This is a genomic window from Cupriavidus sp. GW822-FHT03E04, from assembly GCF_058801495.1.
Genome location: NZ_JBXANI010000042.1, coordinates 1 through 56,398, shown reverse-complemented (window position 1 = coordinate 56,398; position 56,398 = coordinate 1). Strand labels below are relative to the sequence as shown.

The window sequence follows — 56,398 nt, the reverse complement described above, 5'->3', positions numbered from 1 at the left end:
GCCAAGTCCGTCGCGGACAAGGTTAGAGGTCAGATCGGTCGAGTCGATCATGTCGAGGCCGGGCCGGAGCGCGAAGCACCGCCCCGGCTATTCAGCCTCGCCAGTCTGCAGCGAGAGGCCTCTGCCCGCTATGGCATAAAAGCACAGACTGTCCTGGACGCCTGCCAGGCGCTGTACGAGAAACACAAAGCGACCACTTACCCACGCACGGACTGCGAGTACCTTCCAAGTTCCATGCTCGCAGAAACGGCTACGGTTCTGCAGGGCATCCGGGCCGCACGGCCTGACCTGGCCAGCCTGCTGGCTTGCGCCGATCCGAGCAGCACCTCACGAGCCTTCAATGACCGCAAGGTCACCGCCCACCACGCAATCATCCCATCTCTCAATCCTCGGGTTTCGGTCGGCAACATGTCGAAAGCCGAGCAGACGATCTACGACATGATCGTGCGGCGCTACCTGGCGCAGTTCCTTGGGGACTTTCATTTCCACAAGACGGTGATCGAGGTAGTCTGCGCCGGCGAGCGGTTTCGTGTTTCCGGCAAGACGCCACAAGTGCCAGGCTGGAAGCGTGCCTATCCCGAGGACCAGGACAAGCCGAATACCAAGGACACTCCGCTGGCGGAGGATGTCGCAGCCCTCCCGCCAGCGCAAACGGGCGATGCCACCCGCAACCTAAACTGCGACGCCGTCGCCAGGAAGACCAAGCCGCCCCGGCGTTACACCGAAGGCACCTTGATCGCCGCCATGGAGTCGATCGACAAGGAAATCGAGGATGAACGGTTGCGCAAGATCATGCGCAACAAGGAGAAGGCAGGGATCGGTACCGACGCCACTCGTGCGGCCATCATCGAAAACCTGTTCAAGCGCGACTACCTGGCCACGGAGAAGAAACAGGTCTTGCCCACGCCACGAGGCGAGGCCCTGATCACGCTCATCGAGGCCAACGCACCGCAGTTGGCCGACCCGGTGCTCACTGCCGAGTGGGAAGACCGCTTGATGCAGGTGGAAGCAGGCACCCTGGCGCTTGATGTCATTGAGGGGGAGCTTTGCACCTGGTTGTCCGAGCTCATCGCTCGCTTGAAGTCGGGCGCACGCACAGCGCCACAACGCCTGGACTCGCCTCGCGCCACGCCGCATAGCGCCGCGCCCTGTCCTGCATGCGGTAAGCCCATGCGATCACTCAAGAGCGCCAAGGGGCCGTTCTGGGGGTGCTCAGGCTACCCGGACTGCAGCGCCACGCTGCCGGACGTCGACGGCCAGCCTGGACAACGTCGCGCCACCTCGGCATCAACGGTTGGGCCTGTTTATCCCTGCCCCCATTGCCGCAAGCCCATGCGACAGCGCACCAGCTCCCGAGGGCCCTTCTGGGGCTGCAGCGGCTTTCCAGCTTGCAACTACACCCAACCGGATGAAGGCGGCAAGCCGGCCGTGCGGCCAGCAGACGTGCAGGGAAAGACCGCTCATCAGGACCTGCCTGGGCCAGCCCGCCAGGCTGCGAAGCCCCCGCCGGCAACCGCGGCGGCGCCGGTGCCTGCCGTCGCCGGCTCACCTTGCCCCAGCTGTGCCGTCGGCCGACTGATTGGCCGGGTCATGAAGGACTCCGGCCGCCGCTTCCTCGGATGTACCGGATTCCCGGCTTGCCGGCTTGCCGGCATTTCCAATGGCTGCCGCAGCCGCAATCAACCCCACCATGACGAATCTGGATCACCAGCTACGCGGCGCGCAACGCCGTGGCGCACCGCACCGCTACCCGGATTTCGTCGCACGGCGCCTGCGCGAGTACTACGTGGACCGCTTGCAGAACGCATGGGGTGGATCGCATCCACTCCGCGACATGACACCCCCGCCGGATGCCCTGCATTTTTCGAGCAACGACTATCTCAGCTTGCTGGACGAGTCCGCCCTGCGGCAACACCAAGCCCAAGTCTTGCTCAACAACAAGCGCGAGCTGCTCATGTCATCGGCGCTCCTGCATCGCGACTCGCCCCAACACGCCTTCGAGCGCCGCCTTGCCCACTTCATCGGCGCCGAAGACGGTGTGACCTGCCAATCCGGCTGGGCGGCCAACGTTGGTTTGCTCCAGTCCCTGGCAGCCCCCGACATCCCCGTGTATCTGGACATGCACGCGCACGCCTCGCTGCGCGAAGGCGCACTAGCAGCTGGTGCCCGATTCGTACCGTTCCTGCACAACAACGTTCAGCACGCGCGATCGCGGCTTGCCAAACACGGTGCCGGAGTCATCGCCGTCGACTCCGTCTACAGCACCAGCGGAAGTGTTGCACCGCTTCCAGCGCTAGTCGAGTTGGCCGAAGCAACGGGCTCGATCCTCGTGGTGGACGAATCCCACGCCCTCGGTACGCACGGCCCCGGCGGCCGCGGACTGGTTTGCGAGCTGGGCCTGGCCGAACGAGTGCACTTCCGCACCGCATCGCTTGCGAAAGCCTTTGCAGGCAGGGCCGGCTTCATCTCGTGCTCGAGCGAGTTCAAAGAGTATTTCGCATGCGAGTCTCGTCCCGCCATCTTCAGCTCGGGCCTGCTTGCGCACGAGATCGCCTGGTTTGACGCCGCATTGCCCTTCATTTCCACGGCGCATGGGCGGCGTGCGCGGCTTCACCAGATGGCCCGTTATGTTCGCCGTGAACTAACTCGCCTCGGATACGCGCTCTCCGAAGGCACCGAGCAGATTATCGCGCTGGAGAGTGGCACCGAGCGCAATACGCTGCGGCTACGCGACGCGCTGCAGCGCCGCGGGGTGTTCGGCGCGGTCTTTTGTGCCCCGGCCACGCCAAAGCGCCACTCCCTGGTCCGGTTGACGCTAAACGCCGGGCACACCGATAACGATATCGAGCAGCTCTTGCGGGCTTGCGCAGACATGCGCAGAGAGGTGAACCCATAATGGAGCGGGACACAACGCAGGCCGTCTCGATGACCGGGCGATGATGCATAGCGTGGCGCCGACGATGCTCACTCGCGTCCACTACGCGGCTTTGCGGTCCTGGCTGCAGGGCTTGCCGCTTGACGTCATCGCGGGCCGCTGGCTGGCAACGGACCCCGACGACGTGCCCGGCCCTCGCGCAACATTGGAGATGTTGCACACCATCCGTGACGCCCTGGTACAGCGCGCACGCTTACACGGTCGCGAGGACCTGGCCAATGCATCGGCCACGCCCGGACGCTCAGGCAAGGGCAAGGACCGCGCGATCGAGGCGGTGCGCTGCCTCGAAAGCATGGGCACGCCGAAGCCGCTGCCCGAGCATGACGTTGGATTGTGGCTGGCCGCGCCGCTAGCGCGCCGGCTTCGGGCGGCCGGCATCGTGACCTTGGCCGATCTGGCCGCGCTGTGCAACCAGCGGGGCAGCAGCTGGTGGCGACACGTACCGCGCATCGGCCCACTGGCCGCCGGGCGCGTTGTGCAAATCCTGGTCCAGCACAGCGCGTCGATCGGGCAACTCGGCGCGCACGTCACTGGCACCGCCCTTGCAACGCCAGCGGTGCCCGCGCCGCTGCAGGCCGGCTCCGGCGCGGCTGTACCACTAGAGACGATGCGGTTGCCGCCCACGCTCGACGGCGCCGACGGCATCAATCGCGCGCCGCGAGACCTCTGCATGATCGGTGCCCGGGATGACTACCAAGCGATCCAGGCTTGGGACTTTCAGACCTATCGCACCGATCGCAAGGAAGCCGAGCGCTTTCTGCGCCGGGATCATCCTCGAGCGCGGCAAGGTTCTCTCCAGAGCCCTTGCCGACGAATGCACCGCCTATCGCGCGTTCCTGGCGCCATCAGAACCGCCGGCAGGAATGCGGTGAGCTAGCGGCTGTACCTGCCCCTACTCTGACACATTCGTTTATCGGAGTACAAATACACTCTGACTTCCCCACCAAATCATTGGAAACATTATTGAAACTCCAAGTGTCGTACTAAAAAGGCTGAGACCAATGTTTTCAGCCAATGACAAGCCATGATCAGGATAATTATCTCTAAATGCTTTGTGAGCAAAAAAAACGGAGGACGCCACGCCAAAAACAAAGAACCCGATCATAATCCACCCAAAAAAATACCGGATCGGTGAGCTCCAATACGCGAACGCAGATAACACCAGACATATATTTCCAACAACCTCAATAACCACAAAATTATTTAATCTTCCTTTCCTGAAATCTCCAACGTGCGACCAAATTACAAAAGTGATATATAACGCAAAATAAATTTCAACCCACTGGGGCATTATATCCTCCTCGACACCAAGGCATGAATTTTGCCCCAACCTAGGCTTATAATCCAGATCCGGCGAGTCTGGTCCCGTGATATGGGTGGATTGGCGTGTTGCGGAATGCCAGTAAAGCGTAGAAGCCCGCCCCGGAGATGCCGATCTGTTTGAGAGCTTCGCAGCTTGGGTGCAGGATCGCGTCCTAGAGCTTCTCGAAGAGTGAGCGGCAGTGTCTCCATGCCATGAGCGAACATCCAGGGTCGGCGGTGGTTTGCGCCAGTTCTGTATAGAGCCGAAATTCGCTTCAAAAATTTTCTCTTTTAGCAAGCAAATGGACAAAGAACCTCTGTTAGATCTGTTTCTCCTTACCCTTCACATTGGTCGGGGCAGCAATGCCGATATGCCGGCTAAACTCGTCGGGGCCTATGTTCCAGTTTTTGTCGGAGCAATGGACCACGAGAGTGCAGCGAGTCTAGCGGTTTCTGGTCTGCGCAAGCAGGGCTTTGAGTTCTTGGATATTGCTGACGGCAAAATCCACGAGCTTGACCCGATGCGATGGGATACCTTTATCAAAGAAGCGTGGTCAGATTTCACGGATCATTTTCCAAGCCAACAGACCGTGATCGACCGCCTAGCGTCGGAGTTCTTCTTTACTGGGCCTTTTGCCAGCTACGAAGCGAGATGAGTGGCTGCTCTGGGTTGGGAACCACCAGCCAGAGCCGCTGAACCTTTACGAAGGTGAGAGACCTATGTGGCTCCGGTGACGAGTTCGCGCGCTCCAAGCACTTCGACCTGGCCTTGTCGAAATATTGGGAGGCATGGGATCTGCTACCCGATGAAAAGATGAAATGGAAAGCGGCTACCTGGATTTTAGCCGCAATCGGTGATGTCAATTTTCACAGTGGGGACTATCAGGCCGGAAGAGACAACTTGATTCATGCGATGCACTGCCCAGAGGGCGTTGGAAATCCATTTTTACACCTCCGCTTGGGGCAATGCCATTATGAGCTCGGTTCGTTGGACCGTGCAACTGACGAACTCGCGCGTGCCTACATGGGTGGGGGCATGGAGCTCTTCATGGAAGACGACTACAAATATCTCGATTTCTTAGAAAAAAAGATGTCTTTGTAGCGCTTGTACGTGCAGCGCCAAGACATCATTGGCACCTTGCGGCCAGAAGCGGTCAGCAACTTACCCGCCTCGCGCCCCGATAGCAGTCTGTCCAGCGGACTGCACACCGCCAACACGCCTATCCGCATTAGGTGGGTGTGATCGTCGGCGTGGTTGCGTCCGCATGGCCTAGCAGTTCTTGCAGCGTGCGGAGCACATCGCCCCATAATACGATAGGCCTCGCGAACAGCACCGACCTCAACCGAAGGACCGAACAATGACGAAATACCTTATCTCCTTTCCTGGAAAGGCGATGGCAGTCCCCGCCGAGGACCTTGCCGCTGTGGGCGAAGCTGCGCGCGAGGTCATACGCGATGCGAAGGTTGCCGGCGTGTACGTGTTCGGTGGCGGCATCAACAAGGATGTCGCACCACTCATGGTCGCCTCAGACGGAACGGTCGCAAACGAAACCTATCCCCAGAGGAAGGAGCTCGACGGCGGCCTCTGTGTACTGGAGCTCCCATCGCGCGAAGCCGCAATCCAGTGGGCTGCGAAGATCGCCAAAGCTTGCCGCTGCTCGCAGGAACTCCGCGAGTTTGGGTATGACTCCGAGAGCTGAAAGGCAGGGTCCGTATCCACGTCAATCGACAAGGCGATCGGTGAACTTCCGCGTTCGGCCATTCTCGGCCGTCCACCCTTGCGTCGCCGGACGGCCGGAGTGGGACGTCATACGGACTCTGGTAGGAGCAGCCTTTTCGCGGACAGCGGACTCCTTCGACATTGCCCCAAATCGTCATCACCTGGCGCTGATAGTGGTGCGCCGGGCCTATCCGTGGCCGACGCCGCGAAATATCCACTTTGCTTCTGCCTTACTCAATCGGCAGTTGCCGCACCGGTTTGCCGGTGAGCTGGGCGACAGCATGTGCCACGGCCGGTGCGACCGGGGGCACTGCAATTTCACCAACGCCGCTGGGCTCGGCCGTGCTGGGCACGAGGTGGGTTTCGATCACCGGTCCCTCCGCCATCTTCAGCAGCGGATAGTCGGGGAAGTTGGCCTGCACGACCTGCCCGTCCTTGATCTGGACCTGGCCGTACAGCGCCGCAGTCAGCCCGAAGATGATCCCGCTTTCCATCTGCTGCGCAACGATGTCCGGATTGATCACCGTGCCGCAGTCCACGGCGCAGACAACGCGATGCACACGCGGCTTGCCGTCCCTGAGCGACACTTCCGCCACCTGCGCCACCACCGAGCCAAACGCATTGTGCAGCGCGAGCCCACGCGCACGCGGCGCACCGTCTGCGGCCGGTGCCAGCGGCTGGCCCCAGCCTGCCGCCTGCGCCAGGGTGTCGAGCACCTTCAGCTCACGCGGGTGCGCCTTGAGCAAGTTGCGCCGCATCGCCAGCGGGTCAAGCTTGGCAGCGGCCGCCACGTCGTTCAGGAAGCCCTCGAGGAAGAACCCGGTGTAGGAATGGCCGACGCTGCGCCAGAACCCGATCGGGACCGGCAAATCGACCACCAGGTGCGCGATGTGCTCGTGCTCGATCTCGTACGGCAGGTCGAACAGGCCCTCGGCTGTATAGCGGTCAATACCGGGCGACGGCACACCGAACAGACGCTCCAGCTCGCCGGCCATGATCGACTGCGCGGCACTGCGCGAGGCGATGGCCGTCACCTTGCCATTCTCGACGCGTGCCTTCAGCCGTGCGATGGCCTGCGGGCGATAGAAGTCGTGGCGGATGTCGTCTTCGCGCGCCCAGATCACCTGTACCGGGCGGCCCTCGGTCTTGGTGGCGATCGACACGGCCTGGCCGATGAAATCCGACTCCAGCCGCCGTCCGAATCCGCCGCCAATGAGCGGGATGTCGATCTGCACCTGGTTCCGGCTCACACCTGCGGCGCGCGCGGCGACCAGTTGCGCCAGCGTGGCCACCTGGGTGGGCGCCCATAGCTGCACGCCATCCGTGGTCACCAGCGCCGTGCAGTTGATCGGCTCCATGGCGGCATGCGCCAGGTACGGCACACTGTATTCGGCCTCGACGATGGTTGCGCCACCCGTCTTGTCAAAGGCCTTCAGGCCATCGCCCATCGAACGGTACGTGAAGCCGCCCTTGTCGCTGTCGAGCGCGCTAACGAGCTGGCGCCGGATGCCCGCGGAATCGAGCGAGGCATGCGGCCCGTTGTCCCAGACCGGCTCGAGCTTTTCCAGGGCCTGTCGTGCCTGCCAGTAGTGGTCGGCCACCACGGCCACGCCCGGTGCGCCACCCGCCGATCCCTCGAACGGCACGACATACCGCACACCGGGCATGGCAAGCGCCGCCTTTGACTGGAAGGTCATGAGCTTGCCGCCAAACACCGGACACATGACGACCGCCGCATACAACATGCCGGGCGGCCGCGCATCGATGGCAAAGCGTGCGCTGCCATCCGTCTTGGCGGCGATGTCATTGCGCGGTGCAGGCTTGCCAATCAGTTGATATTGCGCAGCCGGTTTGAGCGTGACGCCCGATGGCGGCGCAATGTCGCGCGCCTTCCGCGCGACCGCGGAGAAAGGCATCTGCTTGCCGCCCGGGCCAGTTAGCTGGCCTTCCCGCACCGTTACTTGCGCCGCCTGCACGCCCCATTCGCGCGCAGCCGCTTCCACCAGCGTGGCGCGCGCAGTTGCGGCGGCCTCGCGCACGGGCTGCCAGCCGTCGGCCAGGCTGCTGCTGCCGCCCGTGATGATGAGGCCGATCTCGCGCGCGCTCTTTGCCATGATCCAGTGCAGCGCCCGCGCCCAGGTCTTGTCGGCGTCGTCCGGATGCAGCGGCAGCGAGCTGTCGCCCATGGCGACGACATTGCCATAGATTCGCTCGATGGGCGACGACTCGATGCTCACCCGCGCCAGCGGAATATCGAGTTCCTCGGCGGCCAGCATCGACAGCGCGGTGTGGATGCCCTGGCCCATCTCTACCCGCGGCATGGCGAGGATGACGTTGCCTTCCGGCGTGATCTTGATCCAGCCGTTCAGGGCAATCTGGCCGGACTTTTCAGGGAATACCGCGGGACCGCCAAGCCGGCTGCGCGGGGGCATCACGCCCCAGCCCACCACCAGCGCGCCGCCAAGGCCGAGCGCCCCCAGCAGGAATCGGCGCCGTCCACGGCGCGGCGTCGTTGCGTTGGGGCTCATGCGCGGCCCTCGCGCAGCGCCTTCGCGGCACGTTTGATGGCGGTACGCACGCGCGGATATGTGCCGCAGCGGCACAGGTTGGTGATGGCCACGTCGATGTCGGCATCACTAGGATCTGGCTGCCGGGCCAGCAGGTCCGCCGCTGCCATCAGCATGCCCGACTGGCAGTAGCCGCATTGCGGCACCTGTTCGTCAATCCAGGCCTGCTGCAGCGCGTGGCGCTTGCCTGGTGCGCTGGCCAGCCCTTCGATCGTGGTGATGCGCTTGCCAACCACCGCCTCCACGGGCAGGACGCAGGACCGCACCGCCACGCCATCCAGATGCACGGTACACGCGCCGCAAGCCGCGACGCCGCAGCCAAATTTTGTGCCCGTCAGGTTCAGGTGGTCCCGCAACACCCACAGCAAGGGGGTGGCCGGGTCGCATTCGACGCTGACCGGCTGGTGGTTGACGTCCAGATTCATGTATTGCCTCCTTGCCTTTACCGAAATCTATGCCGGTTTGTCTCAGCATAAGGTTGCCGAGCGCTTTGGCCACACTGTTGCGCAGGCCATCGACGGTCAGTCAGCCGGTCCTGACTGGCCGGCGCCGGCTTGCCTTACGAAGTGTTGTGACGTCGCCGGTCGCCAGGGCCGGGCTTTCCATTTCCCCTGACCGCATCCGCGACAGCACCCTCCTCGCGTTGGTGGCGCAGTCAATATCCTCAGGCTTCGCCTCAATCTCCGCCAGCAGTGCGACGAGGTGCGCCTTGCTCTGCGCAAGCCGCGCCTCCAGCGCCTCGATGTCCTGCACCTTGCTGCGGAGCGTTTCAATCAAGGAGCCATGCTTCCAGTGCGCCAGGTCGGGCGGTAGCAGCGTACGAATCTCGTCGAGACTAAAGCCGGCCTGCTGCGCAGTCGCGATCAGGTCAAGCACCAGCACCGCCTGATGTGGATAGGTCCGGTAGCCGTTCGGCTGACGCTCGACCTTCAACAGGCCGATGCCTTCGTAAAAGCGGATGCGCGACGGGGCAAGGCCAGTGCGCTCCGCCAGTTCGCCGATCTTCATGCTCGCCACACTCCTCAAACAGCTTGAAGTCGCCCTCAAGAATCTCTGGCTCTATACCTATACGTCAGTTAAAACGCGCTACCCAACCTAACGGCATGGCTTGCATCAGCACGCCCACGAATGCCCACGGCCAGCCAGGAACACAAGCCTCATCTGGCTCGCGCTCGATGGCTCTAACCATGTATTGGCAGCCGAGGTCCTCCGGAATTTCAAACGGCAACTTTCTCGCTGCTGCGTTGAGTTCCGTACGGATATAACCGGGGAACAGGGTGCTGACCTTTATCGGCGTGTCCAGTAGTTCGGCGCGAATGCCTTCAGCCAGATGGGCCACTGCTGCCTTGCTTGCTGCATAGGCGGTCAGGTGTCTGGGCAGGCCGCGCTTCGCGCTCATGGACGAGATAACCACCAGATGACCGCCGTTCTGGCTTCGGAAGATCTCCACAGCCGCTTCGCATTGGGCAAGGGCTGCTATGAAGTTGGTCTCGGCGGTGCGCAGATTGGTGGCGAAATGGCCAGTACCAATGCGTCGTCCTTCGCCAATGCCGGCATTGACAATGATCCGATCCAGCCGGCCAAACATCTGCACAAACTCGCCAAATGTGGCGAAGACCTTCTCGTGATCATTGACATCAAGTGCGCTGACCTCAACTCGCACATCGAATGCTCTGCATAGCTCGCCCTTTAGCTCGTGCAGACGTTCGGCACGCCGCGCACACAGCGCAAGGTTGTAGCCGCGTGCAGCAAATTGCCGCGCCATTCCAGCGCCTAGTCCTGAGCTGGCCCCGGTAATCAGGACAGTCTTGCATTGATTTGTCATTTCGGTCTCGTCTTGCCCGATCATTCAGCGCCAGGACAGCAGATGGCTGCGATCGCCGTGAAAGTGTGAGTACTCGTTCAAGGTCATGAGCCTGCGCTTACGCTGGCTGCTCACCTGCAATGACGTCATGCTGGCATTGGCCAGTGTCCAGTTGACTTGCATCGCGGCCGCATCGCCAAGGCCAAGCAAGGCCTGGGCAATCACGGCGATCACCCCCACCCGATGTGACCACCAGATGCGTCCCATCCGGCCTGGCCAGCTTCAGCACCTGCTCCAGTGCAGCCTGGCAGCGCGCCTGGAACTGGCGCCAGGGCTCGTCATAGTCCCCGTCCGCAGCTTCTCCGTTTCAGCGTTTGGCCAGCGCCATCCTGGCTTGCTGGCTGAATGAGCGGGCATCTGTCAGGTGTGTCGTCATATCACCTCGAAGCGCAAACCAGCATGGCGCGTCAGGCGTTCGATAAAGCGCTCGTCAAACATCGTCGCCGGCGTCCAGAAGCCGCCACCGCGCCCGATCTTGATCCCGTTCTTAACTTGGTCCAGTGCCAGACTGGCCGCCGCCTGGCCAAGTATCTTGCCGGTGGAGCCGTAACCCGGATCGCGATCACCGGCGACTTTCACACGTAAGGTCTGCCCCCCTTCGGTTCGACCCAGGAACCGCAGATCGTAGCGACCGGCCAACTGTGCCGCAGGGCTGGGCCCTTCACCGGGCTTGGGCAGCAAGAAGCGCTCCATCACGCCGCGGATGGGGCTGATGACGGCTCCCACCATGAACGCACCGAGACCCGCCACGATCGTCAGTGCAGTCAAGCGGCCTTTGAAACCCACCCCCGTCAGCATCGCTTCGTCATACGTGAACGGGTTGCCATAGGCCTTGCCTGACAAGGCGTTGGAACGGTGAACCACGCGCTCATTGATCGCCGCCATGACGAAGGGGGCTATCCAGGCACCGAAGTCAGTATCGAATTCGGCGGCTCTAACGTAGTGCTGGCGTGCCGTGAAACCGTGGCCTTTGGGGCAAAGTGCATAGGGGTTGACCAACTCCTTGCGCAAGGAAGGATCGGCAGCGGCTTCCTTGACCACGTTGATCATGCTGGCCACCGTGCCGCCTGAAGCGCCACCTTTGAGTGTCTTGACGCGCATCTTGACATGGGCGGCCGGGGCACCAAAATGCTGCATCGCCTGTTGCTGCAAGAAATAGACACCCATGTCGGAGGGCACCGAATCGAAGCCGCAGCAATGCACAATGCGCGCCCCCGATTGCTGGGCCGTGGCCTCATATTTCTCGATCATCCGCTTGATCCACTGGGTCTCGCCGGTGAGGTCGCAGTAGTCTGTGCCACTTTCCGCGCACACCTTGATCAGCGGTTCGCCATACAGCGCGTAGGGGCCGACGGTGGACACCACCACCCGGGTCTGCGCGCACAGGGCTCGCAACTGGGCTTCGTTAGCAGCGTCCGCCACGATGATGGGCAGGGATTGCCCCGCCGCGCCCAGCGAGCGCCTGACGTCCTCGAGCTTCGCTTCGGATCGGCCTGCAATGGCCCAGCGCAAGGTTTCGGCCTGACCCGAGAGGTATTCGGCCAGGTACCGCGTCAGGATCTGACCAACAAAGCTGGTGGCGCCAAATACGACGACGTCATAGTCCGGGGCGGTCATGGGCGTTTCCTTGCGGCGATGATAGCCGAGGCGCTGGAATTCAAGCCTTCCGGCTCACCTTCCAGCGGCCCGAATTCGATTTGTGCAAACCGCCTATCCATACTCATTGAGCTTTCTCGATGATTGACCCTGTATGCGGTGCCTGAGGCAGTGCCCGAGGCAAGCCGATTAACAGCCGGCAGCCAGCACTTTAACGTTAAACTCAACTTGAAGGTCAAGCATCCAGACGCGGATAGTTCAGGTTGGACTCATTCCGATCACCTTGTGGATCCCAACACGGATATTGAAGGGATCGGAACCAAAGTAGACGTTCCGACACATTGAGAGACATGTGCGCCAGCAGTTCCTGGCGCTTTCCAGCACGTTCCGGGATCAGCTCGCTGCGGGGCGACGGGTCTTACCCCGGGCTGGTACGACGGCCCCTTCTTCGCGGAGGCGGTCCAGCACCCACTTCGTCCTGTCAGAGCAGGGCATATCCGCAGGCCGGTTTTCGATGTTCCTGATGGCGGCGAGCAGATGGGTCTTGTTTTGTTTGAGGCGTTTTTGCATGTCCTCGATTTCGGCGACTTTCCGCTTGAGGGCATCCAGTAACTCATCGTGCTGCCAGTTCCCCGAACCGAGCGGTAGCAGATGCCGGATCTGATCGAGCGAGAACCCCGCACTCTGCGCGCTGGCGATGATTTCCAGAATCCATACCGCCTCCGGCGGGTAGTCGCGATAGCCATTCGCCTGGCGCTCGACCGCCAGGATCAATCCGGCTGCCTCGTAAAAGCGAATGCGGGAGGCCGTCAGACCGCTGAGCTTTGCCAGTTCTCCAATTCTCATACGGCACCTAAGAAAGCATTGACATTAAGGTTCACTTTAATCCTACAGTGAATCTTGGCCCGGCAAGGCAGGCCGACCTGGCTAGCGCGGTGTCCCCGGCCACATTCCCTCCCCTCATCTACCTATCTGGAAAGGAGCAGCACTCGACCTCCGCGCAGCAAATATCAGCGTGCACATCGCCGATTGAAGGCTTATGCACTACACAGGAGAAGCGAAAATGGGATACGTGACAACAAAGGATGGCGTTGAGATCTTCTACAAAGACTGGGGGCCACGTGACGCACAGGTGATTTTTTTTCATCACGGTTGGCCGCTCTGCGCTGACGACTGGGATGCTCAGATGCTCTTCTTTCTAGCGCAAGGCTATCGGGTCGTCGCGCATGATCGCCGCGGTCATGGGCGATCCAGTCAGGTCTGGGACGGCCATGACATGGACCATTATGCGGATGATGTGGCAGCGGTCGTGAACCACCTCGGCGTGCAGAAGGCTGTCCATGTCGGCCATTCCACGGGCGGCGGCGAGGTCATCCACTACGTCGCCCGCCATGGGGAGGACCGCGTCTCCAAGGCAGTACTTATCAGCGCCGTTCCGCCGATCATGGTGAAGACCGAGAAGAACCCAGGCGGCCTGCCCAAGGAAGTGTTCGACAACCTCCAGGCCCGGCTCGCGGCAAACCGTGCGCAATTCTATTACGACATTCCCGCGGGCCCCTTCTACGGCTATAACCGCCCCAACTCAAAGCCGTCGGAAGGCGTCATCTGGAATTGGTGGCGGCAGGGAATGATGGGTAGCGCCAAGGCCCACTATGACGGCATCGTTGCCTTCTCGCAGACCGACTTCACCGAAGACCTGAAGAGCGCCACGATTCCCGTTCTGGTGATGCATGGCGACGACGATCAGATCGTCCCTTTTGCAGACTCGGGCCCGCTGTCGGCGAAGCTGCTCAGGAACGGCACCCTGAAGACCTATCCGGGTTTCCCGCACGGAATGCCCACTTCCAACGCCGAAGCCATAAACGCCGATCTGCTCGCGTTCGTGCGCGGCTGACAGCCACGGGTGCCAGAAGCATAGCCTTCCGGCACCTGACTGCTCCCCCTTCGCGAAGCATTTCAGGACGCTCGACCGTGCTGCAGTGGAGAAGACGCCGTTCTGCTCGCCACGAGTTTTGTGGCGGGCCATTTTCATTTGGTGGGTACCCGCCATTGCGAAGCGGGAGCCTCAGCCTGAAGTAGCCGCACGGCCGCGGCTTGGCGTCCAGTCCTCGCAGCCATGCCCCGCGATGCTCATACATCACCTCAAAAAAAGGGCATTGACATTAAAGTTGACTTTAACCTTAAAGTCGAATCACGATCAAAACGAGGTGACCCCATGAACGTGTTCGACAAGTTGATCCTTCGTAACGGTTCAACCGTTCCGAACCGCATCGCCAAAGCCGCCATGGAAGAGAACATGGCGGACGCTGACCACGCGCCCTCCGAGGCGCTGACGCGGCTGTACAAGGCCTGGGCAGAGGGGGGTGCCGGCTTGCTGATGACCGGCAATGTGATGGTGGACGGCCGTGCCATGACGGGGCCCGGCGGCGTCGTGCTGGAAGACGCCAGGCACCTGGACCGGTTCAGGCGCTGGGCACGGGTCGGCCGATCCAAGGGGGCGCAGTTCTGGCTGCAGATCAACCATCCCGGCCGCCAGATGCCTGCCAATTTGGGTCAGCCCACCTGGGCTCCCTCCGCTGTGTCAATGAACCTGGGCAACATGTCCAGGCATTTCAACACGCCGCAGGCGATGACGCAGGAGGTCATCGAGGACGTGATCCAGCGCTTTGCCCGTACGGCACAACTGGGGGAACAGGCAGGTTTCACGGGCGTCGAAATTCACGCGGCGCACGGCTACCTGCTGAGCCAATTCCTCTCGCCGTTGAGCAACCAAAGAACAGATGCGTGGGGTGGCCCGCTGGAAAACCGCGCTCGCTTGCTCTTTGAGATCGTCAAGGCCGTACGCGCCGTGGTTTCGCCCGGATTCGCAGTTGCCGTCAAGCTGAACTCTGCCGACTTCCAGCGTGGCGGCTTCAGCGCGGATGACGCCCGCCAGGTTGTGAAGATGCTCAACGAGCTGGCCGTCGACCTGGTCGAGTTGTCGGGAGGGAGCTATGAGGCCCCGGCCATGCAGGGTGAAGCCCGCGACGGCAGCACGCTCGCCCGCGAGGCCTACTTTGTCGAGTTCGCCCGCGACATCCGCGCGGTGGCGAAGATGCCAGTGATGGTCACAGGCGGCATCCGCCGTCGGCCGGTGGCCGAGCAAGTGGTCAGGAGCGGCGTGGACATGGTTGGCATCGGTACTGCCCTGGCCATCGACCCCAATCTGCCGCGCGACTGGCGCGCTGGCAAAGACAGTGCGCCCGCGTTGCTGCCGATCAGTTGGAAGAACAAGCCGCTGGCCTCATTGGCAAACATGGCGGCAGTCAAGTTTCAACTGCGCAAGCTCAGCCGAGGCAAGGCCACGGATCCCAGGGTGTCACCACTGCGCGCGCTGATCCTGCAACAGGTGTCCAACGCATGCCGCGTCCGCCAATACCGGCGCTGGGTGGCTCAGCGCGTCCATGCCTCGGACCCCATGTATCCATGAACGCACTGCTGAAGAACTTGCTCGCCCTCGTGATGACATCCGTGCTTATGCTTCCCCTGCTGGGGCAAGCACAGGCCCCTGGTTCACACGAAGTTGCCGCGCAAGGTGCGCGCGTGCTAGTAGTCGTCACTAATCACGCGGACGACCCGAGTCGCCAGGACAAGACCGGGCTGTGGCGGACGGAATTGACGCATTTCTGGGACGTACTCCAGGTAGCCGGGGTCGCCATGGACATCGTCAGCCCGAAGGGTGGCAATAGTCCGCTTGATGAGCGAAGCCTGGGGAGCCTCTATCTCGATGATGCCGCCCGCTCCCACTTGCGCGACCCGGCATTCATGGACCGACTCAATCACACGAAGCCGGCCACTGACGTTGACCCGAGGGCCTACAGCGCCATTTACTTCACCGGCGGCCATGGAACGATGTGGGATTTCCGTGACGCCCCGGACCTCAAGCGCGTAGCCGAGGCGATCTACCAGCAGGGAGGCATCGTGTCAGCGGTCTGCCACGGCAACGCAGCACTGATTCAACTTCAGCGAGCGGATGGCAAGCCGCTCGTCAGCGGTCGACGCGTCACGGGCTTCTCCAATTTCGACGAGCGCTTGTCGGGCACCCGGGATCAAGTCCCGTTCTATCTGCAGGACGCCATGGTGGACGCTGGTGCGAAGTACGAAAAGGCGCTCCTGCCCTTCACCTCCTATGTCGTCACCGATGGACGTCTCGTCACGGGGCAGAACCCTCAGTCGAGCGAAGCTGTAGCAAGGCAGGTGCTGTCGCTACTGCAGCCGAAGGCCGAGTCTGCAGCCAGGTAGGTCCTACCTTCGGCACGTATCCATCCCGGCGCGCCGCTGCCATGTGAGGCCAGAAATGCAGGCCAGACGCTTGACCTTCCAGTTACGTTGGAGCTTAGGATGCTTCACGGCATCAATCACTCCCGAACCAGACCTTTCTCAACTTAAGCACCCAAGGTATCGTCAAAATGAAAATCAGCAATCTTGCTGCAGCAGCAGGGGTAATCATGAGTGTCCTCTTGAATCCTGCATGGGCCGATGGCACATCGGAAACCAGGCAAACCGAAAGCACAACAATCAGCATCGCCGGCCATGAGGTCCCTGTGGTCAAAGGCGGGCTGTATGACCGCTATCGCTCCAATCCTCCGCTTTCCGTCATTGCCTCCGAAGCGCCAGACGTTGACTTGAGTTGGTTCAAGGAACTCAAGAAGGAGAAAGTGAATATTGGTTTTGAATCCTATTCGCCAAACTTCTACTACAAGAACAGCAGGGTGACAGTCATCTTCACCGCCGACTTGAACAAGCTTCGGGAATTGATGCCTGCCCAAGTCCTGGAGAGGGTTCAGCCGCTCCAGGTCTGGCCGGGCAGAGGCCTTGTTGCGCTCACCGCCTACGCCTATGACTATTGCGACAACGACAGCTATAACGAGATTGGTCTCTCCGTCATCACGAATCGGCCGGGCAGCCCCAGTTTTGGACCGCTCACCTTGATGAGTCAGGCCATGTCGAACGACTTCTGGGGCTACGTACTGAAGCTTCCGGTCAATACCGAGCTCGCCAGGGTGCGCGGTGTGGTTGGTTACAACCTGCCGAAATGGTTGACTGGCATTAACTACCGTGAGAGCGACAAGTCGATTGTCGTCGAGATCTTTGACAGCCAGACGGGCAAAATCGATGTCACCCTGGAAACCAGGAAGCTAGCCAATCTTTCGAGCAAGATATCCATGGTGACCAATAGCTTTACCAATGTCGATCAGCAAGGGCAATTGACCACGGGCTATGCAACTTCCCGGCAGCTCAGTCATGCCTCCAGCACAAGTGCGGAGGCGGTAAGCCTCAGTCTGACTGAAGGAAGTCTATCAACGTTCATCAAGTCCCTGGACCTTGGCAAGATGGTCAAGTACGAGTACGTGCCCGAATTCCAGAGCGCGCTCTACTCCCCCAAGCCGCTGTGATGTGTTTTCCCGCATCACGCCGAGCAACCACTCTCCGAACTTTCTGCTGGCCCGTTGCAAGGCGATCAGGCAGTACCGGCAATGACCACGTAACCCCGCCGGCGGCGCTACGCTACGGCTGGCCAACCGAACCTAGCCTAAACACAAGCCGTTGATTTCGCTGGAATTCGGTCCGACCCAATCTTGAACCGACCAATTTTGCATTCCGAATCCTCATGCTGATAAGAATAGTTATCGGCATGGACATGGGTGGCAAGAAAAGGCGCCCGGGTGCGGCGGGTGCCGGTGTCTGGGCTCCGTGCTGTCCGTCCCTACCCCTTGCGCCGCGCCTCGACGATGACGGCGCGGGTCTGCATATCCATGTCGACGGCCATGTCGCCCGGCAGGTCTGCGAGGTCTTAGCGCATCTGCCGTTCACATTCTTCCGCGCGTGCAAGACGCGTTGCCGCTTACTGCCGGGCGGCCAGTTCGGCCGCGCGCTGTGCCTCTGCGAGCCATAACGCGTCAACGCGGATCATCACAGCCGGTCCCTGGGCGGTCCGGCGTATTGCTGCGCCGCGCAGTGGCCGAGGCATCCGTGTGCTCCGCATGCCGCTTATACCCCCAAGGAGCGGTAACGATGTAACAAAAGCATCACATTTTACCGCGATGATCGCATTTCCCGAATGGCGTGAGTGCGCTGTCAAGTCGACCCGTTCTTCTGCATGTGTCCTGCGGCGCCGCTGTGGGCGCGACGAATTTCTTGGAAATGCGGAGCGCGGGGATCGATCCGGGCGGCGCCTTTATTTTTGCTCAGACGTTCGCCGGGCACGCCGCTTAAGAACTCGAGGGATCGATCGGACAGGACTGTATGAATCTTCCGTGACAATCGTCAATCCCCTTTGACTAGTTACGTCTTTAAACCAACATCTTGCCTTCTTCAGACCCACCTTGCGCGGATCGGAGCAGGAGTCCAGTGGTCATGAGTCAGGAATTCGCGACATGCCGATGCGGGAGAAACATTGAATACAGATCGACAGTCTTCGCTGGTTTCGGCCAAGGATCCCTTTGCGGCCGGGCGCGGAGATACCACACCTGCGATTCATCCGGCGCTAGTCGCACTGTGCACCCTCTCTCGCATCCATCAGGTTGCAGCCGATGCCTCCTTGCTGGCTCATCAACTAGGCCTTGCTCCGTCAGACGCTGTCGATACAGCGACCGTACTGCGCGCGGCCAAGCACCTTGGCCTCAAAGCCAAATCCTCGCGCTCCACACTCGACAGGCTGAGCCTGACGCCCTTGCCGGCACTGGCTGTGCTCCGTGGCGAAGACGGCGCAGAGCGCTTCGTGATCCTTGCGCAGTGCGATGCCCAGCGTGTTCTTCTGCAAGACCCCACCGCCGAAACGTCGCGTCCAGTCATCGAACCCAAGGAAGCCTTCGCTGCGCGCTGGACCGGCGAGCTCATCCTCATCACCAGCCGCGCCAGCCTCGCGGGCGAACTTGCCAAGTTCGACTTCTCCTGGTTCATCCCCAGCCTCGTCAAGCACAGGAAGCTGCTGGGCGAAGTGCTCTTCATCTCCTTCATCCTCCAACTCTTCGCGCTGGTCAGTCCCCTCTTCTTCCAGGTCGTTATGGATAAGGTGCTGGTGCATCGCGGCGTCACCACGCTGGACGTGCTCGTCATCGGCTTGCTGGTCGTCGTCGTCTTCGAATCCCTGCTTAACGGCCTACGCAGCTACATTTTCAGCCACACCACCAACCGCATCGACGTTGAGCTTGGCGCACGGCTGTTCCGTCATCTGGTCCAATTGCCACTCGCCTACTTCCAGGCGAGGCGCGTTGGCGATTCGGTCGCCCGCGTACGTGAACTCGAGAACATCCGCAGCTTCCTCACCGGGAACGCGCTGACGGTGCTGCTCGACGTCGCATTCTCGATCGTCTTCGTCACTGTCATGCTGTTCTACAGCGCGCCCTTGACGCTGATCGTACTCGCGAGCATGCCGCTGTATTTCGGACTCAGCCTGGCAGTGGTGCCCATCCTGCGCAGGCGCCTGGACGAGAAATTCGCACGCGGCGCTGAGAACCAGGCCATGCTGGTGGAGACCGTTAGCGCCATCCAGACGGTCAAGGCCACTGCGCTGGAGCCTGTCTTCGGATGCCGCTGGGACAACCAACTGGCCGCCTACGTCTCCGCTAGCTTCAGAACCCAGAACCTTGCGAGTTGGGCGCACGAAGGCGTCAACCTCATCGGAAAGCTCGTGAATGCCGTCACCCTCTGGTACGGCGCGCACCTGGTGATGAACAACGAGCTCACGGTCGGCCAGTTCGTCGCCTTCAATATGTTCGCGCAGCGCGTGTCACAGCCCATCATGCGCATGGCCCAACTGTGGACCGACTTCCAGCAGACCGGCATTTCCATGGCTCGGCTCGGTGATATCCTCAACACCCGCACGGAAGTCCCACCGAGCGCAGCCGCCCAACTGCCGGCACTCAAGGGGCGCGTAACGCTGGACAACCTGACCTTCCGATACCGACCTGAGGCAACGCCAGTGCTTAACGGTGTCAGCCTGGATGTGCGTCCCGGCGAAGTCATTGGTATCGTTGGACGCTCGGGCTCCGGCAAAAGCACGCTGACCAAGCTGATCCAGCGCCTCTATTCCCCCGAGCAGGGACGCCTGCTGGTCGACGGCATCGATATCAGCCTGATCGACGCAGCCCAGCTCAGAAGACAGGTCGGGGTCGTGCTTCAGGAGAACCTGCTATTCAACCGCAGCGTACGCGAGAACATCGCGATCGTCGACCCGGCCGCGCCGTTCCAAGGCGTCATCCATGCAGCCCAGTTGGCGGGTGCGCATGAATTCATCAGCGAGCTGCCCGAGGGCTACGACACCATCGTCGGCGAACAAGGAGCGAGTCTCTCGGGCGGACAGCGCCAACGCATCGCCATTGCCCGTGCACTCTTCTCTCATCCGCGCATCCTGATCTTCGACGAGGCCACCAGTGCGCTCGACTACGAGAGTGAGGCCATCGTGCAGCGCAACATGACGCATATATGCAAGGGACGCACGGTTTTCATCATTGCCCACCGACTTAGCGCAGTGCGGCATGCCAACCGCATCATTGTGATGGACAAGGGACGGATCGTCGAAGGTGGCACCCATGAGGCCCTGATCAACCGGCCCAATGGCATATATGCGCACCTGTGGGCGATACAGGACGGCGGCCATCCGACCGAAGGCAGGGACGTTGGGGTGGCAGACAGAGGGGCTACGGCATGAACACGAACTCCTCGGACGTCTCAACTAGCACACCCACAGCCAACTCGCCGAGCGTGCGTCACCCTGTTCTCGAACTCTTCGCCCGTTATCGCGCCATTTTCAACGTAGCCTGGCAGCACCGCCATGAGTTGGCAGGGCCAAGACGCCTGGCCGATGAAGCGGCCTTCCTGCCTGCGGCCCTGAGTCTTCAGGACACACCCGTGCATCCGGCGCCCCGGCGCCTGGCCTATGCGCTGATCGTTCTGTTTCTCATCGCGCTGACATGGTCCATTTTCGGACAGATCGACATTGTCGCGGCGGCGCCCGGCAAGATCATCGTGAGTGAGCGCACCAAGACCATCCAGCCGTTGGAGGTGAGCGTGGTCAAGCGCGTATTGGTGAGGGACGGAGATCACGTCGAGGCCGGGCAGGCATTGGTCGAGCTTGACCCCACCAGCGCCCAGGCCGACAGGACCAGCATCGATGAGCAGCTGAAGTCGATGCAATCGGAAGTGCTCCGCACCCGCGCTCTGCTGCAGGCGCTCAATGTGTTGGGCACTTCCCGCGCGCCTGAACTCGGTAAAGCGATTCCGCCCGACTGGACGGATGTCGACGCGAGTGCCTCACAAGCCCAGCTGAGCGATGAATGGAGCGATATCACGGCCAAGCTCGCCAAGGCGGCCGCCGAGATCAATCGCCGCCAGGCCGAGATCGCCACGGTGCGCGAGATGGTTGCCAAACTTGAGACGACGGTTCCCATTGCGAAACAAAGAGAAGCCGATTTCCATCAACTGGCGAACCAGGGATTCATCTCGCATCACGCGAACCAAGATCGCACGAGGGAACGTATTGAGCTGGAACGCGATTTGGCGACACAACGCGCAAGGCTAGCTGAAGCCAACGCCACCTTGAGAGAGAGCGAAAACACCCGAGCAGCCTTCATCGCCGAGACCAAGCACAGCCTCAGAACGCGGGAAGCCGCGGCGGAACTCAAGCGGCAGCAAGGCACACAGGATTTGGCCAAGGCTGGTCAGCGCGAGCGGCTGACGACGTTGACCGCACCCGTGGCCGGCACGGTGCAGCAATTGTCCATGCATACGGAAGGCGGCGTGGTCACGGAGGCGCAACCCATCATGGTGATCGTGCCCAATGGGGCCCAAGTGACGGCCGAGGTAATGCTGGAGAACAAGGATATTGGCTTCGTCAATACCAACCAGGAAGCCACGATCAAGCTGGAGACCTTCCCGTACACGCGCTACGGCACGGTCAGCGCCATGGTCAAGACGGTGACCGCGGATGCGGTCACCGACGAGAAGCGCGGGGCGATTTTCCCGGTAACGCTCAGCATGGGCACCACGACCATTGATGTGGATGGCCGGCAGATCAGACTGTCCCCGGGGATGAATCTCACGGCGGAGATCAAAACTGGTAAGCGGCGAATCATCGAATTCCTGCTCAGCTCGGTACAGAGGGCGACCAGCGAGAGTTTGAGAGAGCGATGAAGCGCTCGAGCATGAGATGGTCATCGAAAACAGAGTGATCTATGTACGGTACGGATATCGAGGCGCCGCTGTACTTGCCGCGCAATCGGTGTTCCAAGCCCACATTCATCGTCGAAGAATCGCCGCAGAAGGCTTGAACTGAAAGATAAATTGAGATGAAAAAAATCTGTCTTGCTGGCAAGCGCATCGCCCTGGCGGCGGTGATGCTGACGCTAACTTCATGTACTGCCTCACGGACGGCGATGGTTGCTCGCGACGAGGTCGCGACAACACCACCGCCAAGTGCGGGCATGCCCGCCCCAGCCGTTGCCGCCGCGCAGGCGCCTCCTTTGCCGATGCCGCCCACGCGACTGGTCGCGCAGCCCGAAGGCACGCCGCTGCCGCCGCGCGATCTGAGCATTGCCGATGGATGGCCGTCCGATCTGAAGCAACTGATCGACAGCATGATCGCGCTCTACCCTAAGGACCCGTACGACAAAGCTCCAAATGTCGAGGAGGTTGAGCAGAAGATGGGAATCACGCTGACGGAGCGACCGCTGGAGCCTGGAGAACGCTCCTTTTTGAGCAGACGTTACGTGGTCAGCGGGACACGCTACGTGGACCCCACCACACCAGAGTTGTTCCGAGCCTTCTACTGGATCAGCAAAGGAGACAACTCGCTCGCGCAGAAGACTCAGACCCTTCAACTTGAGGTCGCTCCCAAACAGAGCGGGTTCTGCCTGAACCCCTATGAACTGGCTGTCTACACCGGTTGGAGTTTCGAAAACTTCGACACTTCGCCGCATGCGAACGTGCGTTACTGGCCGCCCGCCTATGTCTGGGGGATGTTCTCGTGGAGCAATATCGGTCGGTATGGCGGCCCAGGTTATAGCGTCGTCGTCGGAATCGAAAAGGATGTCGAAACTCTCAGAATTGTTCGCATTGGTTGTGTTCAATCTATTACCGTCACTGGTCGCTACCCCAAGGAGTATTGAGTCATGACTGTTATCGATAAGAGCGTGTTTTCCGCACTGACGACGGAGGTGGATCCATCTCTCATCGACCAGGGTGTTTAACTCAAATAGACATTGAAATGAAGCAGATTCCTATTGTCAGCAAGCGCATTGCCCTGGCAGGGGTGATTGCGATGCTGACTACGTGTACTGCGTCGCTGGCGGCGCCTGTTGCACGCGACGATGCGGAGGCAACACCTTCGCCAAGTGCGGCAATGCCTGCCTCGGCCGCTGCTGCACCGGCGCCCCCTTTGCCGATGCCGCCCACGCGACTGGTCGCGCAGCCCGAAGGCACGCCGCTGCCGCCGCGCGATCTGAGCATTGCCGATGGATGGCCGTCCGATCTGAAGCAACTGATCGACAGCATGATCACGCTCTTTCCCAAGAACCTGGAAGATCGGGCTCCGAATGTCGAAGAGGTCAAGCAGAGGATGGGAATTACGCTCACCGAACGGGAGCTGGATGCGATGGACCGGCGGACCTGGAGAAAATGGTATGAGGTTAGCGGCACGCGCTACGCCGATCCATCGACGTGGGAGGTTTTTCGGGCCTTCTATTCGATCAGCAGCTATCAGAACTCTCGCGGGGAGAGGTCTCAAACGCTACAACTAGAGATTGCCCCCAAGCAAAGCGGATTCTGCCTGAACCCCTACGAACTGGCTGTCTACACCGGTTGGAGTTTCGAAAACTTCGACAGTTCGCCGCATGCGAACGTGCGTTACTGGCCGCCCGCCTATGTTTGGGGGATGTTCTCGTGGAGCAACACGGGTCGATATGGCGGCCCAGGTTATAGCATCGTCGTCAGCATTCTTGAGGACGTGAGTACCCAAAAGATTGTTGGAGTCGGCTGTGTCCATTCCATCACCGTCACCGGTCGCTATCCCAAGGAGTAATGAGTCATGACTGTTATCGATAAGAGCGTGTTTTCCGGACTGACGGGGGCTGATCCAGCTGTCATCAACCAGGCCCTTCAGATCCTGAACGATCCCCGGTTGACGCTCGCAGAGCCGCTACGACAAGCGCTTGCACAGCGAGAAATCGTCGTCCGGTGGCCTAAAGATGAGGATGCGATCAAGCCGAGTGACCACGCAATTTTCATTGATCCTAAAACAATCTCGGGAGTTACGACTCCCGGTCAGATCGTGCTCAAGCCGACATACCTTCAATCGGACGGTCCACTTAGTGTTCTGTATCTTATCGATAACCTCATCCATGAAGGACAAGGTCATGGAGATAGCCGTCGAATTCTGGATCGAACTGCAGCATTCCGCGAATTGAGGAATAGCGGCCTGTCACCCACGGACCGCGGCGACAGGTTCATCACGACTTGGCTGGATGACGAAACCAGCGCGCGATACCAGTCCTATCTGGTTCTCAAGCAAACCGCGGAGCTCAATCTTTGGGAGCCGGGGCGGATTCGATTCGTCCTCGCGGCATATCCGGTGTTTGCGGAGTTCAAGCGCCTCGAACCCCTTGCGGCAGCCAAGAACCTCACAGGAATAGAGAAAGAGACGTTCATGATTGCGGGCGCCCGTTCCGTCATGGCCGCTAATGAAAAGCGCTCATACGTCAACAGCTTTACCGCGCAAGTGCTCAAGGAGTTAAATCTTACCGACGGGACGCCAGAAGCCGCCGCGTTCCGGGCGCATGTGCAAAATACATACAACTCACCCGGTTTCGAGATGACGGGGTTCACCATGCACGACGATGGTTCCTCCAGCGGCAGCGTGGTCTTCGAGAATGGCAATAGGACCGACCTGGTTTTTGACATATCAGGCAATCTGTTTCGGCGCACCGATACCATATCCGGCAGCGCGGACAGCGGACGAGCCACCATTATCAGCACCTATCTGCCCGGTTCCGACCAGCCCGAACGCGTCGAGTTTACGCAAAGTGATGCGAGCGGCCAGGTTTCCACAACGTATACGCAGGATGCCAATGGCAACTGGACGCCCACCTCCTGGACCCAGGAAGGCCAGAGCTCCACTAGCGGCGATCTCCGATCATTCATCACGAATGTACAGAACCAATCGAATGCGAGCGATACATCCGCCAGCCAGAGCACCAAAGCGGGGCAACTGAATCAACTGATCGCCAGTGTGAGCGGCGAGAACGTCGCGGGCGTGGCCGTGGCTAACGGCAATGCCGCATCGCTTGCCACGCTGGGTGTCCGGCTGGGCATGCCAGATGTCTCCGATCGATGGGCGCCGGCGGTACTGAGCGGACAGATCCCCACGGCGCTGTTGCTCTCGAGCGGGATGTATGCGGCGGTCTCCCAGGCGTTAGCGTTTAACGCGCAAAGCCGCATCAATGCGCTGCAGGACCGGCCGTCTACCTTCACGGTCAACGTGTTGGGATTTGGCAGTGAGCAGCCATCGCTCCCCCGTCCGCTACAGTCACCGACGGTGTCACATGCGCTTCCATTGGTTCTCGATCTGGATGACGACGGCCTGAAGCTTGTGTCCATGGACAGGAGCACTGCCATCTTCGATGCCAATGGGACGGGCACGGCCCAGGTCGTTGGCTGGGTGGGACACACGGAGGGCATTCTAGTACTGGACAAGAATGGCAACGGGGTCGTGGACAACGCCGGCGAATGGTTCGGCCAGAAGTTCGCGGTGTCGGGTACACCGCCAGCGGGCCAGGACGGGTTCAAGGCACTTGCCACTTTGGCCAATTCCGGTGCCTCCACCTTCTCGGTGGCCACGTCGCGCATCAATGCTGCGACTGGCAAGCGCTACTTCGACGAACTGCAAGTCTGGGTTGATGCCGACCAAGACGGCAAAACCGACACGGGTGAGCTGCGTTCGCTCGCGAGCCTTGGCATCACGTCGATCGATCTGACCTCCCAGACGGTTAACCGAGCGGTCAACGGCAACGTGATCGTCAGCAAGGCTGGCTATACGACAGCCGACGGTAAGCGGCACGAGATCAGCGACGTGGGCTTATCTACTGAGGTGCCGGTTCCAAGGGATGGGACAATACCAGTCTCGGCAGCCGCATTGGCCTTCGCCGACTATGCCGGCAAGGGCTACGCCGCCATGGCCGCCGGCCAGGCCAGAGCCATTGCCACGGCCATCCAAGGCATTCCCTCCGGTGAGCAGGCGGCCATCTCTGCGCTGCAGCAGAGATTCGTGCTTCCCACAGGCACGGGGTTCGACCAAGCGTCCTTTGAAGCCCGAGCCAAGATGAGCTGGGCCGTCCAGGCGGGCCTGGTCCGGACAGCCCTTAACGACAAGATCACCTACTTCGTCGGACCTGACGGCGGCCGCGCCACGATTCCGGCCGCCTCGCGACGCATCAATACGGCACCCTCGGACGTTGTCAATGTACTGAATGGCATTGCCGCCCTGAGAACGGGAGAATTGACGGTGGCCAACGCCATTGACGCAGCAGCGAGCACGCTGGGCAATGCGCAGACCAAGGCGCAGGTGGCCAATGCCACGCAAACCGGCCAGTCTCGCGAGGATGCCTGGCTGGCCACCTTGGACGCCACAAAGTCGTGGAACGGCGCGATCTCCGGATATCTGGATGTCAAAGCACAGATGGACGCGATGATAGCAACCCTGCCAGCCGTCCAGAACAAGCTCAACGAAGTGGTGCCAGTGAACCTTTCCCTTACGGGACACCTCTCCAACGGGGGGACGTTCCTGACTCGCTCGGACGCCATGCTGGCGGCCGAGGCGTTCCGAGCGTATGCGAGCGCTTTGCAGCCACTGGCCGCGCTAAAGGTCACAGGAGACCAGTTGCTGAGCGCGATCGCCCAATCGCAGGGCTACACGAGAGTCTATGCGGGTGAGAACGGCAAGACAACCTCTGTGGAGAATGGCTACAACCTGCTGCTGGGCAATCGCGGCTCCCAGACCTTTGTGCTGGGCTCTGGGGTGGACAACATCGCGGTGACGAGTGCGACCGGCAATATTACGGTGAGCGGGTTCCAGGTGGGCAGTCGGGGGGACCAAATCCAGTTCTTGAGCGGAGGTCTCGGTTCGATCGATATTTCGAGCGATGGTAGTGGTAATGCGATTCTCAAGCTGGACGGCAGTACCGTGACATTGCTGGGGGTCGACCCCAACAAGCTGGATTTGTTTTCAAATCTGGCCGGCGTGGCTGGCGTGTCGTTCGCGACATTGGCTAGCGGTGTTCGCAGCCTGAAAGGGGTAGACGTGTACGACGGGCAAACGCATGTCACATACCTGCGGGCCTCGTACAGGGGCGACACCCTGATCGGCGGCGAGCGCGGCAGCTATCTTGTCGGCAATACCGGCAATGACACATTCATCGTGACCGGGCGGGACTACAGGATCGAAAGTTGGGGTGGACAGGATACGGTATCTTATGCCGAACTGGGGGTCGGCGTCAGGCTAGAGCAGATCACACTCACCGAGCGTGACGACGATCAGTGGATCCAAGTGGTGGTCGGACGAGACAATCTTGGGAACACCCTCAGGGATGTCACCAACATGGTGGGCAGCAACTTCAACGACGTCTTGACAACAGATGACGCGGCCAGCAACGTGATCAACGGCGGCAAGGGGAATGATGTTTTGGCGGGAGGATTGGGCAGTGATACCTATGTGTTTGCCCTGGGGGATGGGGTCGACTCCATAGAGGAAGCAGTCAATTCAGCTGGCGATATCGATACCGTCTCCTTCGCGAGCGGGGTTGCGCCCGCGAACGTGAAGGTCACACGTGTTGGGGAAGATTTGGTGATGGCGTATAGCGCAAGCGACAGTATCACCATGCGACACTGGTTTGCGGCGAGTCCTCAGGGCATCGAGCGGGTCAGCTTCGCAGATGGAACGAGGTGGGATCGCGCAAAGATCAGTTCGCTCGTGAACGCGCCCACGGTGCTGCACCCATTGGCGGCGCAGAATGTCACGGAAGATGCCGCGTGGACTTTCGTGCTGCCCGCCGACACATTTTCTGCAAGGGATGGCGGCGCCCTGATTTTCAATGCGACACTCGCCAATGGTGCCGCATTGCCATCGTGGTTGACGTTCAATGCGGCGACGCGGACGTTCACTGGCATGCCGCTCAACGCAGATGTCGGCAGCCTTGTTCTCAATGTGATCGCCACTGACGCGACAGGCGCGAGTGCGGCTACGACACTGGGCATCACCATTGCCAACACCAACGACACGCCCACGGTCGGGGCGCAGATGGCTGCTCAGACCGTTGCGGGAGGGGTTCTGTGGAAGTACGCGCTGCCTGATGGTTTGTTCGTCGACGTGGATGCGGGCGACAAGTTGACGTATAGCGCAACGCGCAGCGATGGCAGCAGTCTGCCGGTCTGGCTGAGCTTCGATGCGGCTACCCGCACGTTCAGCGGCAAGGCGAGCAGCAGCGATACCGGGACTCTGGACTTAAAAGTCACCGTCACTGACCGTGCGGGGGCGAGCGCGGCTCAATCATTGCGTATCGTCGTGGCGGCTTCGATTGCAGGACAGAGGATCATCGGAACCGCAGGCGACGACATCCTGACCGGCACGGAAGGCGACGATACGCTGGATGGCGCGCAAGGGAACGACAACATGAGCGGCGGCGCGGGCAACGACACTTACTATGTAGATGCCACAGGTGATACCGTTACCGAACTCGATAACGAAGGCGTGGACACAGTGATCTCTTCGCTGCCTGGTACGCAGTACTACCTGGCGGCGAACATCGAGAACTTTGTTGGCAAAGCGGCTGGCAGCGGAAAAGAGGCCTTTTTCATCAACGGCAACGAGCTGAACAACGTGATGGAGGTGGATGCAGGCTCCCCCTATAGCACCACATATCTCAACGGAGGGGACGGCAACGACACGTTGAAAGTGCGCAACGGCAATTGGAACCGCCTGGACGGAGGCACAGGAGATGATGTCCTTGAAGGAGCCTCCGGCGAGGATTACCTAACAGGAGGGGCCGGGAGCGATACCTTCCTGTTCGGGCGAGGTTCTGGGCGAGACACCATTGTGCGGGATGGCTATGAGGAACGGGGAGACATCGACACGGTGCTCTTTGGCGCCGGCATCTCATCAGATCAGCTTTGGTTCCGCATGGACGGGCAAGTGTTGGAGATCAGTGTCATTGGAACAACCGATAAGATCGCGACGAGTCTGCACAACATAGAGGTGTTTAAGACGAGCGACGGTAAAACGCTGCTCGACAGTCAGGTGCAGAACCTGGTGCAGGCGATGGCAGGCTTTGCGCCACCTGCGGCTGGCCAGACGACCTTGCCGCCAAACTACCAAAGCAGCCTGGCGCCAGTGTTGGCAGCAAACTGGCAATGATCGTTGCGATGGTATCGGACGACCGGTACCATCGCTTCCATTGTACGAAGGCGGTCACCTGCGCCGCCCAGCGCTATCGACGGCATTCTCGAATAATTTTGCGCGTAGTAGGAACACCGATGGGTTGATGATTCGATCGCACTTCGGTGCGTTGTCATGTCCGCGGCTATCGCAGAAGCCAAGCTGTTTCGGAAGATGGCATGTGACGTGAGCAGTGGATCGAATCGTCGATAAACGTAGACACCGGTCAGCTGTTCCTAGGGCCCTGTCCGTGGGATGCTCAGCGAACGCAACGGATTCGCAAGAGGCCCAGAGCAGCCCTCGCGCGTAAGGCAGCACATTGACCATGATCAGTAGATCGTCATGGTGATGGCTTGCGTTGCATCTCTGCTCCGACTGACAAGAGAATCAAGATCCCCCCAACCATTAGGTTCGGATCGCCAAGGATCCTGTTTCCAGGAAACTCGGCGAATCCGACCAGGTGCAAAGAGGTTACCCTCTCCAAATTGCGTGATATGCGACGTTCAGACTGCGTTGCTAGCTCTCAACGCATACTTTGCCACCATCGCCTTCACTTCACTGAACAGCTTCGGCTCGAACGAACGATCCAACTCGATTCGTGGCGTACCTATACCCGGCTTCGTGGTTTGCACGCGCCAGACATTGCGCCGCGGATCTGTGGCGAAGGTCATCCACATCTCGAACAGCTCATCGATCGAGACCGTTCCCCACTCGTCGTAGGCCAGGCCGGTCACATAGCAAAAGCCGATCCTGTCCTCGGGGTCATACTCGGTCACCCACCAGGTTGCAGCCCCTGCGACATCAAAGAGCTTAACCAGCACCATCGGATCGTTCGCCTCCGACTGGGAGCCGAGCGGATAGCTCGCCATCGTTTGAAGCAACTGCGTATGCAGCTTGTTTTCCATCGGTGACATCTCCAACACCATGCATATCGAAGGCGAGGGAAATCGTCACCCTTGACAGGGAAGCGATTTCCCCGCTGGGATCAACAGAAAGACGACGCTCAGCAGTCGTCGAGCGTACTCACCAACTTCGCCAGCTTTCGAATATCATCGGCGGCCAGTTCCACTGGTGAACGTGTCGGAAACCGGGTCATCGAGGTCCTGGTGGCGCTCACACTCCTCCAGCACCTGCCGAGCGAAGGTCAAGAGCGTCAACGATGCGTCATAGCACCGCATCATCGAAACCGATGAATCCGCCTCCGGCAAGTCGTCCACCTCGTGCACGGACATGCCCTGGATGAGTCGTTCCGCCTTGGCAGGCTCGAACCCGTGCTGCAGGATCGGCATGCTTTCGGTGTCTTTCCAGAGCGTGCCGGCGTCTAGCGCGCGACGCACGATGGATGTCGCCCCGTCTTCGTGTGGCGCGGAGACACCTACCGTGAGACGCTGCACATAGCCAAGTTCCAGCGTCACCAGGAACTTCGGATAGTTCCGGCTCATGCCTTGCCAGAACGGAACGTGACCGTTTTGGGCAGGCTGGCGATGGAAGCCGGCGGATAGATTGCGCAAGAACTGCATTTCAAGACTCCTTGAAAATGCGGGTTCCGGTATGACCCCGATCGGGGATGCGGTCCCCGCGGGATGGTTAAAACGATCACACTCCAGATCCCGAAGGATCCACAGCCATTACAGGAGCCAAGCTGTGTTTGATACCTGCTTCACCAGCGGATCCACAGGCGCACCAGGTTGTCCCCGGAGACACTTGTGTTTCCCTTGCGTTTTGCGGCTAGCCGCAGATAGCGCTCCAGCACTTCCAGTTCATGATCGGAAGCTTGCGAGAGCCAGTCGTTCCAGTGCTGCCAGAACGATTTGCGATTTCCCTCCATATCGATTCGCCGAACAGCGGGAATCGATCCCAGGGGACGGATTCCCCAGGCGGCTGGAAACATCGCGGCGTCAGCAACACCTCACCGATCGCCCTCTTCCTCGAGTTCGCCGAACAAATCCCACACAAAGCGAGCGGGTCGAAAGCTAATGCCGTCGACCTTGAATCCTTCCCCGTAATGGCGGAAGTTCGCTTCGATGAATGTCGTGACTTCCAACATCGTCTTGAAATATGTCACGTCGCATTTGCTGTGCTTATGAAACTCCACACAGTATTCGGCGTTGGCCCAGATCTTCTTTCCCTCAGCCGGGACGGCTGCCACTGTCACCAGCAGCGGGTCGCGCCGTCGAAGGCATAACCAAGCTCAATGAGCCAGCCTTGTTGCGCGTAGCGCTGGAACCGTGACAGACCTTCTTCCAGCACAACACACAAGCCGGCTTCGAGGCGTTCGTAAAAAATACTGTGCGGGCGCGCTGTCGATCCGATGCAGTGTGAATGCTGGCTTGCTCATCTTCCGCCCCTGGCTGTTGGCTGCTGCCGCCGGCAACGCGCTGCATTCATTCTATGGAGCGCGTTGCCAATGGTTCAGCGGGCGCTGTCCTACAACGCAGGTTGCACTTGCAGAGTGTCCTCTGGAGTACGCGTCTCTACACCGGCCGTACAATCCGCGCGCGGTGCGCCGCGCATGTTGCGCCCCCGCAGGCACCAACCTCAGGGGCGAACCAGCGGCCCCTCAAAAGGGCCCTCCCCGCAATCCGGCGAACACCCTCTCCTTCATGCAGCAGAACCACGAGCGCAAGAAAGTCGGCGGACACTCCACCGACTTTCACCCTCACTCTCCCCTGTTCACTGCTTCTCGCTCCCCGGGTGTCAGCCCCTCGGGTCGTAATGCTCGGATTCCCAGTACGGCGATATGCCGTAGTACTCATGGATGCTGGTGGCCCACCGCGAGTCCGCCATGCTCGGCCAATGGTCCTTGTCAAAGCCAGGTGCGGCCTTTACGCGGTCTTTCTCGACCCCGAGCACGAAGCACTTGCGCCGAGTGTCCAGCGTGAGAGCGGACCACGGCAGCGCGAACAGCTTTTCGCCGATGCCGAGAAAGCCGCTCACGGCCATCACGGCATAGGCTACGCGCCCGGCTGGCACGTCGATCATGATATGGTCGATGGTGCCGATGTTTTCACCAGCGGGGTCCACCACCTTGTTGCCTTCCAGCGTGTCGGCCGCCATCACGAACGGGCCCGGGCCCGGAGAATTCTGGTCAACGCCGCCAACAATGGAGGCGCCTGGCTCGCGGCCAGGACTGCGTGGTTCGACTGACGTCATGGATAACTCCTTGCTTGTAGAAAGTCCTGGACCAGATGGTTGATATGCAGCGATGCTGCTCACGTGCGTCGACTCCGATCGCGATCTGCCCGCTCCACGTCCTCCGTCCTTTCAGGTTAGCGGTGGCGGTCACTTGCGAGTGGTGCCCTTACGGTGGCCGGCGGGCTTTGCGCCGACAGGCTGGTGTTCGCTACCGCGCTTGAGCTTCCAGTCCACATTGTCGCGCGCGGTCTGCGTCCTCTTCTCAGCATGCATGGCTGCACTAGGCGAGATCGGATCGCTGGCCGGGAAGCTCATTTCCAGCGCGTCGTCGACGGCGGCCTGGTAGGTCTTCGCGCAATTCTCCTCGCCGGCGGCAGGGCGCGTGGCGGGCGTTGCGTGTGACTTGTCGGCCTGCGCCGGCTTGTGAGCCGCCGGCGCGGCCTTGGATGATTTGCGGGCGTCTTGCATGGCGGGGTCCTCCCGGATGGGCTTGCCACAACCTGTGCAATTGGCGGGCCAGTCCGCATGTGTGAGCCGTGCAGCGGTGCGGACCGCACAATCACGGCTGCGCGGGCGCCGCGACGTCCGCAAAGCTTGCCCGCTGCGCCGGGAGCGGCGCGCACTTCGTACGCGAATCGGTAAAAACTACAGGACGGCGTAACGGAAATGCGGGGGAATGCTGCTGGCGGACACGAACCGGCCGCGACACGCTTATGCCGGGACGGCGTGGCGGGGGAAACCTCACGGAGATGCAGACGATGACTTTGTCGCTCTCGCCGGCAGGGCTTTCGGCGCTGGGGATCGCGCCAAGCAGTTCCAACATGCGGCGCGTCAGCAACAGCGCGGAACTCTGCCGTGACGTCTGCGAACCCTGCCCCGGCACACGCGCCCGAAGAAATCGGACAAGGTGGTCTGCCACGTGGCGCTGCGGTCGCGATCGAGCGGCGGGCTCTCGATAATACGCAGCTTGACGTAATCCGGCTCGTTGCCCAGATGCACCCCCACCGAGCCGCCGGACTGCGCACACCGGATGCAGTGCATTAGGAGATGGCACAGCAGGGGCATCAGGCCAAGAATGAAGCCTCTTACTGAGTCACCAACTCAAGCCCAGCTTGCGACTCGTCATCGCCGCGGGCGACCAGCACCTTGATCTTGTTCGGTATTGTTGCACCGATGCCGTCGACCGGGATTGTGGTGATCAGCCAGTCTGCGTTGTTGGCCAGCGTCAGCGTGCCCGAGTCAAAGATCACTGTCTTCGTGCCGGCCGTGGTGATGCGCAGGCGATAGGTGCCGCCATTCACGTCGATCGAATCGCTGCCCGATGCCGGTACCGCCGACTTGTAGGCGATTGCTGCAAACGTAGGCGTTGCTGCTGCCAGGTCAGCTGCCGGGACGGTCAGGTAAATGTCGACATTCTGTGCATTGAACGATGCGTTCAGGCTGCGGATGCGAGCCTTGTCGGAGAACAGGCCCTTCTCAAATGGGTCGTCGATCTGCAGCACGTCCGCCGCGGTAGCGCCGGGTAGGGCTACCACCGTGTATTTGTGGCCAGTGTGCGTGCTCACTGTGGTCCGCCCGAGTTCAGTTGCCGTGTTGGCAACATTGAACGAGAACGTCTGGTTGCCCTCGTCCACGTTGAAGTACTTCGAAACAAACTTGTAGGGCTCATTCAGCAGGTTGGTCTTGGTGCCGTTCTGCAGCACATCCAGGTTAGGGCCACCGGTAAGAGCATGGATCACCCGGACAGTCGGCTCGCTGACGCCGATGCGGGCGCCGATGCTGTCATCCCCGCCGCCGCACGCCGAGAGGACTGCCGTTGCGGCTAGTGCTAGGCCAAGGATAAGACGGGTCTTGGATCTGAACATGTGTCACCTCCATTCGTTGGAACTTGGGCGCGCTGCCGCGCACGGTGCGGCATGCTAAAGGTCAGAGTGCAAATGTGGCGGCGCATGCTTGCAAGTGCGGTAAATGTGTATCGCCCTGAAGCAACGATAGATAGTGACCACGGGCGCAAGCAGGTCCCCGGCTCCGAATTCAATGTCGGACGATTCCGACAGAACTCACGAGTGGGAAGCAGGTCTACGCGCCGCCACCAGCACCGAGTGGGTGAGCGAGGCGTGAGCGCGAGCCGGTAAGAGTCCGCTCAGAGAGATTGGTCGGATCTTGCCGGATCCACATTCGGGCGCAGTCTCGAAAGCGCCATCCGTGTCAAACCTCAGTCTCCTTATTGAGTACACTCCATAGTGGAGTCCCAATGGCGTTGGTGTGGGCGCACGTGCTGAGCTTCGTATTCATCGCGCGCCCTTTAGGTCGGCCGCCTCGGGGTGGTCGCGTCGCGAAACGCCCGTGGGGCAGACGAGGCAGTCCATTCGCTCCGGCAATCCAGTCAGTGTATTTACCGTCGTTCCGGGCGCACCACCGCAGCGTAGCGGCGCTTTGAAAAAGCCGAAGGGATTTTGTAGTCTTAACACAAGGTAAGCGTGGCATCCTGAAGCAGGAAGACTATCCGAATGCCCTTTTCTCCGGGCACCGAGGCTCGATGGAGCTAGTGACGAATGGCGGATAACAGCAATCCATCTCCAACAGCAGAGCCGACGGGTACTGCGGCTTGGTGGCCGGCCGCCCTGTTGGTAGGCCTGGCGGCTGCCACTTTGAGCGCTCGCGCGCAGACACCGTCGCCGCTAGCCGAGTGGCAATATTCGGCGGGAGTCCCGTTGATGAAACTATACGAGGCCAAGGTGCCCGACTGGCAGGTCCAGGTTGGGGCCGCTGCCAGCCTGCGACCGTATTACGAAGGTACCCAGCGCTATCACGTGCTCGCGGGCCCCAGCTTCGATATCCGCTACCGCGACCTGTTCTTTGTTTCCACCGGTGAGGGCATCGGCGTGAACCTGCTGCGGGCGGACCATTGGCGCGCGGGGGTGGCGATAGGCTACAACCTGGGCCGGCGGATGGCTGACGATCCTGGCCGTCTCAACGGACTCGGCAACATCAATTTCGCGGTGGAAACCAAGCTTTTTGGCGAGTACGTGGTGTCGGCGTCACTCCCCTTGGTGGTGCGCATCGATGTGCGGCGCAGCCTGGGCGGCACCGACGGCTGGATCGGCGATATCGGCGCCTACCTGCCGCTGCCCGGTAGCTCGGAGCGCTTCTTCTGGTTTGCCGGCCCTACCGTCACCTTCGGTGATGCGCGCTACATGAGCCGTTGGTTCGGCGTCACCTCGGCTCAAGCGGCGCGCTCGGGCTATCCGCAGTACAAGGCCGATGCGGGCCTCAAGTCATACGGCGCAGGCATCTCCGCGATCTGGCTCTTTCGCGAGCATTGGTTTGTCACCGGCGACGTTGCGGTTGGCCAACTCGTGGGCTCGGCGGCGCACAGTCCGATCACGCAAAGGGCGACCAATACGGTCGTCGATCTTTCGCTGCACTACCAATACTGAAGTGCCATGGGCACCCTCGCTGCACCACTACACTACCGCGGCGAGCCGCCAGCCAGCATCGTGAGCCACGCCGGCACCGACGCGAGGGAGCGTCCCCAGGCCATCAACCCGACTTCCGGGGCCGCCAGCGCGTCCCGCTGACCAACAAATTCACGCACTTCGTCAGGCACCTGCGCCAACGGCTTGCGGATCTTGGCCAGCGCCCGGGCATCTTCCACCAGCTCCTCCAGCGTCATCGGCTTGAGCAGGACGCATCGAAGCCTGCCTCCGCGCCCCGCCGGCAGGCTCGCCGGCCTGTGACTGGCCCGTGCAAGCGCGACGTAGCTCGCAGAGTTCTCCGCAATAACAGTGGCTTTATGCCGAGTACCTCGCGAAGTTTAGTGTTTTGCGTGGGCGTTCGTTGAGTCTTCTGGCTATGGCGTTGAGCTTGGCTTGCGAGTAGCCCGAGAGATCGTTGCTCCTGGAAGGTGGGGCGCCCAGCAGCGATCAATCTTGCATTGGCCCGATCCCATGGTCTCGCGCATCTGTCGGGCCAAAATCGGTCTGCCGACGGTACTACGGCAGGCCGCAGCGCTTAGCGGCCTGCTCACACCGTTCCCCCGCGCGCTACTGAGGGGCTGAACGGTATAGGTGAGCGACTCCTCGTCCACGCAGGTCTTTGCCTCTATTGAGGCGCGCGGGGTTGTGGCATGAAGGCCGCGCTAACGCTGCAGCTTCCGATACTCATTGAAATGTCGGATCGCCCGCATCCCATTGCCGAGCGTCTCGTAGATACGAGCCGCGTTGAAGTGCGCGTCGGCAAAGTCCGGCGCTAACTGTATGCAGCGCTCATAGCTGGTGAGTGCCTCCCGGGGGCGTTCCTGATCCTCCAACGCTACGGCCAAGTTGAAGTGGAGCAACGGCTCGCTCGGCAGCTGTGAGATGCCAGAGCGGTACAGTTCGGCCGCGTCGCCAAACCGGCGCGCGTCGCACATCATGCAGCCCAGGTTGAGATACGGATCCAGAAACGTTGGTTCTGCCGCCAAGGCTCGCCGGTATGCGGCCTCGGCTTCGATAGGCTTCTCCGTTTCCAGTTCGGAACCGATGAGAAACCAATCCTGCGCATCGGCAGCTGGTGGCCGCGCGTCGTGTAGTGATTGCACAATCGCGGCGCCCAGGTCGCCGGGCTCAAAATCCATCAGCATCTGGCCAGACACGGCCTGCCATCCTTCTCTGCTCTCATCCCTTGTCGCCACCTCGTTGCCCATCGCACGAATCCGCACACCGGTCAGCGGCTGGCCAGTGCCACGAGAGGCCTTCACCCTCGCCAGCGCGCGGATAATCAGCCGCGTTGGGATCTTGGCGCCATGCAGTGAATTGGCTGTCCGGAGAAGCACCATGTCCTGAAACGTGAACAGAAATTGGCGGCGCGGCCCGCGTGTGGGCGTGATGATTCCCTCGGAGACCAACCTAGTGGCCACCGAGCGCGGGATGCCCAGCATCGTTTCGGCGTCCTTCAGGGTGTACGTCGGCATCGGCCTGTCACTTTTTCGCCGATGAGGCTCGCTTGGCCGGAGTTGGCGCCGGTGCCGCAGTGGCACGCTTCCCAGTCTTTTTGCTCTTGCCCTGCGCTGCAGCTGCTGTGGTCGCGGCCTTCGTTCCGCCCTGTTTCCCCCGGGCCATGCTTGCGCGCAGGGCCTCCATCAGGTCGATCACTTCGGCGCCCTCCCGTGGTTCCCGCCGCTCTTCGCTCACGGTGATCTTTTTGCCCGCGATCTTCTTGTCGATCGCTGCCAAGATGCGGTCTTTCTCCTCATCCTTGTAGGCCGTGGGGTCGTACCCGTCCACCGAGTTTTGTTCGATCAGCTGTTTAGCCAAAGCCAGCTCGGCTGGCTGAATCTCGGCTTTCTCCACGTGCAGATCCAGCATCGATCGGACCTCGTCAGCGTAGAGCAGTTGCTGGAGCACCAAGCCCTCGTCGACCGCCCGCACCTGCACCATGTACTGCTTGCCTTTCCAGACCCACTGCGCGAGCGCGCAGGTCCCCGTCTTTCGCATGGCTTCGGCCAGCAAGTTGTATGGCTTACCACCGCGCTTGTCCGGCCCCAGGTAGTAGGCTTTGTCGAAATAGATGGGGTCCACGGCTCCGGCCGGCATGAACGACACGATATCGATCGTGTGCTTCGCCTCGTCTTCTAGCGCCTTCAGTTCGTCCGGCTCAAACACAGCGTAGTGGTCAGCTTCGAACTCATAGCCTTTGACCATCTCGGACCGCTCAACCACCACATCTTCGCGGATGCACACATACTGCTGCTTGAGCCTGGAACCGCATCCCTTGTGCAGCAGATTGAAGCCGACCCCCGAGTTGCTTTCCGTGGCACTGAAGATCTTCACGGGGATCGACACGAGGCCGAAGCTGAGAGAGAGGGAAGCAATGGAACGGGCAGCCATGGCGATCTCCGTGCAGGTCGGGAGTACATCGATCTAGCTTAGATCGTGCCCGCCGAATCGGCGGTGTTCCACTGTCACTTTGCGGATAGGCGAGCACTTCCTGGAAAAACATGTGCATGTAATTTCTGTCGGACCTGCATGGCGACCAGTGCCATACCACGTGTCGGACAGCGGCCTATTGCCGCTTCCATGGGACGGGGAAATACTGCGATTACAGAAGACGAGGAAACGGAGACGATCATGGCGAACAAGAATGTGCACGTCGTTCCACACGGCGATCAATGGCATGTCCTGCGCGGGGGCGCCCACGAGCCCTCTTCTGCGCATGACGACCTAGAGGACGCCATCGCGGCCGGCACGGCGGAGCCAAAGCAGGACAAGGTGGAGTTGCTGGTCCATGGGCGAGATGGGCAGATCCGCATGCGCAACAGCTACGGGGAGGATCCCCGCGGCGTGAAAGCGTAAAGCCCGCGCCGCCCGGTCTGTGAACTCAGTCCATGGCTAAGTCAGCCTCTACCAACGCGCGCAGCCTGGAGCGGTACCGCCAAAAGCGTGACTTCGTAGCGACGACGGAGCCGAGCGGCCAGGTGTCCGCCGCGGGCGCCGCCAGCGGCGCTCTGAGCTTTGTCGTGCAGAAGCATGCGGCTCGCCGGCTCCACTACGACTTTCGTCTCGAGCTGGAGGGTACCCTCAAGAGTTGGGCGGTCCCCAAGGGACCCAGCCTGGATCCCGCAGAGAAGCGAATGGCCGTGCACGTCGAGGATCACCCGCTGGATTATGCGAGCTTCGAAGGCGTGATCCCGCCCAAGGAATACGGGGCCGGCACTGTCATCGTTTGGGATCGAGGGACGTGGATGCCGGTCGGTGATCCGGTGGCTGGCTACCAGAGCGGCAAGCTGAAGTTCGAGTTGCAAGGTGAGAAGCTACATGGCCATTGGACCTTGGTCAGGATGCGCGGCCGCGGCGACGAGCGTCAGGATCCGTGGCTCTTGATCAAGGAGCGGGACGCGTTCGCGCGCTCTGCCGCAGAGTACGACGTCACCGAAGCCCTGCCGGACAGCGTACTGGCCCAGGGCAATAGCAAATCGGCTGCCGGCGGTAACGCAAAGACTGCCGTGCCAAAGCAGCGTCGCTCGCGCCCGGGCCAGGGCCGACAGGTACTGCCCGCTGCAGCACGCCTGGCCCCCCTTCCGCTTGCGTTAGCCCCGCAACTGGCAACGCTCGCTTCAACGGTGCCGCGCAACGCCAAACAATGGGCCTATGAGATCAAGTTCGACGGCTATCGGTTGTTGGCAAGGGTCGACGCCGATGACGTCCGTCTCTTCACAAGAAATGGCCATGACTGGACATCGCGCCTCAAATCGCTTGCGGTGGAGATTCGCGCTCTTGGCCTTGGCTCCGCCTGGCTGGATGGGGAGATCGCGATACTCAGCGACAAGGGCACCATGGACGTCCAAGCGCTGCAGAATGCCGTTGATAGATCGAAGGTGGAGGACATCCAGTACTTCGTCTTTGACCTCCCCTTCTTCCAAGGCCACGACCTACGACTGGTTCCGTTGACCGAGCGCAGGGCGCTGCTCAAGGAGGTGATAGCCGTGCCAGCTGCGACACGAGTCAGGTACAGCGAGGCCTTTGAGGGCACGCCTGACGACCTTCTTGCCGCAGCGTGCCAGATGGGCTTGGAAGGTCTGATTGGCAAGCGTGTCGACGCGCCCTATGTCTCCACCCGAGCGCCCAGCTGGATCAAGCTCAGATGCAAACAGCGGCAAGAATTCGTTATCTGCGGATTCACGGCCCCGAAGGGTAGCCGACAAGGCCTCGGCGCGCTCCTGCTTGGCCTACACGATGAAACCGGGAAACTGCACTACGCCGGCAGCGTTGGCAGCGGTCTGGATTCGCGCATGCTGACCAAGTTGCTCGCGATGTTGACCGGACTGGAAGTGCCAGTCTGCCCGTTTGGAAAGCTACCACCGCGCGTAGTCGCCCGATGGGTCAAGCCGAAGCTGGTGGCCGAGATCTCGTTCACCGAGTGGACCAAAGAAGGCCGAATCCGGCATCCCGTCTTCCATGCCTTGCGTGCTGACAAGGCCGCGGCCAACGTGACAAGGGAGCGGCCGGTCGATGTGGAACAGCCCCGGCCTCGGCCAGCGCGCTCGGTCAAGGTATCCAACGCGGAGCGCGTGATTGATCCAGCGACCGGGCTGACGAAAGGCGACCTGGTCGGATTCTACGAAGCCATCGCGCCGCACCTGCTGCCTCATCTCCGCGGGCGCCCTGTGTCCTTGGTGCGCGGGCCAACGGGCATCGACGGCGAGCTATTCTTTCAGAAGCACGCCGAGACTATCAAGATTCCGGGGATCAACGTCCTCGATGCCAGCCTATGGGCCGGGCACCCGTCACTCCTGGAGATCGCCAGCCAGACGGCCATTGTCGCCGCAGCGCAACTGAACGTGATCGAGTTCCACACCTGGAATGCGACCAAGCGTGCCATCGACAAGCCGGATCGCGTCATTTTCGATCTGGACCCCGGTGATGGCGCGCCGTGGCGGCACATGCTTGACGCCGCCATGCTGACGAAGACATTGCTGGATGAGCTTGGCCTGGTGAGCTTTCTCAAGACCAGTGGCGGCAAAGGCCTGCATGTCGTGGTGCCCATTGCGCCCAAACTGCCGTGGACCACGGTGAAGAAGTTCGCACAAGATGTCGTTCGTCATATCGCCCAGACCATTCCGCAGCGCTTCGTTTCTAAGAGCGGGTCGCGCAATCGCGTGGGTAAGATCTACATCGACTACCTGCGCAACGGCCAAGGTGCGACGACGGTATCCGCATTCTCTGCGCGCGCACGGCCAGGTCTCGGGGTTTCGATGCCGGTATCCTGGCAGGAACTGGAAGAACTGACAGCGGGCGACCATTGGACGGTCCAGACCGCCCTGCAGCGCGTGGAAACTGCCGGCTACGTCGATCCGTGGGCGGAGTACGCCGATACTAGAAAGGTGCAACAAATTGGTGCGGCCATCCGCACGCTGGCTGGCTAGTCGATTGGAGGATTTGTCATGGCAACCCTTGAGACGTTTCCTACCGCGGAGCGCGAAGCTTTTACCAATGCCTGTCGTCGACACGGGTTCATCGCCGCCGACTTTAGCGTCTGCGACATGACCGGGGAACAGGATCGCCTGGTCAGCGTGCTGAGGCCTGAGACAGGCGTATTGATGCATTATGCGGCAGAGTCTCGTGATTCTTGGCCAACCAAATTCGAGCACGACCTGGCCATCCGGGTCTTCGGAGACGCCCCCGAGTAAAACCTTGACGGTGCCCGCTCTATAAGAGGTGTGAGGAACTGGAAAACGTCAGACTGCGTTTTCCGAAAAATCGATGACTTAACAGAGACCTGCTTTAGAATGGGTTGAAGCCACGCACAAGGCCTCGTCTACTGAGATAGTGCCGATTGCGGCGCCAGATGTACAAGCCTCATCATCGCATCTTCACAAATTAGTACAGCACGCGATAGGTCGACTGCACTAGGCCGGACGGAAAGTGCCGGCTTGATTCGAGCGCCAGACTGACGTCGCGCGGCAGGGCGCCGAACAATGGTCTGCCTGCCCCGATCAACACTGGCACGGTGGTGACCACCAAATCAGCGATCAATCCGTCGCGCAGAAACGACTGAACCAACTGACCGCCATCGACGTACACGCGACGCGCGCCTGCAGCTTCCAGTTGCTTCATCGCATCCGTGGGCGTGCTATCCGAGAACCGCACCTTTCCCTGCAGCCTCTCCGGCACGGGCTTGCCAGCCAATTGCCGGGACAGCACCAGAACGGGCTTGTCGTAAGCCCATTCGCCCAGCGTGAGGACTTTTTCGTAGCAGCCTCGGCCCATAATGATCGCGTCCTTGTCGGCGATGAAGGTCGGATAGCCATGGTCTTCTGTCGGCTCATCCCGGTTCAGAAGCCAGTCGATGTCCCCATCGGGTCGGGCGATATAGCCGTCAAGGCTGGTAGCAATAAAGACGTGTCCTGTGATCATTGTCAATCTATTGTTCTGTCGGATCGCGCTCAAGCTTTAGCCGGCGCCTCGGCCCGTGGCGCAGACTCTTCGGTCCCGCCAGACACAATCCATGAGGTTTGCGACGCTCGAATGGCCATTATCGTTGAAGGCAGGCGTTCGCAGTGCATTGCCAGATGGCACCTATTGGGCGCCGAAGGGCGTCTGAGTGAAACTGCGACCGTCTCAGGCCGGCCGACAGCGGTCGTGCCTTGTCCCGGCGCTGAACCCGAACCCTGGAGCAGCCGTACCCCCATCGGGCCGCACGGCAATCAAGCTAATTCCGATTCCCTACAGTGACCCAGTTGTGAACGTGGCGTTCCGCTCCGGTCATGATGATGCCTGTATGGATATACAGTGTCGCGCGTGAGCACAACCGATACAACTTGCGGTAAGGGCGAGCAGCGGTTCAGCGTTAAGCGAACAAAGTTCAGAGTTGAGCGAATCTCGACAAGTGTGCCCCGCCGGCGCTCACTAGTGCAGGTCAGACACCAACCCGGAAATGCTCCACCGTCTGCCCGGCGTTGACCGCCCGCCGCAGCCAGTCCGGCATGGCGCCCTCCCCGTCCCAGCTCTGCCCATCGGCGCTACGGTAGCGCACCACCGTTGGCGCCGATCGTTCGGTTGCGGCAAAACAGCCGGCCGCCAGCAGCTGCTCGGGGGTCACCCCGTGCCTTGCCATTTGGGTGCGGATCCAGAGGATTGCCTCGGCCCGTTCGCGCAGCGCAGCGGCAGGGCTGGCGCCCGAAAGCAGACGGGAGGCGGCGGACTGGCGGGAAGGAATGGCAGTGGGCATGGACGCAGATGATACCTGCGACCTGCGCCAGCGGCCGCGCGATCCTCCTGCCTGTCCGGGGCACCTTCTATATCGAGGGTGGCACAGCGCCAGCCGGTGATTCGCCACCTCACTAGAACAAAGCAATGCCCTTGTGGGGAGGGCCAGTGTCATGTGTGCCGCTGGCTGCCGGATTGTGGCACAGCGAAGGGCCGCCGCCCCGGGTCGTCACTTCCGCCCGGCACACCAGGGCGCCATGTCAGTCCGGTGCTTCGGCCTTGCGGAAGTACGCGCTCGGGCTGACGCCGAAGGTCTTGCGAAAAACCGCCGCGAACGCGCTGGGGCTGTCGTAGCCGTGATCCAGCGCCACCTCCAGGATGGCGTCGCCCTGCGCCAGCCTGGGCAGGCTGAGCAGCAGTCGCGTGTGGCGGCACCAAGCGCCGAAGGTCAATCCGGTCTCGCGCTTGAACAAGCGCGCGAAGGTGCGCTCGTTCATATGCAGCTCCGCCGCCCAGCCAGTCAGGGTGGCCGCCTGGGCGGGGCTCTGGATCAGGCGTGCGCACAGCTGCGCGGCGCGGGCATGCTGCGGCATCGGCAGGTGCAGGGAGAGCACGGGTGCCGCCCGGATTTCGTCCAGGATCAGTGCCATGATTCGCTGGTCGCGCCCTTCCGGCGCATAGCTGGCCGGGATTCGTACCGCATGCAGGATGAGCTCGCGCAGCAGCAGGCTGACTTCGATGGCGCGGCAGTCCTGCGGCATGGCCGCGCAGGCGCCGCCAGCCACGAAGACCGTGCGCATGCGCACATCGCCGACGGCGCCGATGCGGTGCCTGAGCTGCGGCGGCACCCACACCGCGCGCCCGATCGGGACCACCCATTCGCCGCGCGCGGTGCGCACAATCATCACACCGGAGATGGCATGGATCAATTGTCCGTGCTGGTGCCAGTGCTCGGCCAGCTCGGAGCCGTCCGGTTGGTCGTTGGCCACCACCACGATCGGCCGGGGCGTCTGCAGCGATTGCTGGAGGGCGGCGTCGGACAGGGTCTTCATGAGGCGGATCTGTGGTTCGGTGAAAGCGTCATCGTGCGCGCCAGTGTAGCCCGCCCGCCGCCCATTGGCTGGCAGCAGGGGACGCCACCCTACCGCAGGCTAGGCGACGGCAAGGCCCTGCTCGTCGATGCGCGGGGCGCGGTCGCGCAGGCGCAGGGCAAGCGCGCTGGCCACGCACAGCACGCCGAGCACGGTGGCCAGCGTGAAGGCAAGGCCGCGCGCGTCGGACAGCAGGCCGAACAGCGGCGATGCCATGCCGCCCACAGACAGCGCCAGGCCCAGCGTGATGCCGCTGGCCATGGCAGGGTTGCGCGGCAGGTAGTCCTGTGCCAGCGTGACCTGTGCCGTGAACGGCAGGAACATGGCAACGCCCAGCAATACCGTGAACACCAGCGCCAGGGGCGCGCTGTGCACGAGCACCAGCCCGGCCAGCATGGGCAGCATCAGTACATAGCCGGCACGGATCGCGGTCATGCGGCCGCGGCGGTCGCCAAGCCAGCCGCCCAGCAGCGTGCCCACCGCGCCGGACGCCGTGAACGCGGTCAGCACCGCGCCGCCGAGAAAGGCGCTGCCGCCGAGATCGCGTGTCATATGGAGCGATAGCATCGACAGCACCGTGACATAGGGAATCGACCAGCAGATGATGGTGGCTACCAGCAGGCCGAAGGCGCGCCATTGATTGGGCACCGGCGCCGCCTGTGAACGTCTGGCCGCGGCTGCGCCGGGCACGGCCGCCGGACGCGCCGACGCGACCAGCCACAGCACGGCCATCAGCACGGCCGGGATGCCCAGCAGGTAGCTGCGCGCCAGCGCGCCACCCCCAACCGCGAGCGCGGCCAGCAAAGGCGCGAACGACGCACCGACGGTGCCTCCCACGGAGAACACGCTCATTGCCTTTTGCGAGGTGCCGCCGGCAGCGCGGGCGGCCACCGTGGCCGGCGGATGGTAGGCGGCGATGCCGAGGCCGCTCAGCGCGATGGCCACCCAGGTGGCGAGATAGGTGGACGCCATGCCTGCCAGCACTACGCCGAGCGCGGCCACCAGGAAGCCGGTGGGCACCAGCCAGCCGCGGTGCGCGCGGTCGGCATAGGCGCCGAACAGGGGCTGCACCACGCTGGAAAGGCCGGTGGCTGCCAGCATCAGGCCGCTCACGGCCGCGTAGCTGTAGCCGCGCTCCAGCACCATGAAGGGCAGCAGGGCCGGCACCAGCCCCTGATAGAGATCGTTGACTGCGTGCGTGCCGGTGAGCAGTCCGAGCCGCTTCTTGTTCATGCGGCGTCTCCCGTGCGGGAGGCGGGGCGTGGCGAGGGGGCGAATAATGGCATGTCTGGATCCTCCTTGACGTTTGAATGGAAGATCGTAGACAGCAGCCGGAAATTGATCTCGCGCGGAAACCACAAGATTCGTCGCGAAATAGACAAAATGGCTTTGTAGATGCGCTAACGGATGGGCTTCGTTCCGTCGTCACCCGACTCGGCCGCGAGCCAGGTCAGAATGCGCCATTGGCGAGTGTACCCTCGCTCGCCGAGCCCTTCTGGCCGGCGGTTCAGAGTGGAATGACCAAAGTTCAGAGTTTGGCGATTCTCGACAGCCGCGCCCAGGAGCACAGGCCAACTCGGAATGCCGGTGCGGGAGCCGGTTGATGTGTTCGCGCCGGTAAGGCGACAGCGCCTTGAGCACCTCGGCGTCGAGGGGATCGATCGGATATGGCCGGTAACCCTGCTTGATGCGGCAGTAGCGCAGAGGACTTCCTCGATGAGATCGAATCGGCCTCCGCCCTGCAGGCCGAGGTCCGGCAACAGAGAGCGGCAGACACCGGCGGAAGCCGTGCCGCCCCCACGCCAAGAATGCCTCCAGCGGAGATTCTGCCACCCGTGGTTCCCGCCACTCCCGCGCTACCGCCCCTGACGCCACGTGACGAAGCGCCCCCGCCACCATTGGCGCTGCAATTCATGCGGTGGCTGCAGGAGGGCATTGCGCAAGGCAGCCTGCTGGTCAATACCTCCCAGGCACAGGTCCATTCGGTCAAGGAGGGCCTACTGCTGGTGACTCCCCGGATCTTCCGCCAGTTCACGCATGACACCGATCCACGCGCCGAGAGTGGGGAAGCCCTGGAGTACACGGCGGTGCAGAAGGCGGTCTTCAAGGCGCATTGGCACTACATCGCCACCAAGCCGGCCCCGAAGGGCCGCAAGGCTACCCGAATCAATATCCTGCGCTACACCACGTCCGGTGGCGGCCCGGGTGGTGCTACCACCGCCAAGCCGCTCTCCGGCGTCGTCATCCTGCAGCCCGAGCGCTTCGTTAATCCCGTCCCACCAGTGAACTGCCACCTCACTTACCGCGAGGACATCACCCTCAACCTGGGCCCCTCCTCCTGAGCTACCCCTGTCTGACGTTGGAGACTGGATATGGCGTATCCCATCGAGAATCTGTTCCGTCCCCCTGTCGAGCTTATCTCGGCCGCCACGGCCACCATAGCTGGCACGGCGCTACTCACCGCCCCGCACTGGTTCATGACGCCACCTCCGGTTGCATGGACAGGCATGTTGGGCTTCTACACGCTTGCCGCCTGGCGCCTGCATCAGGGCTACCGGATCGTGCGTTTTCACCGCAATTTGAAACGGCTGCCGAAGTACGTCCAACATCGACGCGCTGGCACAGGCGTATATCGATCACTGGCTGGACACGACACAGCCCAACTGGAGAAGTGCATTCGAAGAGTATGCGAGCGATGAGGACCGTCGCAAGACCAAGACCAAGGAAGCGCAAAAGACCCAGCATGCGCTGGACCTGCTGCTGCTCATCGATTTCATCAACGCGCAGGCATGGTTCGACCCGGTAGCCAACGCCTTGGCCGGGCTGGTGGCCAAAGAGCGCGGTTACTTTGAAAAGCTGGTGGCCTCCCTGTATCCGTTCCTGGAGAAGCTCACCACCGGAAAGATTGCAGAGCTCATCTCCCCCGACTACGAAGCCACCGGCGATGCGCGCCCGATTTTCGACTGGATGTCGGTCATCAACCGCGGTGGCATCGTCTACGTCGGCCTGGACTCCCGCTCTGACTTTGAAGTCGGCTCGGCTATCGGCAACGCCATGTTTGCCGATCTCACCTCCATCGCTGGCCAACTCTACAAGTTTGGCGCCGGCTTTGGCCAAAGTACGGCAGAAGGCAAACGCCGCATCGTGGTTCACGCAGACGAGTTCAACGAACTGATCGGCGACGAGTTCATCCCGCTGCTCAACAAGGCCGGCGGCGCCGGCTTCCAGGTCACGGTCTACACCCAGACCTGGTCTGACGTCGAAGCCAAGATCGGCAACCGCGCCAAGGCTGGGCAAATCGGCGGCAACCTGAACACACTCATCATGCTCCGGGTCAAGAACAACGAAACGGCCGAGATTCTGACCAACCAACTGCCTGAAGTGTCCGTCGCTTCGACTATGCTGGCCAGCGCCGCCTCGGACACCAACGACCCCCGAGATTTTGAAGAATTCGGCTCCCGCAGCGAGACCGCATTTCCACCCAGCTCGTGCCAATGCTGACCCCGGCCGATCTGGTCAAGCTCCCCAAGGGCCAGGCCTTTGCGCTGATCGAAGGTGGCAAGCTCTACAAGCTGCGCCTGCCGCTGTTCGACCCCAAGGCGGACGCCACCGATCTGGCCTTGCCAGCATCGCTCGAGGTGATCGCCGCCGACATGAAGGCCCGCTATGACAGCGCGGCCGCGGCCGAGATCCTCACCGTGCCAGGAGGCTGGCTATGAGCTCCCGCTACGAATTCCACGAACTCAAGGTCATCCACGTCTTCGTCTGGCCGCTCAAGCTGCTTTGGAAAAGCAACTGGCCGCCAGGACACGGTTGGAGGGAACAGGGGGGGCGATAACAGGCTGGCCTCTTGGGGGAGCCAGAGTTTCTGCCTTCAGTCCGTTGATGTTTCAGGGAAGCATATGGGTATCCCCGGCAGCCTGCGGCGGCAACTTGATTGCCAGCGCCTTGAAATCGCCGCTGGTTGCGATCGAACCCGCGTGCGCGACACCCTTTGGAATGATAATCAGGTCACCCGGGCCGACCTCGCGCTGTTCACTGCCCAGCCAGAATGTGCCCTTTCCTGAAATGACATACTGGATCTCGTCGGCGCTGGTGTGGTAGTGCTTCGGAACGTTGCCCGATTGCACTGCAACGGTCCCTTGTGGCGTCGCCACCAGCCCCTTCGTACGTAGCGTGCCCATATTGGGAACCTGCGGTCCGATGTCTTCATTGCTCATGGCGACCAAGTTGATGATCTGCGGCGCCAATGTGGCGGGCGGGATTTGCGCGTGGGCCGGCGGCAGTCCCGTATGGGCTGTAAGGTAGCCACAGGCAAAAGCGATTGGGACAGCGGAAAGAGCGACAAAGCGATGCATATTCATCTCCCTTCGGTTGGTCTGCGAGCATTGGATCGCTACGATGCATAATTCGCGCGATACGGCTGGATTGTCTCACCGCGATCCGCGCCCAGAATTAAGGGGAAACCCGCAAGCACTGAATCAATCGCTTGCCGAAAGGGGGCCACCCGAAGGAGATTCAGCGGATCTGGCTGGCGGTTCCCGACCCATAGCGGTCGGTCGAGTCTGCTACTTACCTCCTCGCCGGAGGCGAGCTCAACGAGGGGAGAGGCTCCTGTCGCCTGGTTTGGCAACCCAATATCTCGATGGCACGGCCTTCCAGGCCCCGCACCGTGCTTCGGGTTGATAGTCCGATTCGCGTGCGTTGATGCGACACCTTCCAGGAAGCTGACGCCTCGCCTGTGGCATCCATTCTGCCGCCTGAGTTTTCCTGGAGCTAGTCTGCACGCCAGGCGCGGAACGCTCATTTTCCCGGAGCGTCGCCGCCTGAGACGAAGATGGTGTGGGCCCGGGTCGGCAATGATCTTCGTGGCCGCCGACAACAGCAGCTACGGGGCGACGCTTTCCTTGAAAAGAGGCATTGTTTCGATGTGCTCCTGACGGCCGGCGATGCCGGGCCGGCGCTTTACACGCCGGCCTTAGCCAAGTGGGCCCCAAGACGCGAAGCCCATCGTTGGACGTCGGGGGTCGACAGGCGCACGAGAAATTCTGCGACGCGGGCCGGCTTGCCCCGCTGGTTTCAAGGCTCTGATTCTCGAGCGAGGTGTTGTTCGAGCATAGAACCGATACTCACCGCACCCTCATTGAGATCCACCTCGCCGCTAAGCTTCCATGCCAAGGTATTCCCATTTGCCTGCGAGCGCACCAAGATCCCAACGTCCTCCAAAACCGCAGCCAGCCGGCTGGTATCGGGTGGGTTCCTCTTACTCGCCTTTAAGTAAGCTTTCCCAAGGCCCCATGGGTAATCTGGGTCATTTTTCTTCGTCGCACTATTATATAGACCAAACGGTTGCCCACCGTACTGGTACTGTTTATTCGCATTCGCAAGAAGTGACAAAGTGCGGTTAATGACATCGATCTCAAATTTGATTTCTTTCTCGCCCTTGTCTTGAGCCTTCGTGACAATGCCGGATGCATCAATTTTGTATCTGAACGGATTATTCCCCCGCAGGGTTTCGCACGAGACCCAGTCGCCGTCCGACTCGCCGGAAGCATCAATGCCTGTAGGAGAGGGGGGAAGATCAGATGGGCGATTGGTGTCTGTCAGGTCTGCGTCGGATATCGCCGGCCCTCCAGGCAAGTCGTAGCCGATCATAAATAACGCGGACTCGAGTGCCCGTAGCCGTGTGCCAAAATCAGTAATTTTGGAGAACTCGCTCTGCTTAGCACCGTCCTGCTCCAAGATTTTGCTCAAGATCCAGTTGGCACGGAGATTCCATTCTGCGTGGTGTGCTCCCGACTTCAGTTTGGGAAAATTTTCACCAGGTTTGCGACATTTGGGATCGGGCGCGTTCGCGGCTTCCTTGGCTGGCGCCCATGGGAAGCGAAGTGCAGTCGGCACTTCTATGCCCCGTCCCCTGCAAAACTTGACGACCGCCCACCCTAGAGCCGCAGCGACTCGGCTGTCATAGATGACGAAATTTTCGCATATCAGCGAATATACCTTCGTCATGCCAGCATTAAACCGTAGCTTTTTGGAAAACAGCTTCGTATCCGCCAAATCTCCTTTGTCGAAGGCTTTGCGCGTCTCGTTGAGTAGCTTTGCGAGATTCGCCTCGTTCTTAAGCAACCAGTTGACGTTTCCGCCCCGTACACCGCCCCAGGTCACGATGTCGATAGCAGCTTGGCATGCATCGCGGTCATTGATGGTATCAAGCGCCTTCGTGAGGTCCTTACGTAAGGCCTCTAGTGCTTTGGCATTCGACGCGAACGAGTTGCCACTTTCCACACCAAGGCGCTCGATCTCGGGATGACTCCATTTATAATTCGTGTAAGCGTCGAAAATGCTTCTGCACTCCCAGCGCTCGCCGCTTCTCCGATTGCGGTAGGCATGGCTGAATTCATCGCGATCGAGATGGTTGCTAATCCACTCGACAAATTCCAATACTTCACCCGTCAGATAATCGTCTTTTTTCATTCTCTGATTTCTCGCATTGACCGCTTTCGCGATATTTCAAAATGGAACATCGAGGCCAGCGCGACCTTCTGGTAAGGCCCAAATCTGTTGCCCCGCCAAATCATGACGGCATTTAGTCCTGTTGTTAGAAAGCCATTGTGCCCGGTGGCGAGGCGTCTTTACTTGTGCCCCTGCCACTCAACGTCAGGATCGTCATCCCAAGCCGGGGCAAATGACACACCTTTCCACTTGGCGCTCGTTTGGTCAAAAATCGACCCGTGCCGGGGCCGATGGAAGTTATAGATGAGGCAAGAGACCCCATCCGCCCGGTACTTTGCATACAGATCCATGAACTGCGCGGTAGTAAGGATCGGTGCACGCTCGAAGAATTCCTGATTCTCCCAAGGGGTGTCCATGACAAACACGCGCCAAAAGTACTTGTACATGCGCGGATTGGGATGCGGCATGTATCCCGAGCAAAACGACTGAGTTCCGCGCCCTCCACTGGAGCTGATCATGTTCAGGAGATTCTGTTTCGTCGGTTCCATCATCCTTGTGCTTCTCCCTGCAAGCTTTTGCTTTGTCGATGCACCGCGCGCGGCGGTGGCGAACCTAGTCCTTACTCTTCGACTGCCTCTTCGGCACCTCGACCTCCCTGTCGAGCGACTCTATGAACCAGCTCAACGCGCGAGTTTGGCCCGCCGCCCCACGTCAATGGACCGTAAGGATGCCCAGCTTGACGAGGAGCTCATCCATAGTCATAGGATCCGACCATTCACCGATTCGCTCCTGTTCAAGAATCTTCTCCGCGATCTCGGGATCTACCCAGTCGTCGCTGTCATCCGATTCCATGGACTCTCCTCAAAAGTCCTCTGCTCTTTTTTCCCAATAGCCTGGTGCGTCGTGATGGGCATTGTCCATCGCTGCATCAAGTGACAGGGCCCAGAAACGCATTTTGGGCAACCGGAGCGTGCCGTCCGGATTCTCCAGGAATTGCTCCAGTTTCAAGTATGCGGGGTCGGCACGATCAAAAGGGGTGTCGAGGTAAATGCTACCTCGGTATCCCGCTATCATCCATCGGTCGCTCGCAACTTCACCGCATTGCCGCCAAGTGTAGCCATTCGCATCGAGCCACGAGATGACCTCCTTGCGTGAAGGATTGACTCTCCAGTTCTCAGGCACGGCCGCCCCGAACTGGTCCTGAAAAAATGTCAGGAACAGTACGTCCCGGCAGACCTGGCGGGCAATCGCGTCAATATGCTCGATGAGTTGGGGCATAAAAGGTAACCAGTACAGGTCGAAGAGACTTATGATATCGGCGAATCTGGCACGCGCGGTGCCAGATTATTTAGATGTCGGGATACCCCCCCAACCTAACACGATGAACAAATCATAAGTGCTCGATATGCTGCTCAGCAAACTGGAAGCCGCTACCTTGGAGTTGTTGTGGACTCGACCGGAGGGGTTCCTGTCCAGCGAACTGCAGGCGGCCCTCGCCGTGCATGGTTCCCCTCGTACGATCCGCAACGCGCTTGGGCTATTAGCGAGTAAGGGGTACGCCAGTGCCAAAGGCGCCACCAAGGGGCGAATATGGAAGCCCCTCAAGGCGGCTCCGGCGTCCCGCAGACCGACCATTAATGAGTCGATGGCCCTCCTTACCCTCCGCCATCTTGCGGAGCGGCACCTTCCCGCCAGCGTTGTAGCGTCGCTCGAGCCCAACTTCGAGGCTGCGACTAACGTCCTCAACGAGCACCCCACCGCCTTCGACCTCGCAGCAGCTCGCCTTTGGATGGACAAGACGATCCGGCTGCATGGCGGATACCCCTTAATTCCGCCAACCATTCGAGACGACTTCTTCCAGATCGTTGGGCACGCGCTATACAACGACGAGTCTCTGGATATCACTTACCGGACGTCGCTCGACGCCGAGCCCAAGGAGTCTCGAGTGATTCCCCATGCCTTGATAGAAAAAGGCCCGCTCTGGTACCTGGTGGTCAAGCGCCGCCGAAGCTCGGGGCAGCCGACACCCACCGTCCTCCGGATGGACCGGATCGTAGCCCTGAAGCCAGCCGGAATCGACCTTACTCGCGACAAGAATTTCACCCTCGACAAGTTCGTTCAAAGAGACCGAGCCATGGAGTTCTTCGCCGGCGAGCCGGCTCAAGTGCGGCTGCGCGTCAGGGAAATCGCGGAAGACGGGAGGCGAGTCGAGCATGCTTTCCGATACCTCAAACTGAGCCACGATCAGGTCATTGAGGAAGCCGATAACTGCTTCATGCTCACTGCGACCGTCATCCCATCCATATCCCTGACCAACCTTCTCCTCGAGAAGAGCACCACGGTGGAAGTGGTGTCACCAGCAAGCATGCGCGAGCAAATGATCGCCCACCTGAAGCAGGCCCTGGCCCAGTACGAGGATCACCCGGCGGAAGGCGTGGGTTCTGGAACCCAGCCTGCCAGTTAGCGCCCTAAGATCCGGATCGTTCTCACCTCACGGAGATGACCATGACGCTCAAGACGATCCGCGACGCTCATAACCGAGTGATGGGCTTTGTTGCCATGGATGATCATGGCAACGGCATTGCTCGCGACGCCCACATGAAGCTGCTCGGCCGCTACAACGCCGGGCGCGATTTCACTTACGACGCCCACAACCGGCCCTTCGGCCGCAGCAACCAGTTGTCGGCCCTGATCTATCGCGCTGGCGACTGAGGAATCTGGCAAGTGTGATAAATCTGCAGCTTTGAGGCCCGGAGCAAATGGACAAGGATCAACTTCAACTGGCAGCCCAGGCGCTGCGGGAAGCGAAAGCCATGATCGTGACTGCCGGGGCGGGGATGGGCGTCGAGTCGGGGTTGGCCGATTTCCGCGGGGCCGAAGGCTTCTGGGGCGCCTACCCCGCCTTGCGACATGCCGGCTTTGGGTTCGAGGAAATTGCCTCTCCGGAAGCTTTTCGCCAAAACCCGCGTCTTGCTTGGGGCTTCTATGGGCACCGGCTCGCGCTATATCGCAAGACCGTTCCGCACGAGGGCTTCCAAATCCTAAGGCGCTGGGCTTCGGGCATCCGCAACGGTACCTTTGTGTTTACCAGCAACGTGGATGGGCACTTCCAGCAGGCCGGCTTCGCAGATAGCGAGGTTGTTGAGTGTCACGGATCTATCAACTTCCTTCAATGTCTTGACAATTGCGCGGGCAGTGAGCCGTTTGGAGCTGGTCACCTCGCTCCGGTGATCGACGAAAAGAATTGCCTCTGGATCGGCGATTTGCCCCGATGCCCACATTGCGGCGGAATTGCACGGCCGAACATCTTGCTCTTCGATGATATTGAGTGGCAATCCCGCTGGTATGACCTATCTCGGGAGCAGATGAACGCGTGGGTGCCACGCCAAGCCGGGCGGATCCTCGTGATAGAGCTTGGAGCCGGCAATGCAATTCCGACCGTTCGTCGATTCGGAGAGCGGCTTGGTCGCCCGCTCATTCGAATCAACACCACCGATGTCCAGGGCGGTCGCCCCGATGTCATTCGATTGCAGGGTGGCGCCCTCCCGGTGCTGCGTAGCCTTGAGGCGATCGTCAGTACCGCCTGATTCCCTCTGCATGGCGTAATGTGGACTCAGATCCACGGCTCCGCGAGTGGCGGGCAAGCGCACTCGCGCTGGCGACGCCCACTATAAAAAGCCCTCGATGTTGCTTATTGGCGCCAATTTAGGAGGAATCCCCGACTGGCCGCTTGTGGCCGTAGGCGACCGTTGGTGTCGATGCGCCACAGGCAGTTACCAACTGCCGTTGCCGTGCCGTTGCCGGCGCGCGAAGTGACTTCGTAGCCCGATGGGCGTCTGTTGTAACTTGCTGTCGTCGGCAATGGCACGCGCAGCATAACGTTGTAGCGTTGCTATTGGGCCGAGGCACTCACGTACTCTGAACGTTTCTGTTCGAGTCGGTCGAACTCCGCGTTGTGAAACATTAAGTAAGCGGCGCGCCTGTCGCATGGCTTGCTCTGAAGATCTTGAATGGGGCCAAGCATTTCTAAGTCGCGGTGCGTCACAGACTTGGAGACTGCCAATTTCCCGTCCGGCCGGAAGGTAATCATATAACGATCGAATAACGCGTCTATGTTGGCCGACAGTAGCAGCCCGTTCTTGGGGTCGAGCCTTTGTGCGCCAGTCGAATGACTCCAAGGCACGATATGTGAGGCTCGCAGAACCGGAAGAACAGCTAACCGCGTGGCTGCACAAGCGCCTTCGAACTCCCGCTCCAGATCAACCCGAAACTGTCCCTGCCCCAGTCGTACAGCCACTTCTGCGAGACGCTCGGTCTCAGATTTGGACTTGTCCGCCAAGATTGTGTGCAAGTCATTCTGGATTTTCGCTGCCTCCCGACTGCCCGTCGACTGAAAGAAGACTCCGTCAATCCTTCTCGCCCAATCGCGCATTAGAAGCAGACTTGTCGCTTCGTCTTTGACCCATAGATAGGAACCGCTGTAGTCCGTATAGACGTGTAGGAGATCCGGATCACAATCATGCTCCCGGGCGAAGGCGTTCTTGTCGAAGTCTTGCGGAGCCTTGGCGACCGAGAAGGAAGCTCCGTCTTTTGGGAAGCGGTACAAGCAGGCGTATGGAGCTCTACGCCCCCAAAGGCCCTCGCTCATCTGTCCGATGTAGATGCCGCGCCAGGTGATACGCAACGTTCGTCGCTGTTCCTTTACAGGACCCTGCGCCGTAGTAGCGACGGCAAAGCCTTCGTCTTCCAGCGCACGAATGACACTCATTGCAAATGCACTTGGCGGGTTGCCCGTATAGCTTGAAAGGTCAGACATCGAACTAGAGGAGGACACTGGAGCTTGACTTCGTGGCGTCCCGGTCTTCTCCTGCAGAAGGGAAATCTCGCGTTCGATAAATGCCTCGAGGGCTTCTACCGAATCCACCAGTTCCAGCGAACGGTCTCCCTCCGACGAACTGGACTGCGCAAGCTTTAAATCCAACAGACCCCGAGGCGCCGGCTTGAGCCGAAAGATCCTGTTCCCAACACTCTTTTTTCCCAGGAAGTAGCTATTGCTAATCGTATTAGCTTCTCGCTCCAACGCAGGAAACCTATCGCAGACGAGGGCGTGGATCTGTTCGAGACTTAGGTTTGTCTTCATGGCCTACTGTTGAAGTGAAAGTATCATGATACTGACTCAAGCTTTAAGGCAGAAGCCACTTTTAGCGCGGACCACTCCGGCTTAGGACATGCTTCGCCGAAATGCCCATGAAACGCTGGAACTGGCTGCGGAACGGTCGTCCTGGCGTCCATGCGCGCGTTCAAGCGAACGACCGGACACGGCTGTTCCCGGCCATTCTAATTACGTACCGAGATCGAGGACGCCCATAATAGCTCGATCTCGCTGCAAGAGCGTAATCGGACACGCCATGCGACAGGCCGCCGCTGACAGTTGTCAGGAATCACTCGCACCGGTTACTTGAAATCTGAGCCCCGGTTCGCTGAACTGCCTCGGCGGCTCGTTGAACCTCAGCGGGATCGTTCCGGGCCATAGCACGCTCAGACCAAGCCAGGTTTGCCGTGTACTGCTGCCGCAGGGAAGGG

Annotated in this window: 52 protein-coding genes and 1 pseudogene (1 of these 53 cut by a window edge); 26 read left to right on the top strand and 27 right to left on the bottom strand. The window is 60.8% G+C overall.

Going from position 1 to position 56,398, the window contains the following annotated elements; all coding sequences use genetic code 11:
- The 6 genes and pseudogenes from AC1RQC_RS37710 to AC1RQC_RS37685 form a co-directional block, all read left to right on the top strand.
- A pseudogene (locus tag AC1RQC_RS37710) lies at window positions 1-1,635 on the top strand (DNA topoisomerase) (its annotated part extends 240 nt beyond the left edge of the window); the annotation flags it as partial.
- Window positions 1,636-1,660: 25 nt separating this feature from the next.
- Complete coding sequence (gene cqsA / locus AC1RQC_RS37705) at window positions 1,661-2,896, top strand: alpha-hydroxyketone-type quorum-sensing autoinducer synthase (RefSeq protein ID WP_492886509.1); 1,236 nt, start codon at window positions 1,661-1,663, stop codon at window positions 2,894-2,896.
- Window positions 2,897-2,936: 40 nt separating this feature from the next.
- A complete protein-coding gene (locus AC1RQC_RS37700) occupies window positions 2,937-3,812 on the top strand; it encodes a phage integrase family protein (protein WP_492886507.1) in 876 nt (291 codons plus the stop codon).
- Between the two features lie 727 nt (window positions 3,813-4,539).
- Window positions 4,540-4,893 carry a hypothetical protein gene (locus AC1RQC_RS37695; protein WP_492886505.1) on the top strand — a complete coding sequence of 118 codons (354 nt, stop codon included), beginning with the start codon at window positions 4,540-4,542 and terminating at the stop codon, window positions 4,891-4,893.
- A 158-nt stretch (window positions 4,894-5,051) separates the two neighbouring features.
- The gene (locus AC1RQC_RS37690) at window positions 5,052-5,339 is read left to right on the top strand and encodes a hypothetical protein (RefSeq protein ID WP_492886503.1); all 288 of its coding nucleotides are present in this window, start codon (window positions 5,052-5,054) and stop codon (window positions 5,337-5,339) included.
- Between the two features lie 256 nt (window positions 5,340-5,595).
- Complete coding sequence (locus AC1RQC_RS37685) at window positions 5,596-5,937, top strand: YciI family protein (protein ID WP_492886501.1); 342 nt, start codon at window positions 5,596-5,598, stop codon at window positions 5,935-5,937.
- Window positions 5,938-6,187: 250 nt separating this feature from the next.
- Here the strand turns inward: AC1RQC_RS37685 and AC1RQC_RS37680 are convergent, their stop codons facing one another.
- The 7 genes from AC1RQC_RS37680 to AC1RQC_RS37650 all read right to left on the bottom strand — a co-directional run bounded on the left by AC1RQC_RS37680 (window position 6,188) and on the right by AC1RQC_RS37650 (window position 12,830).
- Window positions 6,188-8,485, bottom strand: a complete 2,298-nt coding sequence (locus AC1RQC_RS37680) for a xanthine dehydrogenase family protein molybdopterin-binding subunit (protein ID WP_492886499.1) — start codon at window positions 8,483-8,485, stop codon at window positions 6,188-6,190.
- Window positions 8,482-8,949 (bottom strand): (2Fe-2S)-binding protein, encoded by a 468-nt coding sequence (locus AC1RQC_RS37675; RefSeq protein WP_492886497.1) that lies wholly within the window; start codon window positions 8,947-8,949, stop codon window positions 8,482-8,484. The genes AC1RQC_RS37680 and AC1RQC_RS37675 overlap by 4 nt, the downstream gene beginning before the upstream one ends.
- Window positions 8,950-9,049: 100 nt before the next feature.
- Window positions 9,050-9,532 carry a MerR family transcriptional regulator gene (locus AC1RQC_RS37670; protein WP_492886495.1) on the bottom strand — a complete coding sequence of 161 codons (483 nt, stop codon included), beginning with the start codon at window positions 9,530-9,532 and terminating at the stop codon, window positions 9,050-9,052.
- Window positions 9,533-9,596: 64 nt separating this feature from the next.
- Window positions 9,597-10,373, bottom strand: coding sequence for an SDR family oxidoreductase (locus tag AC1RQC_RS37665; RefSeq protein ID WP_492886493.1), 777 nt, complete (start codon window positions 10,371-10,373; stop codon window positions 9,597-9,599).
- Window positions 10,374-10,595 (bottom strand): hypothetical protein, encoded by a 222-nt coding sequence (locus tag AC1RQC_RS37660; RefSeq protein ID WP_492886491.1) that lies wholly within the window; start codon window positions 10,593-10,595, stop codon window positions 10,374-10,376.
- 165 nt (window positions 10,596-10,760) lie between these two features.
- Window positions 10,761-12,005, bottom strand: a complete 1,245-nt coding sequence (locus tag AC1RQC_RS37655; protein ID WP_492886489.1) for a saccharopine dehydrogenase family protein — start codon at window positions 12,003-12,005, stop codon at window positions 10,761-10,763.
- 372 nt (window positions 12,006-12,377) lie between these two features.
- Window positions 12,378-12,830, bottom strand: a complete 453-nt coding sequence (locus tag AC1RQC_RS37650; RefSeq protein WP_039012209.1) for a MerR family transcriptional regulator — start codon at window positions 12,828-12,830, stop codon at window positions 12,378-12,380.
- A gap of 217 nt (window positions 12,831-13,047) precedes the next feature.
- On the opposite strand from AC1RQC_RS37650, the gene AC1RQC_RS37645 reads away from it, so the two are divergent.
- The 9 genes from AC1RQC_RS37645 (at window position 13,048) to AC1RQC_RS37605 (ending at window position 29,424) form a co-directional block, all read left to right on the top strand.
- Window positions 13,048-13,878, top strand: a complete 831-nt coding sequence (locus tag AC1RQC_RS37645; RefSeq protein WP_492886487.1) for an alpha/beta fold hydrolase — start codon at window positions 13,048-13,050, stop codon at window positions 13,876-13,878.
- Between the two features lie 321 nt (window positions 13,879-14,199).
- Window positions 14,200-15,453 carry an NADH:flavin oxidoreductase/NADH oxidase family protein gene (locus AC1RQC_RS37640; protein WP_492886486.1) on the top strand — a complete coding sequence of 418 codons (1,254 nt, stop codon included), beginning with the start codon at window positions 14,200-14,202 and terminating at the stop codon, window positions 15,451-15,453.
- Window positions 15,450-16,265 (top strand): type 1 glutamine amidotransferase domain-containing protein, encoded by an 816-nt coding sequence (locus tag AC1RQC_RS37635; RefSeq protein ID WP_492886484.1) that lies wholly within the window; start codon window positions 15,450-15,452, stop codon window positions 16,263-16,265. The genes AC1RQC_RS37640 and AC1RQC_RS37635 overlap by 4 nt, the downstream gene beginning before the upstream one ends.
- Window positions 16,266-16,432: 167 nt before the next feature.
- Complete coding sequence (locus tag AC1RQC_RS37630; protein ID WP_492886482.1) at window positions 16,433-17,419, top strand: acetoacetate decarboxylase (ADC); 987 nt, start codon at window positions 16,433-16,435, stop codon at window positions 17,417-17,419.
- Window positions 17,420-18,420: 1,001 nt separating this feature from the next.
- Window positions 18,421-20,676 (top strand): type I secretion system permease/ATPase, encoded by a 2,256-nt coding sequence (locus AC1RQC_RS37625; RefSeq protein ID WP_492886480.1) that lies wholly within the window; start codon window positions 18,421-18,423, stop codon window positions 20,674-20,676.
- Window positions 20,673-22,157 carry an HlyD family type I secretion periplasmic adaptor subunit gene (locus tag AC1RQC_RS37620; protein WP_492886478.1) on the top strand — a complete coding sequence of 495 codons (1,485 nt, stop codon included), beginning with the start codon at window positions 20,673-20,675 and terminating at the stop codon, window positions 22,155-22,157. Before AC1RQC_RS37625 ends, AC1RQC_RS37620 begins: the two co-directional genes overlap by 4 nt.
- Window positions 22,158-22,312: 155 nt before the next feature.
- Entirely contained in the window at window positions 22,313-23,131 is an 819-nt protein-coding gene (locus tag AC1RQC_RS37615) for a hypothetical protein (RefSeq protein ID WP_492886476.1), read from the top strand.
- A gap of 98 nt (window positions 23,132-23,229) precedes the next feature.
- Window positions 23,230-24,042: a hypothetical protein gene (locus AC1RQC_RS37610; protein WP_492832987.1), complete on the top strand. Its 813-nt coding sequence runs from the start codon at window positions 23,230-23,232 to the stop codon at window positions 24,040-24,042.
- A 6-nt stretch (window positions 24,043-24,048) separates the two neighbouring features.
- Window positions 24,049-29,424: an SPM autocatalytic domain-containing protein gene (locus AC1RQC_RS37605; RefSeq protein WP_492886474.1), complete on the top strand. Its 5,376-nt coding sequence runs from the start codon at window positions 24,049-24,051 to the stop codon at window positions 29,422-29,424.
- A 524-nt stretch (window positions 29,425-29,948) separates the two neighbouring features.
- Here AC1RQC_RS37605 and AC1RQC_RS37600 read toward each other — a convergent pair.
- From AC1RQC_RS37600 to AC1RQC_RS37570, 7 genes are all read right to left on the bottom strand, one after another.
- Window positions 29,949-30,350, bottom strand: a complete 402-nt coding sequence (locus AC1RQC_RS37600) for a DUF2958 domain-containing protein (RefSeq protein WP_492886472.1) — start codon at window positions 30,348-30,350, stop codon at window positions 29,949-29,951.
- Between the two features lie 144 nt (window positions 30,351-30,494).
- Window positions 30,495-30,965, bottom strand: coding sequence for a hypothetical protein (locus AC1RQC_RS37595; RefSeq protein ID WP_492886470.1), 471 nt, complete (start codon window positions 30,963-30,965; stop codon window positions 30,495-30,497).
- A gap of 140 nt (window positions 30,966-31,105) precedes the next feature.
- Window positions 31,106-31,273, bottom strand: coding sequence for a hypothetical protein (locus AC1RQC_RS37590; protein ID WP_492812285.1), 168 nt, complete (start codon window positions 31,271-31,273; stop codon window positions 31,106-31,108).
- Window positions 31,274-31,354: 81 nt separating this feature from the next.
- On the bottom strand, window positions 31,355-31,510 hold the full coding sequence (locus AC1RQC_RS37585; RefSeq protein ID WP_492886468.1) for a hypothetical protein: 156 nt from the start codon (window positions 31,508-31,510) through the stop codon (window positions 31,355-31,357).
- A gap of 632 nt (window positions 31,511-32,142) precedes the next feature.
- Window positions 32,143-32,598, bottom strand: a complete 456-nt coding sequence (locus AC1RQC_RS37580) for a PRC-barrel domain-containing protein (protein WP_492372331.1) — start codon at window positions 32,596-32,598, stop codon at window positions 32,143-32,145.
- Between the two features lie 129 nt (window positions 32,599-32,727).
- The gene (locus AC1RQC_RS37575; RefSeq protein WP_492886466.1) at window positions 32,728-33,048 is read right to left on the bottom strand and encodes a hypothetical protein; all 321 of its coding nucleotides are present in this window, start codon (window positions 33,046-33,048) and stop codon (window positions 32,728-32,730) included.
- A gap of 617 nt (window positions 33,049-33,665) precedes the next feature.
- Window positions 33,666-34,445 carry a DUF4397 domain-containing protein gene (locus AC1RQC_RS37570; protein ID WP_492372333.1) on the bottom strand — a complete coding sequence of 260 codons (780 nt, stop codon included), beginning with the start codon at window positions 34,443-34,445 and terminating at the stop codon, window positions 33,666-33,668.
- Between the two features lie 690 nt (window positions 34,446-35,135).
- Between AC1RQC_RS37570 and AC1RQC_RS37565 the strand changes: the two genes are divergently transcribed.
- Window positions 35,136-36,020 carry a MipA/OmpV family protein gene (locus AC1RQC_RS37565; protein WP_492833008.1) on the top strand — a complete coding sequence of 295 codons (885 nt, stop codon included), beginning with the start codon at window positions 35,136-35,138 and terminating at the stop codon, window positions 36,018-36,020.
- Between the two features lie 32 nt (window positions 36,021-36,052).
- On the opposite strand, the gene AC1RQC_RS37560 is transcribed toward AC1RQC_RS37565, so the two are convergent.
- The 3 genes from AC1RQC_RS37560 to ku form a co-directional block, all read right to left on the bottom strand.
- Window positions 36,053-36,256 (bottom strand): hypothetical protein, encoded by a 204-nt coding sequence (locus AC1RQC_RS37560; protein WP_492812277.1) that lies wholly within the window; start codon window positions 36,254-36,256, stop codon window positions 36,053-36,055.
- Window positions 36,257-36,721: 465 nt separating this feature from the next.
- Window positions 36,722-37,534 carry a tetratricopeptide repeat protein gene (locus tag AC1RQC_RS37555; RefSeq protein ID WP_492372336.1) on the bottom strand — a complete coding sequence of 271 codons (813 nt, stop codon included), beginning with the start codon at window positions 37,532-37,534 and terminating at the stop codon, window positions 36,722-36,724.
- A 7-nt stretch (window positions 37,535-37,541) separates the two neighbouring features.
- Entirely contained in the window at window positions 37,542-38,450 is a 909-nt protein-coding gene (ku, locus tag AC1RQC_RS37550) for a non-homologous end joining protein Ku (RefSeq protein WP_492812275.1), read from the bottom strand.
- Window positions 38,451-38,690: 240 nt separating this feature from the next.
- Here ku and AC1RQC_RS37545 point away from each other — a divergent pair, with 240 nt between their 5' ends.
- The 3 genes from AC1RQC_RS37545 to AC1RQC_RS37535 are packed head-to-tail and all read left to right on the top strand — an operon-like array spanning window position 38,691 to window position 41,749.
- The gene (locus tag AC1RQC_RS37545) at window positions 38,691-38,915 is read left to right on the top strand and encodes a DUF2188 domain-containing protein (RefSeq protein WP_492372338.1); all 225 of its coding nucleotides are present in this window, start codon (window positions 38,691-38,693) and stop codon (window positions 38,913-38,915) included.
- Between the two features lie 32 nt (window positions 38,916-38,947).
- On the top strand, window positions 38,948-41,485 hold the full coding sequence (gene ligD, locus AC1RQC_RS37540) for a DNA ligase D (RefSeq protein ID WP_492886464.1): 2,538 nt from the start codon (window positions 38,948-38,950) through the stop codon (window positions 41,483-41,485).
- Between the two features lie 18 nt (window positions 41,486-41,503).
- The gene (locus tag AC1RQC_RS37535) at window positions 41,504-41,749 is read left to right on the top strand and encodes a hypothetical protein (protein WP_492372340.1); all 246 of its coding nucleotides are present in this window, start codon (window positions 41,504-41,506) and stop codon (window positions 41,747-41,749) included.
- Window positions 41,750-41,939: 190 nt separating this feature from the next.
- Here AC1RQC_RS37535 and AC1RQC_RS37530 read toward each other — a convergent pair whose 3' ends face one another.
- The 4 genes from AC1RQC_RS37530 to AC1RQC_RS37515 form a co-directional block, all read right to left on the bottom strand.
- A complete protein-coding gene (locus AC1RQC_RS37530) occupies window positions 41,940-42,476 on the bottom strand; it encodes a dihydrofolate reductase family protein (RefSeq protein ID WP_492833108.1) in 537 nt (178 codons plus the stop codon).
- Window positions 42,477-42,978: 502 nt separating this feature from the next.
- Entirely contained in the window at window positions 42,979-43,290 is a 312-nt protein-coding gene (locus tag AC1RQC_RS37525) for an H-NS family nucleoid-associated regulatory protein (protein WP_492372342.1), read from the bottom strand.
- A gap of 238 nt (window positions 43,291-43,528) precedes the next feature.
- Complete coding sequence (locus tag AC1RQC_RS37520) at window positions 43,529-44,320, bottom strand: AraC family transcriptional regulator (RefSeq protein WP_492372343.1); 792 nt, start codon at window positions 44,318-44,320, stop codon at window positions 43,529-43,531.
- Window positions 44,321-44,419: 99 nt separating this feature from the next.
- A complete protein-coding gene (locus tag AC1RQC_RS37515; protein WP_492372344.1) occupies window positions 44,420-45,592 on the bottom strand; it encodes an MFS transporter in 1,173 nt (390 codons plus the stop codon).
- Between the two features lie 680 nt (window positions 45,593-46,272).
- Between AC1RQC_RS37515 and AC1RQC_RS37510 the strand changes: the two genes are divergently transcribed.
- The 4 genes from AC1RQC_RS37510 (at window position 46,273) to AC1RQC_RS37495 (ending at window position 48,078) form a co-directional block, all read left to right on the top strand.
- A complete protein-coding gene (locus AC1RQC_RS37510; protein WP_492372345.1) occupies window positions 46,273-46,701 on the top strand; it encodes a conjugal transfer nickase/helicase domain-containing protein in 429 nt (142 codons plus the stop codon).
- Between the two features lie 30 nt (window positions 46,702-46,731).
- Window positions 46,732-47,058, top strand: a complete 327-nt coding sequence (locus AC1RQC_RS37505) for a hypothetical protein (protein WP_492833104.1) — start codon at window positions 46,732-46,734, stop codon at window positions 47,056-47,058.
- Between the two features lie 115 nt (window positions 47,059-47,173).
- The gene (locus AC1RQC_RS37500) at window positions 47,174-47,860 is read left to right on the top strand and encodes a TraM recognition domain-containing protein (protein WP_492833102.1); all 687 of its coding nucleotides are present in this window, start codon (window positions 47,174-47,176) and stop codon (window positions 47,858-47,860) included.
- Entirely contained in the window at window positions 47,854-48,078 is a 225-nt protein-coding gene (locus AC1RQC_RS37495; protein WP_492815186.1) for a hypothetical protein, read from the top strand. The genes AC1RQC_RS37500 and AC1RQC_RS37495 overlap by 7 nt, the downstream gene beginning before the upstream one ends.
- A 171-nt stretch (window positions 48,079-48,249) precedes the next feature.
- Here AC1RQC_RS37495 and AC1RQC_RS37490 read toward each other — a convergent pair whose 3' ends face one another.
- The 5 genes from AC1RQC_RS37490 to AC1RQC_RS37470 all read right to left on the bottom strand — a co-directional run bounded on the left by AC1RQC_RS37490 (window position 48,250) and on the right by AC1RQC_RS37470 (window position 52,093).
- The gene (locus AC1RQC_RS37490; protein WP_477119923.1) at window positions 48,250-48,717 is read right to left on the bottom strand and encodes a cupin domain-containing protein; all 468 of its coding nucleotides are present in this window, start codon (window positions 48,715-48,717) and stop codon (window positions 48,250-48,252) included.
- A 721-nt stretch (window positions 48,718-49,438) separates the two neighbouring features.
- A complete protein-coding gene (locus AC1RQC_RS37485; RefSeq protein WP_492815188.1) occupies window positions 49,439-50,836 on the bottom strand; it encodes a hypothetical protein in 1,398 nt (465 codons plus the stop codon).
- Window positions 50,837-50,994: 158 nt separating this feature from the next.
- On the bottom strand, window positions 50,995-51,366 hold the full coding sequence (locus tag AC1RQC_RS37480; protein WP_492815190.1) for a hypothetical protein: 372 nt from the start codon (window positions 51,364-51,366) through the stop codon (window positions 50,995-50,997).
- 160 nt (window positions 51,367-51,526) lie between these two features.
- Window positions 51,527-51,667, bottom strand: coding sequence for a hypothetical protein (locus AC1RQC_RS37475; RefSeq protein WP_492815192.1), 141 nt, complete (start codon window positions 51,665-51,667; stop codon window positions 51,527-51,529).
- 9 nt (window positions 51,668-51,676) lie between these two features.
- Entirely contained in the window at window positions 51,677-52,093 is a 417-nt protein-coding gene (locus AC1RQC_RS37470; RefSeq protein ID WP_492815194.1) for a hypothetical protein, read from the bottom strand.
- 127 nt (window positions 52,094-52,220) lie between these two features.
- On the opposite strand from AC1RQC_RS37470, the gene AC1RQC_RS37465 reads away from it, so the two are divergent.
- The 3 genes from AC1RQC_RS37465 to AC1RQC_RS37455 are packed head-to-tail and all read left to right on the top strand — an operon-like array spanning window position 52,221 to window position 54,402.
- Complete coding sequence (locus AC1RQC_RS37465; protein ID WP_492815196.1) at window positions 52,221-53,279, top strand: helix-turn-helix transcriptional regulator; 1,059 nt, start codon at window positions 52,221-52,223, stop codon at window positions 53,277-53,279.
- Between the two features lie 41 nt (window positions 53,280-53,320).
- Window positions 53,321-53,527: a hypothetical protein gene (locus AC1RQC_RS37460; RefSeq protein ID WP_492815198.1), complete on the top strand. Its 207-nt coding sequence runs from the start codon at window positions 53,321-53,323 to the stop codon at window positions 53,525-53,527.
- Between the two features lie 47 nt (window positions 53,528-53,574).
- The gene (locus AC1RQC_RS37455; RefSeq protein ID WP_492815200.1) at window positions 53,575-54,402 is read left to right on the top strand and encodes an SIR2 family NAD-dependent protein deacylase; all 828 of its coding nucleotides are present in this window, start codon (window positions 53,575-53,577) and stop codon (window positions 54,400-54,402) included.
- A gap of 305 nt (window positions 54,403-54,707) precedes the next feature.
- On the opposite strand, the gene AC1RQC_RS37450 is transcribed toward AC1RQC_RS37455, so the two are convergent.
- Window positions 54,708-55,955: an HNH endonuclease gene (locus tag AC1RQC_RS37450; RefSeq protein ID WP_492815202.1), complete on the bottom strand. Its 1,248-nt coding sequence runs from the start codon at window positions 55,953-55,955 to the stop codon at window positions 54,708-54,710.
- Between the last annotated feature and the right edge of the window lie 443 nt (window positions 55,956-56,398).

Excerpts from the sequence above, each read along its gene's own strand:
- AC1RQC_RS37645 (WP_492886487.1), top strand. The coding sequence starts at position 13,048 with ATGGGATACGTGACAACAAAGGATGGCGTTGAGATCTTCTACAAAGAC.
- AC1RQC_RS37700 (WP_492886507.1), top strand. The coding sequence starts at position 2,937 with ATGATGCATAGCGTGGCGCCGACGATGCTCACTCGCGTCCACTACGCG.
- AC1RQC_RS37525 (WP_492372342.1), bottom strand. The coding sequence starts at position 43,290 with ATGCCCACTGCCATTCCTTCCCGCCAGTCCGCCGCCTCCCGTCTGCTT.
- ligD (WP_492886464.1), top strand. The coding sequence starts at position 38,948 with ATGGCTAAGTCAGCCTCTACCAACGCGCGCAGCCTGGAGCGGTACCGC.
- AC1RQC_RS37465 (WP_492815196.1), top strand. The coding sequence starts at position 52,221 with ATGCTGCTCAGCAAACTGGAAGCCGCTACCTTGGAGTTGTTGTGGACT.
- AC1RQC_RS37560 (WP_492812277.1), bottom strand. The coding sequence starts at position 36,256 with ATGACGCTGGAGGAGCTGGTGGAAGATGCCCGGGCGCTGGCCAAGATC.
- AC1RQC_RS37475 (WP_492815192.1), bottom strand. The coding sequence starts at position 51,667 with ATGGAATCGGATGACAGCGACGACTGGGTAGATCCCGAGATCGCGGAG.
- AC1RQC_RS37665 (WP_492886493.1), bottom strand. The coding sequence starts at position 10,373 with ATGATCGGGCAAGACGAGACCGAAATGACAAATCAATGCAAGACTGTC.
- AC1RQC_RS37655 (WP_492886489.1), bottom strand. The coding sequence starts at position 12,005 with ATGACCGCCCCGGACTATGACGTCGTCGTATTTGGCGCCACCAGCTTT.
- AC1RQC_RS37615 (WP_492886476.1), top strand. The coding sequence starts at position 22,313 with ATGAAAAAAATCTGTCTTGCTGGCAAGCGCATCGCCCTGGCGGCGGTG.
- AC1RQC_RS37545 (WP_492372338.1), top strand. The coding sequence starts at position 38,691 with ATGGCGAACAAGAATGTGCACGTCGTTCCACACGGCGATCAATGGCAT.
- AC1RQC_RS37650 (WP_039012209.1), bottom strand. The coding sequence starts at position 12,830 with ATGAGAATTGGAGAACTGGCAAAGCTCAGCGGTCTGACGGCCTCCCGC.
- AC1RQC_RS37680 (WP_492886499.1), bottom strand. The coding sequence starts at position 8,485 with ATGAGCCCCAACGCAACGACGCCGCGCCGTGGACGGCGCCGATTCCTG.
- AC1RQC_RS37480 (WP_492815190.1), bottom strand. The coding sequence starts at position 51,366 with ATGATGGAACCGACGAAACAGAATCTCCTGAACATGATCAGCTCCAGT.
- ku (WP_492812275.1), bottom strand. The coding sequence starts at position 38,450 with ATGGCTGCCCGTTCCATTGCTTCCCTCTCTCTCAGCTTCGGCCTCGTG.
- AC1RQC_RS37580 (WP_492372331.1), bottom strand. The coding sequence starts at position 32,598 with ATGACGTCAGTCGAACCACGCAGTCCTGGCCGCGAGCCAGGCGCCTCC.
- AC1RQC_RS37635 (WP_492886484.1), top strand. The coding sequence starts at position 15,450 with ATGAACGCACTGCTGAAGAACTTGCTCGCCCTCGTGATGACATCCGTG.
- AC1RQC_RS37450 (WP_492815202.1), bottom strand. The coding sequence starts at position 55,955 with ATGAAGACAAACCTAAGTCTCGAACAGATCCACGCCCTCGTCTGCGAT.
- AC1RQC_RS37455 (WP_492815200.1), top strand. The coding sequence starts at position 53,575 with ATGGACAAGGATCAACTTCAACTGGCAGCCCAGGCGCTGCGGGAAGCG.
- AC1RQC_RS37695 (WP_492886505.1), top strand. The coding sequence starts at position 4,540 with ATGGACAAAGAACCTCTGTTAGATCTGTTTCTCCTTACCCTTCACATT.
- AC1RQC_RS37515 (WP_492372344.1), bottom strand. The coding sequence starts at position 45,592 with ATGAACAAGAAGCGGCTCGGACTGCTCACCGGCACGCACGCAGTCAAC.
- AC1RQC_RS37555 (WP_492372336.1), bottom strand. The coding sequence starts at position 37,534 with ATGCCGACGTACACCCTGAAGGACGCCGAAACGATGCTGGGCATCCCG.
- AC1RQC_RS37570 (WP_492372333.1), bottom strand. The coding sequence starts at position 34,445 with ATGTTCAGATCCAAGACCCGTCTTATCCTTGGCCTAGCACTAGCCGCA.
- AC1RQC_RS37690 (WP_492886503.1), top strand. The coding sequence starts at position 5,052 with ATGAAATGGAAAGCGGCTACCTGGATTTTAGCCGCAATCGGTGATGTC.
- AC1RQC_RS37505 (WP_492833104.1), top strand. The coding sequence starts at position 46,732 with ATGGCGTATCCCATCGAGAATCTGTTCCGTCCCCCTGTCGAGCTTATC.
- AC1RQC_RS37670 (WP_492886495.1), bottom strand. The coding sequence starts at position 9,532 with ATGAAGATCGGCGAACTGGCGGAGCGCACTGGCCTTGCCCCGTCGCGC.
- AC1RQC_RS37620 (WP_492886478.1), top strand. The coding sequence starts at position 20,673 with ATGAACACGAACTCCTCGGACGTCTCAACTAGCACACCCACAGCCAAC.
- AC1RQC_RS37660 (WP_492886491.1), bottom strand. The coding sequence starts at position 10,595 with ATGGGACGCATCTGGTGGTCACATCGGGTGGGGGTGATCGCCGTGATT.
- AC1RQC_RS37510 (WP_492372345.1), top strand. The coding sequence starts at position 46,273 with ATGCGGTGGCTGCAGGAGGGCATTGCGCAAGGCAGCCTGCTGGTCAAT.
- AC1RQC_RS37590 (WP_492812285.1), bottom strand. The coding sequence starts at position 31,273 with ATGGAGGGAAATCGCAAATCGTTCTGGCAGCACTGGAACGACTGGCTC.
- AC1RQC_RS37605 (WP_492886474.1), top strand. The coding sequence starts at position 24,049 with ATGACTGTTATCGATAAGAGCGTGTTTTCCGGACTGACGGGGGCTGAT.
- cqsA (WP_492886509.1), top strand. The coding sequence starts at position 1,661 with ATGGCTGCCGCAGCCGCAATCAACCCCACCATGACGAATCTGGATCAC.
- AC1RQC_RS37575 (WP_492886466.1), bottom strand. The coding sequence starts at position 33,048 with ATGCAAGACGCCCGCAAATCATCCAAGGCCGCGCCGGCGGCTCACAAG.
- AC1RQC_RS37600 (WP_492886472.1), bottom strand. The coding sequence starts at position 30,350 with ATGGAAAACAAGCTGCATACGCAGTTGCTTCAAACGATGGCGAGCTAT.
- AC1RQC_RS37520 (WP_492372343.1), bottom strand. The coding sequence starts at position 44,320 with ATGAAGACCCTGTCCGACGCCGCCCTCCAGCAATCGCTGCAGACGCCC.
- AC1RQC_RS37675 (WP_492886497.1), bottom strand. The coding sequence starts at position 8,949 with ATGAATCTGGACGTCAACCACCAGCCGGTCAGCGTCGAATGCGACCCG.
- AC1RQC_RS37565 (WP_492833008.1), top strand. The coding sequence starts at position 35,136 with ATGGCGGATAACAGCAATCCATCTCCAACAGCAGAGCCGACGGGTACT.
- AC1RQC_RS37490 (WP_477119923.1), bottom strand. The coding sequence starts at position 48,717 with ATGCATCGCTTTGTCGCTCTTTCCGCTGTCCCAATCGCTTTTGCCTGT.
- AC1RQC_RS37630 (WP_492886482.1), top strand. The coding sequence starts at position 16,433 with ATGAAAATCAGCAATCTTGCTGCAGCAGCAGGGGTAATCATGAGTGTC.
- AC1RQC_RS37460 (WP_492815198.1), top strand. The coding sequence starts at position 53,321 with ATGACGCTCAAGACGATCCGCGACGCTCATAACCGAGTGATGGGCTTT.
- AC1RQC_RS37685 (WP_492886501.1), top strand. The coding sequence starts at position 5,596 with ATGACGAAATACCTTATCTCCTTTCCTGGAAAGGCGATGGCAGTCCCC.
- AC1RQC_RS37595 (WP_492886470.1), bottom strand. The coding sequence starts at position 30,965 with ATGCAGTTCTTGCGCAATCTATCCGCCGGCTTCCATCGCCAGCCTGCC.
- AC1RQC_RS37470 (WP_492815194.1), bottom strand. The coding sequence starts at position 52,093 with ATGCCCCAACTCATCGAGCATATTGACGCGATTGCCCGCCAGGTCTGC.
- AC1RQC_RS37530 (WP_492833108.1), bottom strand. The coding sequence starts at position 42,476 with ATGATCACAGGACACGTCTTTATTGCTACCAGCCTTGACGGCTATATC.
- AC1RQC_RS37485 (WP_492815188.1), bottom strand. The coding sequence starts at position 50,836 with ATGAAAAAAGACGATTATCTGACGGGTGAAGTATTGGAATTTGTCGAG.
- AC1RQC_RS37640 (WP_492886486.1), top strand. The coding sequence starts at position 14,200 with ATGAACGTGTTCGACAAGTTGATCCTTCGTAACGGTTCAACCGTTCCG.
- AC1RQC_RS37495 (WP_492815186.1), top strand. The coding sequence starts at position 47,854 with ATGCTGACCCCGGCCGATCTGGTCAAGCTCCCCAAGGGCCAGGCCTTT.
- AC1RQC_RS37535 (WP_492372340.1), top strand. The coding sequence starts at position 41,504 with ATGGCAACCCTTGAGACGTTTCCTACCGCGGAGCGCGAAGCTTTTACC.
- AC1RQC_RS37610 (WP_492832987.1), top strand. The coding sequence starts at position 23,230 with ATGAAGCAGATTCCTATTGTCAGCAAGCGCATTGCCCTGGCAGGGGTG.